The organism is Hyphomonas sp., from assembly GCF_016125515.1.
GTDB lineage: Bacteria > Pseudomonadota > Alphaproteobacteria > Caulobacterales > Hyphomonadaceae > Hyphomonas.
The window spans coordinates 1-56,050 of sequence record NZ_WGLO01000010.1 but is presented as its reverse complement, the minus strand read 5'-3'; the positions used below and the strand labels follow the sequence as shown (position 1 = coordinate 56,050).

56 protein-coding genes, 1 tRNA gene and 1 pseudogene (1 of these 58 cut by a window edge) are annotated in these 56,050 nt (G+C 63.4%); 22 read left to right on the top strand and 36 right to left on the bottom strand.

Annotated elements, in window-relative coordinates:
- The 7 genes in view from nusB to glyA are tightly spaced (at most 20 nt apart) and all read right to left on the bottom strand, a layout consistent with a single transcriptional unit that may run on beyond the window.
- A protein-coding gene (gene nusB / locus GC148_RS09440) for a transcription antitermination factor NusB (protein ID WP_291070429.1) crosses the window boundary here: on the bottom strand, positions 1-72 show its start. Its footprint begins 396 nt before the window's first position; the window shows 72 of its 468 coding nt (coding positions 1-72); the start codon lies at positions 70-72; its stop codon lies beyond the left edge, outside the window.
- Positions 69-497 (bottom strand): 6,7-dimethyl-8-ribityllumazine synthase, encoded by a 429-nt coding sequence (gene ribH / locus GC148_RS09435; RefSeq protein WP_291070428.1) that lies wholly within the window; start codon positions 495-497, stop codon positions 69-71. Before ribH ends, nusB begins: the two co-directional genes overlap by 4 nt.
- A complete protein-coding gene (ribB, locus tag GC148_RS09430) occupies positions 479-1,624 on the bottom strand; it encodes a 3,4-dihydroxy-2-butanone-4-phosphate synthase (protein WP_291070427.1) in 1,146 nt (381 codons plus the stop codon). Before ribB ends, ribH begins: the two co-directional genes overlap by 19 nt.
- Positions 1,621-2,250 carry a riboflavin synthase gene (locus GC148_RS09425; RefSeq protein ID WP_291070426.1) on the bottom strand — a complete coding sequence of 210 codons (630 nt, stop codon included), beginning with the start codon at positions 2,248-2,250 and terminating at the stop codon, positions 1,621-1,623. The genes ribB and GC148_RS09425 overlap by 4 nt, the downstream gene beginning before the upstream one ends.
- A 20-nt stretch (positions 2,251-2,270) precedes the next feature.
- Positions 2,271-2,924, bottom strand: coding sequence for a RibD family protein (locus tag GC148_RS09420; RefSeq protein ID WP_291070425.1), 654 nt, complete (start codon positions 2,922-2,924; stop codon positions 2,271-2,273).
- Entirely contained in the window at positions 2,921-3,394 is a 474-nt protein-coding gene (gene nrdR, locus GC148_RS09415; protein ID WP_291070424.1) for a transcriptional regulator NrdR, read from the bottom strand. The genes GC148_RS09420 and nrdR overlap by 4 nt, the downstream gene beginning before the upstream one ends.
- A 6-nt stretch (positions 3,395-3,400) precedes the next feature.
- Positions 3,401-4,708: a serine hydroxymethyltransferase gene (glyA, locus tag GC148_RS09410; protein WP_291070423.1), complete on the bottom strand. Its 1,308-nt coding sequence runs from the start codon at positions 4,706-4,708 to the stop codon at positions 3,401-3,403.
- 218 nt (positions 4,709-4,926) lie between these two features.
- On the opposite strand from glyA, the gene GC148_RS09405 reads away from it, so the two are divergent.
- Complete coding sequence (locus GC148_RS09405) at positions 4,927-5,325, top strand: MucR family transcriptional regulator (RefSeq protein WP_291070422.1); 399 nt, start codon at positions 4,927-4,929, stop codon at positions 5,323-5,325.
- Positions 5,326-5,343: 18 nt separating this feature from the next.
- On the opposite strand, the gene hemA is transcribed toward GC148_RS09405, so the two are convergent.
- Complete coding sequence (gene hemA, locus GC148_RS09400) at positions 5,344-6,561, bottom strand: 5-aminolevulinate synthase (protein WP_291070421.1); 1,218 nt, start codon at positions 6,559-6,561, stop codon at positions 5,344-5,346.
- A gap of 102 nt (positions 6,562-6,663) precedes the next feature.
- Complete coding sequence (locus tag GC148_RS09395; RefSeq protein ID WP_291070420.1) at positions 6,664-7,455, bottom strand: class II aldolase/adducin family protein; 792 nt, start codon at positions 7,453-7,455, stop codon at positions 6,664-6,666.
- 146 nt (positions 7,456-7,601) lie between these two features.
- Here GC148_RS09395 and GC148_RS09390 point away from each other — a divergent pair, with 146 nt between their 5' ends.
- Both GC148_RS09390 and GC148_RS09385 read left to right on the top strand, forming a co-directional pair.
- Complete coding sequence (locus GC148_RS09390; RefSeq protein WP_291070419.1) at positions 7,602-8,369, top strand: NAD kinase; 768 nt, start codon at positions 7,602-7,604, stop codon at positions 8,367-8,369.
- 79 nt (positions 8,370-8,448) lie between these two features.
- Positions 8,449-8,997 carry an Hpt domain-containing protein gene (locus GC148_RS09385; protein WP_291070418.1) on the top strand — a complete coding sequence of 183 codons (549 nt, stop codon included), beginning with the start codon at positions 8,449-8,451 and terminating at the stop codon, positions 8,995-8,997.
- Here GC148_RS09385 and GC148_RS09380 read toward each other — a convergent pair whose 3' ends face one another.
- Complete coding sequence (locus GC148_RS09380; protein ID WP_291070417.1) at positions 8,998-9,804, bottom strand: NUDIX hydrolase; 807 nt, start codon at positions 9,802-9,804, stop codon at positions 8,998-9,000.
- Between the two features lie 115 nt (positions 9,805-9,919).
- Here GC148_RS09380 and GC148_RS09375 point away from each other — a divergent pair, with 115 nt between their 5' ends.
- Positions 9,920-10,603: an EAL domain-containing protein gene (locus GC148_RS09375; protein WP_291070416.1), complete on the top strand. Its 684-nt coding sequence runs from the start codon at positions 9,920-9,922 to the stop codon at positions 10,601-10,603.
- 3 nt (positions 10,604-10,606) lie between these two features.
- Here GC148_RS09375 and GC148_RS09370 read toward each other — a convergent pair whose 3' ends face one another.
- Both GC148_RS09370 and tig read right to left on the bottom strand, forming a co-directional pair.
- Positions 10,607-11,770, bottom strand: a complete 1,164-nt coding sequence (locus GC148_RS09370; RefSeq protein ID WP_291070415.1) for a DUF2336 domain-containing protein — start codon at positions 11,768-11,770, stop codon at positions 10,607-10,609.
- Positions 11,771-11,925: 155 nt separating this feature from the next.
- Positions 11,926-13,263 carry a trigger factor gene (gene tig, locus GC148_RS09365; RefSeq protein WP_291070414.1) on the bottom strand — a complete coding sequence of 446 codons (1,338 nt, stop codon included), beginning with the start codon at positions 13,261-13,263 and terminating at the stop codon, positions 11,926-11,928.
- A 205-nt stretch (positions 13,264-13,468) separates the two neighbouring features.
- Here tig and GC148_RS09360 point away from each other — a divergent pair.
- Positions 13,469-13,553 (top strand) — tRNA-Leu (locus GC148_RS09360).
- A 9-nt stretch (positions 13,554-13,562) separates the two neighbouring features.
- On the opposite strand, the gene GC148_RS09355 is transcribed toward GC148_RS09360, so the two are convergent.
- The 3 genes from GC148_RS09355 to GC148_RS09345 are packed head-to-tail and all read right to left on the bottom strand — an operon-like array spanning position 13,563 to position 16,345.
- Positions 13,563-15,005, bottom strand: coding sequence for an NAD(P)H-hydrate dehydratase (locus tag GC148_RS09355; protein WP_291070413.1), 1,443 nt, complete (start codon positions 15,003-15,005; stop codon positions 13,563-13,565).
- Positions 15,006-15,014: 9 nt separating this feature from the next.
- A complete protein-coding gene (locus GC148_RS09350) occupies positions 15,015-15,554 on the bottom strand; it encodes a histidine phosphatase family protein (RefSeq protein ID WP_291070412.1) in 540 nt (179 codons plus the stop codon).
- Complete coding sequence (locus GC148_RS09345) at positions 15,551-16,345, bottom strand: Coq4 family protein (RefSeq protein ID WP_291070411.1); 795 nt, start codon at positions 16,343-16,345, stop codon at positions 15,551-15,553. The genes GC148_RS09350 and GC148_RS09345 overlap by 4 nt, the downstream gene beginning before the upstream one ends.
- A 242-nt stretch (positions 16,346-16,587) precedes the next feature.
- On the opposite strand from GC148_RS09345, the gene GC148_RS09340 reads away from it, so the two are divergent.
- Both GC148_RS09340 and glnA read left to right on the top strand, forming a co-directional pair.
- Complete coding sequence (locus GC148_RS09340) at positions 16,588-16,926, top strand: P-II family nitrogen regulator (protein WP_291070410.1); 339 nt, start codon at positions 16,588-16,590, stop codon at positions 16,924-16,926.
- Positions 16,927-16,994: 68 nt separating this feature from the next.
- Entirely contained in the window at positions 16,995-18,398 is a 1,404-nt protein-coding gene (glnA, locus tag GC148_RS09335) for a type I glutamate--ammonia ligase (RefSeq protein ID WP_291070409.1), read from the top strand.
- A 157-nt stretch (positions 18,399-18,555) separates the two neighbouring features.
- On the opposite strand, the gene clpX is transcribed toward glnA, so the two are convergent.
- The 4 genes from clpX to GC148_RS09315 form a co-directional block, all read right to left on the bottom strand.
- Entirely contained in the window at positions 18,556-19,818 is a 1,263-nt protein-coding gene (gene clpX / locus GC148_RS09330; RefSeq protein WP_291070408.1) for an ATP-dependent Clp protease ATP-binding subunit ClpX, read from the bottom strand.
- A 128-nt stretch (positions 19,819-19,946) separates the two neighbouring features.
- Positions 19,947-20,570 carry an ATP-dependent Clp protease proteolytic subunit gene (locus tag GC148_RS09325; protein WP_291070407.1) on the bottom strand — a complete coding sequence of 208 codons (624 nt, stop codon included), beginning with the start codon at positions 20,568-20,570 and terminating at the stop codon, positions 19,947-19,949.
- A 111-nt stretch (positions 20,571-20,681) separates the two neighbouring features.
- Positions 20,682-21,581, bottom strand: a complete 900-nt coding sequence (locus GC148_RS09320; protein WP_291070406.1) for an alpha/beta fold hydrolase — start codon at positions 21,579-21,581, stop codon at positions 20,682-20,684.
- Between the two features lie 9 nt (positions 21,582-21,590).
- The gene (locus tag GC148_RS09315) at positions 21,591-22,649 is read right to left on the bottom strand and encodes an alpha/beta fold hydrolase (protein ID WP_291070405.1); all 1,059 of its coding nucleotides are present in this window, start codon (positions 22,647-22,649) and stop codon (positions 21,591-21,593) included.
- A gap of 222 nt (positions 22,650-22,871) precedes the next feature.
- Between GC148_RS09315 and GC148_RS09310 the strand changes: the two genes are divergently transcribed.
- The 4 genes from GC148_RS09310 to GC148_RS09295 all read left to right on the top strand — a co-directional run bounded on the left by GC148_RS09310 (position 22,872) and on the right by GC148_RS09295 (position 27,054).
- Positions 22,872-24,614: a M28 family peptidase gene (locus GC148_RS09310; RefSeq protein WP_291070404.1), complete on the top strand. Its 1,743-nt coding sequence runs from the start codon at positions 22,872-22,874 to the stop codon at positions 24,612-24,614.
- Between the two features lie 8 nt (positions 24,615-24,622).
- Entirely contained in the window at positions 24,623-25,411 is a 789-nt protein-coding gene (gene rlmJ, locus GC148_RS09305) for a 23S rRNA (adenine(2030)-N(6))-methyltransferase RlmJ (RefSeq protein WP_291070403.1), read from the top strand.
- 70 nt (positions 25,412-25,481) lie between these two features.
- Positions 25,482-25,736 carry a hypothetical protein gene (locus GC148_RS09300; protein ID WP_291070402.1) on the top strand — a complete coding sequence of 85 codons (255 nt, stop codon included), beginning with the start codon at positions 25,482-25,484 and terminating at the stop codon, positions 25,734-25,736.
- Positions 25,737-25,797: 61 nt separating this feature from the next.
- Entirely contained in the window at positions 25,798-27,054 is a 1,257-nt protein-coding gene (locus GC148_RS09295) for a glycosyltransferase (RefSeq protein WP_291070401.1), read from the top strand.
- 55 nt (positions 27,055-27,109) lie between these two features.
- Here the strand turns inward: GC148_RS09295 and GC148_RS09290 are convergent, their stop codons facing one another.
- The 3 genes from GC148_RS09290 to GC148_RS09280 all read right to left on the bottom strand — a co-directional run bounded on the left by GC148_RS09290 (position 27,110) and on the right by GC148_RS09280 (position 30,602).
- Complete coding sequence (locus GC148_RS09290; RefSeq protein ID WP_291070400.1) at positions 27,110-28,264, bottom strand: acyl-CoA dehydrogenase family protein; 1,155 nt, start codon at positions 28,262-28,264, stop codon at positions 27,110-27,112.
- A 26-nt stretch (positions 28,265-28,290) separates the two neighbouring features.
- Positions 28,291-29,484: an acyl-CoA dehydrogenase family protein gene (locus tag GC148_RS09285; RefSeq protein ID WP_291070399.1), complete on the bottom strand. Its 1,194-nt coding sequence runs from the start codon at positions 29,482-29,484 to the stop codon at positions 28,291-28,293.
- A gap of 116 nt (positions 29,485-29,600) precedes the next feature.
- Positions 29,601-30,602 (bottom strand): nicotinate-nucleotide--dimethylbenzimidazole phosphoribosyltransferase, encoded by a 1,002-nt coding sequence (locus tag GC148_RS09280; RefSeq protein ID WP_291070398.1) that lies wholly within the window; start codon positions 30,600-30,602, stop codon positions 29,601-29,603.
- Positions 30,603-30,736: 134 nt separating this feature from the next.
- Here GC148_RS09280 and GC148_RS09275 point away from each other — a divergent pair, with 134 nt between their 5' ends.
- Together GC148_RS09275 and GC148_RS09270 are read left to right on the top strand one after the other, a co-directional pair.
- Complete coding sequence (locus GC148_RS09275) at positions 30,737-30,931, top strand: DUF1289 domain-containing protein (protein WP_291070397.1); 195 nt, start codon at positions 30,737-30,739, stop codon at positions 30,929-30,931.
- Positions 30,932-30,935: 4 nt separating this feature from the next.
- Positions 30,936-31,463, top strand: a complete 528-nt coding sequence (locus tag GC148_RS09270) for a TIGR02281 family clan AA aspartic protease (RefSeq protein ID WP_291070396.1) — start codon at positions 30,936-30,938, stop codon at positions 31,461-31,463.
- Here the strand turns inward: GC148_RS09270 and pyk are convergent.
- The gene (gene pyk, locus GC148_RS09265) at positions 31,450-32,874 is read right to left on the bottom strand and encodes a pyruvate kinase (RefSeq protein WP_291070395.1); all 1,425 of its coding nucleotides are present in this window, start codon (positions 32,872-32,874) and stop codon (positions 31,450-31,452) included. The two genes, GC148_RS09270 and pyk, sit on opposite strands and share 14 nt — an antisense overlap.
- A gap of 168 nt (positions 32,875-33,042) precedes the next feature.
- Here pyk and GC148_RS09260 point away from each other — a divergent pair, with 168 nt between their 5' ends.
- Together GC148_RS09260 and GC148_RS15950 are read left to right on the top strand one after the other, a co-directional pair.
- On the top strand, positions 33,043-33,546 hold the full coding sequence (locus GC148_RS09260) for a hypothetical protein (RefSeq protein WP_291070394.1): 504 nt from the start codon (positions 33,043-33,045) through the stop codon (positions 33,544-33,546).
- A 9-nt stretch (positions 33,547-33,555) separates the two neighbouring features.
- Positions 33,556-33,780, top strand: a pseudogene (locus GC148_RS15950) (DUF5694 domain-containing protein); the annotation flags it as partial.
- 17 nt (positions 33,781-33,797) lie between these two features.
- On the opposite strand, the gene GC148_RS09255 reads toward GC148_RS15950, so the two are convergent.
- The 6 genes from GC148_RS09255 to GC148_RS09230 are packed head-to-tail and all read right to left on the bottom strand — an operon-like array spanning position 33,798 to position 40,184.
- A complete protein-coding gene (locus GC148_RS09255) occupies positions 33,798-34,178 on the bottom strand; it encodes a VOC family protein (protein WP_291070393.1) in 381 nt (126 codons plus the stop codon).
- 3 nt (positions 34,179-34,181) lie between these two features.
- Entirely contained in the window at positions 34,182-36,821 is a 2,640-nt protein-coding gene (metH, locus tag GC148_RS09250) for a methionine synthase (protein WP_291070392.1), read from the bottom strand.
- The gene (locus GC148_RS09245; RefSeq protein WP_291070391.1) at positions 36,818-37,246 is read right to left on the bottom strand and encodes a gamma-glutamylcyclotransferase; all 429 of its coding nucleotides are present in this window, start codon (positions 37,244-37,246) and stop codon (positions 36,818-36,820) included. The genes metH and GC148_RS09245 overlap by 4 nt, the downstream gene beginning before the upstream one ends.
- Complete coding sequence (locus tag GC148_RS09240; protein WP_291070390.1) at positions 37,243-38,310, bottom strand: homocysteine S-methyltransferase family protein; 1,068 nt, start codon at positions 38,308-38,310, stop codon at positions 37,243-37,245. The genes GC148_RS09245 and GC148_RS09240 overlap by 4 nt, the downstream gene beginning before the upstream one ends.
- A gap of 3 nt (positions 38,311-38,313) precedes the next feature.
- Positions 38,314-39,213, bottom strand: a complete 900-nt coding sequence (gene metF / locus GC148_RS09235) for a methylenetetrahydrofolate reductase [NAD(P)H] (protein ID WP_291070389.1) — start codon at positions 39,211-39,213, stop codon at positions 38,314-38,316.
- Complete coding sequence (locus GC148_RS09230) at positions 39,210-40,184, bottom strand: metalloregulator ArsR/SmtB family transcription factor (RefSeq protein WP_291070388.1); 975 nt, start codon at positions 40,182-40,184, stop codon at positions 39,210-39,212. The genes metF and GC148_RS09230 overlap by 4 nt, the downstream gene beginning before the upstream one ends.
- Positions 40,185-40,364: 180 nt before the next feature.
- Here GC148_RS09230 and GC148_RS09225 point away from each other — a divergent pair, with 180 nt between their 5' ends.
- A complete protein-coding gene (locus GC148_RS09225) occupies positions 40,365-41,120 on the top strand; it encodes a VacJ family lipoprotein (RefSeq protein WP_291070387.1) in 756 nt (251 codons plus the stop codon).
- A gap of 31 nt (positions 41,121-41,151) precedes the next feature.
- On the top strand, positions 41,152-41,778 hold the full coding sequence (locus tag GC148_RS09220; RefSeq protein WP_291070386.1) for an ABC transporter substrate-binding protein: 627 nt from the start codon (positions 41,152-41,154) through the stop codon (positions 41,776-41,778).
- Positions 41,779-41,850: 72 nt separating this feature from the next.
- Here the strand turns inward: GC148_RS09220 and GC148_RS09215 are convergent, their stop codons facing one another.
- The 6 genes from GC148_RS09215 to GC148_RS09190 all read right to left on the bottom strand — a co-directional run bounded on the left by GC148_RS09215 (position 41,851) and on the right by GC148_RS09190 (position 49,510).
- A complete protein-coding gene (locus tag GC148_RS09215) occupies positions 41,851-43,071 on the bottom strand; it encodes a citrate transporter (protein ID WP_366063619.1) in 1,221 nt (406 codons plus the stop codon).
- A 227-nt stretch (positions 43,072-43,298) separates the two neighbouring features.
- Positions 43,299-44,918: an AbgT family transporter gene (locus GC148_RS09210; protein WP_291070384.1), complete on the bottom strand. Its 1,620-nt coding sequence runs from the start codon at positions 44,916-44,918 to the stop codon at positions 43,299-43,301.
- 95 nt (positions 44,919-45,013) lie between these two features.
- Positions 45,014-46,432: a Do family serine endopeptidase gene (locus GC148_RS09205; protein WP_291070383.1), complete on the bottom strand. Its 1,419-nt coding sequence runs from the start codon at positions 46,430-46,432 to the stop codon at positions 45,014-45,016.
- 59 nt (positions 46,433-46,491) lie between these two features.
- Complete coding sequence (locus GC148_RS09200; RefSeq protein ID WP_291070382.1) at positions 46,492-47,946, bottom strand: MFS transporter; 1,455 nt, start codon at positions 47,944-47,946, stop codon at positions 46,492-46,494.
- Positions 47,947-47,980: 34 nt separating this feature from the next.
- Positions 47,981-49,204 carry an acyl-CoA dehydrogenase family protein gene (locus tag GC148_RS09195; RefSeq protein WP_291070381.1) on the bottom strand — a complete coding sequence of 408 codons (1,224 nt, stop codon included), beginning with the start codon at positions 49,202-49,204 and terminating at the stop codon, positions 47,981-47,983.
- Positions 49,205-49,219: 15 nt separating this feature from the next.
- Positions 49,220-49,510, bottom strand: coding sequence for a putative quinol monooxygenase (locus tag GC148_RS09190; protein WP_291070380.1), 291 nt, complete (start codon positions 49,508-49,510; stop codon positions 49,220-49,222).
- Between the two features lie 204 nt (positions 49,511-49,714).
- Here GC148_RS09190 and GC148_RS09185 point away from each other — a divergent pair, with 204 nt between their 5' ends.
- The 5 genes from GC148_RS09185 to GC148_RS09165 all read left to right on the top strand — a co-directional run bounded on the left by GC148_RS09185 (position 49,715) and on the right by GC148_RS09165 (position 54,409).
- Positions 49,715-50,752, top strand: coding sequence for a glycosyltransferase family 2 protein (locus GC148_RS09185; protein WP_291070379.1), 1,038 nt, complete (start codon positions 49,715-49,717; stop codon positions 50,750-50,752).
- A gap of 55 nt (positions 50,753-50,807) precedes the next feature.
- A complete protein-coding gene (locus GC148_RS09180) occupies positions 50,808-51,725 on the top strand; it encodes a metallophosphoesterase family protein (protein ID WP_291070378.1) in 918 nt (305 codons plus the stop codon).
- Positions 51,726-51,787: 62 nt separating this feature from the next.
- A complete protein-coding gene (locus GC148_RS09175) occupies positions 51,788-52,378 on the top strand; it encodes a polysaccharide biosynthesis/export family protein (protein WP_291070377.1) in 591 nt (196 codons plus the stop codon).
- 359 nt (positions 52,379-52,737) lie between these two features.
- Complete coding sequence (locus GC148_RS09170) at positions 52,738-53,433, top strand: sugar transferase (protein ID WP_291070376.1); 696 nt, start codon at positions 52,738-52,740, stop codon at positions 53,431-53,433.
- 88 nt (positions 53,434-53,521) lie between these two features.
- Positions 53,522-54,409 carry a family 16 glycosylhydrolase gene (locus tag GC148_RS09165; RefSeq protein ID WP_291070375.1) on the top strand — a complete coding sequence of 296 codons (888 nt, stop codon included), beginning with the start codon at positions 53,522-53,524 and terminating at the stop codon, positions 54,407-54,409.
- Between the two features lie 6 nt (positions 54,410-54,415).
- Here GC148_RS09165 and GC148_RS09160 read toward each other — a convergent pair.
- The coding region (locus GC148_RS09160; protein ID WP_291070374.1) for a Tex family protein at positions 54,416-56,050 on the bottom strand (1,635 nt) is incomplete at its 5' end.

Genomic DNA, 56,050 nt, shown 5'->3' with positions numbered 1-56,050 from the left:
CTGCACGGCCGCCAGGCGCGCGCCGGCGCGGCGGGCGCGGATGACGTCGAAGGGGAGTTTCGGTGCGCTCAACGGATCAGCTCTTTGCGGAACTTGATCATTGCGAGGCAGGCCTGGGCGGCTTCGGCGCCCTTGTTCTTGCGCTTGCGGTCGGCGCGGGCAAGCGCCTGGGCTTCGTTCTCGACCGTCAGGATACCGTAGCCGATAGCCTGGCGACGCTGCACGATCAGGTCCATCAAGCCGCGGGCGCTTTCACCGCAAACATAGTCATAGTGCGAGGTCTCGCCGCGGATGACGCAGCCGAGGGCGATGGCGCCGTCAAAGCGGCCGGAATCGGCGGCCATGGCGATCAGGCCCGGGATTTCAAAAGCGCCGGGCACTTCCATCACGGTGACTTTCGCGCCGGCAGCTTCGAGCACTTCCAGCGCGCCCGCTTCCAGCTCGTCGCTGATGTGTTTGTAATAGCGCGAAATCGCGATCAGGACGCGGTCGGCCATAAGGTGTTCTCCTCGTTCAGGCGGCGCCAGCCCTCTATTGTCAGGCCGTATCCGTCAAGCCCCGCAAGGCGGGTGGGCTGCGTATCGGACAGGTAGATCATGCGGCGCACGCCAAGTTCACGCAGGATCTGGGCCCCGATGCCGTATTCGCGCAAGGGGGCGGTGGGGTCGCGCGGGAGGGCCGATTTGAGGCCGAGCCGCTCGGCAATGGCGTTGGGATGCATCATGTTCACGAACACCACAACGCCCGGCTCCGGGGCTTTGGCGATCAGGTTCATGGCCTTGCTGACGAGGCCTTCGCGTGGGCCGCGTTCGCCCAGCACGTCCGCGAGAACGTCCGTGCGGTGGACGCGAACCAGCGTCAGCGAATCCGGGCGGATGTCGCCGTGCACGATGGCAATGTGTTCAGACCCGTCGAGCGTGTTGCGGAAACAGACCGTGCGGAACCCGTCGCCAAAAGCGGAATCGAGCGGGGCTTCGACCCGGCGCTCGAGGAATCGGTCGTTCTGGCGGCGCCAGGCAATCAGGTCTGCAATCGTGCCGATCTTGAGATTGTGCAACTGGGCAAAGGCGACCAGTTCCGGCAGGCGGGCCATGGTACCGTCATCGTTCATGATCTCGCAGATCACGCCGGCCGGATAAAGTCCGGCCATGCGGGAGATGTCGACGGCGGCTTCGGTATGGCCTGCCCGGACGAGCGTGCCGCCCTCCTTGGCGATCAACGGGAAGACGTGGCCGGGCGTGACGATGTCGTCATTGTCCTTGGTCGGATCAATCGCGACAGCAATAGTGCGCGCGCGGTCGTGCGCGGAGATGCCGGTAGTGACGCCCTCTTTCGCCTCGATAGAGACCGTAAAGGCGGTCTGCATGCTTTCGCGGTTGTTGCGGGTCATCATGTCGAGCTGGAGCGTGTGGGCGCGTTCCTGCGTCATCGACAGGCAGATCAGTCCCCGGCCATGCTTGGCCATAAAGTTTACCGCTTCCGGCGTGGCGAAGGTGGCGGGAATGACGAGGTCGCCCTCGTTCTCGCGGTCCTCGGCATCAACGAGGATGAACATGCGCCCGTTGCGCGCATCCTCGATGATTTCCTCGATGGACGAGATGGCGGCGTGGAAGTCGTTGCTCATGGGGCGGGCTTTCCTTGCGGCGCATCGGCGCCGATCATGCGCGCTACGTAGCGCGCCAGCATGTCGATTTCGAGATTCACCTTGTCGCCGGCCTTCAGTGTGCTGAGGGTCGTGACTTCCCAGGTGTGGGGGATGACGGCGACCTGGAAGTCGCCGTTCGCAAGGGCCGCGGCCACGGTGAGCGATACGCCGTTGATGGCGGCGGAGCCTTTGGTGGCGAAGTAGCGGGCGATGTCTGCGGGCGGGCGGATGGTGACCCGGAAGCTCTGGCCCTCGGGCTCGACCGCGACGATCTCGCCGACACCGTCGACGTGGCCGAACACGAAATGGCCGCCGAGTTCATCGCCGAGCTTCAGGCTCTGTTCAAGATTGACGCGGCTGCCTTCGGTCCAGCTGCCGAGGATGGTTCTGGACAGGGTTTCCGGCACCGCTTCCACGGCGAACCAGGAGCCGCGGGGAGCTTCGCCCATGTCCACCACGGTCAGGCAGACGCCGGCATGGAGGATGGACGCGCCCATGGCGATGCCGGTCAGCGGATAGCCGCTCTCGACCTCGAACCGGGTGAGACCATTGCGGTGCTCGGCGCGCCGGATGGTGCCGACATCAGTGACAAGGCCTGTAAACATTGGGAAATCCTGCCTGGGCCCTATTGCTCAACTCGAACATAAGTATCGAGGGCGTCATCTCCAATCCGTTCCGTCGCGACAGGACGCCAGCGCGTCGCAGCCTTGAGGTCGGTCAGGCCGAGTTCGCCGACTGCAGAGAGCCCTTCCCCGCCGATCAGGAGCGGCGCGCGGAACCAGGCGATTTCGTGGACGAGGCCCTCGCGCACGAAACTGGCGGCGAGCTGGCTGCCGCCTTCGACGAGGATCGTGCGCAGGCCCTCAGCCTCGGCGCGCCGGACGAGGTCGCGGACATTGACACGCACGCCGTTGCCGCAGCGCCAAACGCTGGCGCCGGCGGCTGCATGGGCCTCGGCGGCGTCGCCGGCGGTGGCGATGACGACCGGGGCGACATTGAGCGAGGTCATCAGCTTGGCGTGCAGCGGGGTGCGGGCGTGGGAGTCGGCGACGATGCGGACCGGTTGACGCGCGGGCAGCGGGATGGTGCGGGCGGTGAGCAGTGGGTCGTCGGCCATGACGGTGCCGACCCCGACCAGGATCGCGTCATGTGCGGCGCGCAGCTCATGGGCGCGGGCGCGCGAGGCGCTGGAGGTGATCCACTGGCTGGTGCCATCGGCCAGGGCGATGCGGCCGTCGAGCGAGGTCGCAAGCTTGAGCGTGATGCGAACGGAGCTCATGCGCCGTCTGCGTCTTCATCATCGAGCGCCGCCTTATCGATGAACTGGGCGAAATCGCTGGGATCCTTGAAGTCGCGGTAGACGCTGGCGAAGCGGACATAGCCGACCGGATCGACCATGCGCAGCGCTTCCATGGCGAGTTCGCCGACATCGTTGGAGCTGATCTCGGACTCGCCGGTGCTCTCGAGCTTGCGGACGATGCCGGAGACCATCTGGTCGATCTGTTCGCGGTCCACCGGACGTTTGCGCAGGGCGATGGTGATGGAGCGGGCGAGGCGTTCGCGGTCGAACGGCGCGCGCTTGCCGTCGCGCTTGATCACGGTGATCTCGCGCAGCTGGACCCGTTCGAAAGTGGTGAAGCGCGCGCCGCAGCTTTCACAGACACGGCGGCGGCGCACAGCTGTATCGTCTTCCGCCGAGCGGCTGTCCTTTACCGAAGTATTGTCAGACCCACAGAACGGACAACGCAAAGTGTATCAGGCTCCCAGACCGTCATAGATGGGGAAGCGCGCGGTGAGCGCCTTCACTTCGGCGCGGACACGCTCTTCGACGCCGCCGTTGTCCTGCGACGACAGCGCATCGACGATCTCGCCGATCCATGTGCCGATCTGCGTGAACTCTGTCTCGCCGAAGCCGCGCGTGGTGCCGGCGGGCGAGCCGACGCGGATACCGGAGGTGACGGTGGGCGGGGCGGGATCAAACGGAATGCCGTTCTTGTTGCAGGTGATGAAGGCGCGCTCCAGCGCCGCTTCGGCGTCCTTGCCGGTGACGCCTTTCGGGCGCAGGTCGATCAGAGCGACGTGGGTGTCGGTGCCGCCGGAGACGACATCAAGGCCCGCCGCGCGGCAGGCGGCAGCCATGGCGCGCGCGTTGGCAACGACCTGGGCGGCATAGGCGCGGAAGTCCGGCGTCAGGGCTTCGCCGAACGCCACGGCCTTGGCGGCGATGACGTGCATCAGCGGGCCGCCCTGGATACCCGGGAAGATGGCCGAGTTGATCTTCTTGGCGAGCGCGTCGTCATTCGTGAGGATCATGCCGCCGCGGGGGCCGCGCAGCGTCTTGTGCGTGGTCGTGGTGGCGATGTGGGCATGGTCGAGCGGGTTCGGGTGCACGCCGCCGGCTACGAGGCCCGCAAAGTGCGCCATGTCGACCAGGAAGAGCGCGCCGACTTCGTCTGCGATCTCGCGAAAGCGGCGGAAATCGATCTGGCGCGGATAGGCCGAGCCGCCGGCGATGATTAGCTGCGGCCGGTGGGCGCGGGCGAGGCGCGCGACCTCCTCGAAGTCGATCAGGTGATCGTCCGGGCGCACGCCGTACTGGACCGCGTTGAACCATTTGCCGGACTGGTTGGGCTTTGCCCCGTGGGTGAGGTGGCCGCCGGCGGCGAGGCTCATGCCGAGGATGGTGTCACCCGGCTTCAGCACCGCCTGGAACACACCCTGGTTTGCCTGGCTGCCCGAATTGGGCTGGACGTTGGCGAAGCCGCAATTGAACAGTTTCTTTGCCCGTTCGATGGCGAGTTCTTCGGCGATGTCCACGAATTCGCAGCCGCCATAGTAACGCTTGCCCGGATAGCCTTCGGCATACTTGTTCGTCAGGATCGTGCCTTGTGCTTCAAGTACAGCGCGCGAGACGATGTTCTCCGAGGCAATCAGCTCGATCTGGTGCTGCTGGCGCGTGGCTTCCTTGGCCACAGCTGCGGCGACCTCCGGGTCGCGCTCGGCCAGCGAAGCCGTGAAAAAACTGCCGGAAAGGCTCTGTGGGATATGCGCCGAGTCAGCCATTTAGTCCTCCGGTTCCGAATCCCCGGCTGTTTACGCGCCTGCGCTGCCGGGAGCAACTGCTGCTGTCGTAATGGCCAGCCTGCATATACAGATGGCAATCTTCAAATAAATTCAGAGCACAAGACGATAGATACTTTACGTCGTGATGCGATTACAATTAAACCCTCAACTATGCTGATTTCTGGTTCGGTGAATACAGAGTTCAGCGGGGGTGGGACATGAAAGAACTTGAAGAATCCGAGCTGCTCGAGATGACCGTTGAAATCGTGTCGTCTTACGTGGCCAATAACGTGTTACAGGCGGGCGCCCTGCCCGACCTGATCAAGACCGTGCACGCGACAATCACCGGGCTGACCCATCAGACGGCCGCGCCCGCCGAAAAGCTGGAGCCGGCGATTTCAGTGGCGAAGTCGGTGACGCCGGAATTCATCGTCTGTCTGGAGGACGGGCGGAAGCTGAAGATGTTGAAGCGCTACCTGCGCACGCGCTATGACATGACGCCGGAAGAATACCGCGCAAAATGGAACCTGCCGGCCGACTATCCGATGGTGGCGCCTAGTTATGCCAAGCTGCGTTCGCGGCACGCGAAGCAGATCGGCCTTGGAAAAAAGCGTTAAAGGCCGCAGCGCCGGAAACTAAGCGGCCTTATCCAGTCCGAGCTGCTTCCAGACCGCGAGGATCGCGGCGACCAACTCGTCCATCATGATCTCGTCATGCACCGGGCTCGGCGTGAAGCGCAGACGCTCGGTGCCGCGTGGAACGGTCGGGTAGTTGATCGGCTGGACGTAGATGCCGAAATCGAAGAGCAGCGTGTCGGACAGGGCCTTGCAGCGCTCAGGATCGCCTACGAGCAGCGGCACGATGTGCGACGGCGAGTCCATCACCGGCAGGCCGGCCTCGCGGAAGCGTTCCTTCAGCTGGGCGGCTTTCGCCTGGTGAACGGCGCGCAGGCGGCGGCCTTCGTCGGTGCGCAGCTTGCGGATGCTGGCGAGCGCGCCGGCAGCCATCACCGGGCAGGTCGAGGTGCTGAAGATGAAGCCCGAGGCCATCGAGCGGATCGCATCGACGACGCTGGCATGGCTGGCGATGTAGCCGCCCATCACGCCGAAGCCCTTGGCGAGCGTGCCTTCGATGATGTCGATCCGGTCGGCAAGGCCGAGCATTTCGGCGACGCCGGCGCCTTGCTCTCCATACAGGCCCACAGCGTGAACTTCGTCGAGATAGGTCAGCGCGTTGAACTCGTCGGCCAGATTGCAGATCTCTTCCATCCGGCCGAAATCGCCGTCCATGGAATAAACGCTTTCGAAGGCGATCAGTTTCGGGCGATCCGGTTCGTCGAGTTCGATCAGTGCGCGCAGGTGATCCACATCGTTGTGGCGGAAGACGCGGTAGTCTGCGCCCGAGCGGCGGATACCCTCGATCATCGAGGCGTGGTTCAGCGCGTCGGAATAGATGACCAGGTTCGGCAGGATTTTGCCGAGCGTGGAGAGCGTGGCGTCGTTGGAGACATAGCCCGAAGTGAAGAGCAGCGCAGCTTCCTTGCCATGCAGGTCGGCCAGTTCACGCTCGAGATCGACGTGGAAACGGGTGGTGCCGGAGATGTTACGGGTGCCGCCGGATCCAGCGCCGAAGCTGTCGATGGCGTCGTGCATGGAGGCGATGACTTCGTCGTCCTGGCCCATCGCCAGATAGTCGTTGGAGCACCAGATCGTCACTTCGCGCTCGCCGTCTTCCATGCGGGCCGTGGCCTTGGGGAAGCGGCCGCGGTGGCGCTGGAGGTCAATGAAGACCCGGTAACGGCCCTCGCCGCGAATGTTGTTGAGGGCGTCTTCGAATGATTTGAGATGCTTCATTGGCCGCACGCAGACTTTCAGTGGTGAAGGGCGCCCCACCAGGGGCCTCCGGGCTGTGTCTCCTTAAGCCCGGAGCCTTTTTAATCAGATCAGGAAAATTACCTATGCGGCATAACCGGGCAGCTCGCGGTCCAGCTTGCGCAGCAGCGCGGGCCAGACAAGCATCTGGCTGAGCGTCTTCATGCCGCTGCTCTGACCGGTCAATCCGCCCTGCCCGGCGACTTTGTCCTGCAGGTCTTCGCCGCATTCCAGCACGCCGTCGCGGCCTGCCGTAAGGGCCATAACCTGCATTTTGCAGGCCCGCTCCAGGAAGAACATGCGGGTGAAGGTCATGGCGGCCGTTTCGCCGCAGGTCAGCGTGCCGTGGTTGCGCAGCAGCATCGAATGCTTGGTGGGGCCGAGGTCAGCCACCAGACGCTCACGCTCATCGAGATCGAGGGCGACGCCCTCATAGTCGTGATAGGCGATGTCGTTCCGAACGATCATGGCGGTCTGACTGATTGGCAGGAGGCCCTCCTTCTGGGCCGAGACGGCCACGCCCTGGTCGGTGTGGACGTGCATCACCACCTGCGCATCCTCGCGGGCGGCATGGATGGCGGAGTGGATAGTGAACCCCGCCGGGTTGATCATCGCCTCGGTCTCCTGGACGATATTGCCGTCCAGATCGACCTTCACCAGCGAGGAGGCGGTGATTTCCTCGAAGAAGTAACCATACGGGTTGATCAGGAAGTGATGCTCCGGCCCCGGCACCCGGTGGGAGATGTGGGTGAAGATCATGTCGTCCCAGCCATACAGGGCTGTCAGGCGGTACAGGGCCGCCAGATCCACGCGCGCCTGCCACTCGGCGGCGCTGACTGAACTGCGAATATCGATCTGCGGATTACCGTCGGCCATTGCATGTTTCTCCCTGTTTATCCGGGCAGATTACCTTAACTCGATACGGCTGGCCAGATTACGATGACGCGAGAGTCAGGTTTGGTTCAGGTTCGACATCGGCCTCGCCTTGACGCCGTGCTCAAAGCATTTGCACATGCCCGCTCATGGCTGACCTGAAACTCGCATTTTTCGCCTCCAAACGGCCCGAAGCCCAGCAGGCTCTGCCCCTGCTGGTGGCGAAGTATGGCAACTACCCGGAGGAAGAAGCCGATGTCGTGGTCGCGCTGGGCGGCGACGGGGCGCAGCTCGACACGCTGCGGCGCCGGTTTTCGGACGGCAAGCCGGTCTATGGCATGAACCTCGGCACGATCGGGTTCCTGATGAACGAATACAAGGCCGACGGCCTTGTGGAGCGCATCGACGCGGCAGAGCGGGCAAGCGTGGCGCCCCTGCGAATGTTCGCAGTGGATATCCACGGCAATGAGCACCGGGCGCTGGCGATCAACGAAGTGTCGCTGCTGCGCCAGACGGCGCAGTCGGCCCGCCTTCGGATCGCGGTCGATACGCGGGTGCGGATGGACGAGCTGGTGTGCGACGGGATCATGGTGGCAACACCGGCCGGTTCAACCGCCTACAACCTGTCGGCCCATGGCCCGATCCTGCCGATCGGCGCGAACCTGCTCGCGCTGACGCCGGTCAGCGCCTTCCGGCCCCGGCGGTGGCGCGGGGCGCTGCTGCGCCATGACGCGCGGGTTGATATCGAGATCCTGGCGCCGGATCGGCGGCCCGTTTCAGCCTCGGCCGATAACCAGGAAGTGCGCGACATCGTGCGCGTTTCGGTGGAGACCGACCTCTCGCGCCGCCTGACACTGCTGTTTGATCCGGGCCACGCGCTGGACGAGCGGATCCTGACGGAACAGTTTGCTTTCTGAGGTCTGCGGCGGATCTTGCGTCAGTTTAATGTTAACCGTTGAACCTTAGCTTTCAGGCCTCAGTTGCAAGGTCTGAAGCATGCTTAGAAAATTGTTTTCCAAGGCGACCCAGTCGGCGTCAAAGAACCTGCTAAACAACCAGACTCTGCCGACTCCGGACATTTCGCGGGTCATCAAGACCGCAGCGCCTGGCTACGCCGCGCCCATTTCGGATGACGAAGCCGATTCGCTGGCGAGCGATGCCGAGCAGGCCATTGATGGCCTGTCGGAACAGTTCGAAGCCTGGATGCGCCGCGACCTCGAAGCGCTGCGCGACACCTGGGCCGAAGCGCAGAAGCCCGAAGCGACCGCCGAAGAATATCGCCGTCTCTACACCGCCGCCCACAACATCACCGGCGCCGCACCGTCTTACGGTTTTCCGGCCGTTTCACGCCTCAGCCGCTCGCTGTGCACATTGCTGTCGCAGACCGCACCTGGCGAGAATGGCCCGCTGATCAATCTGCACGTCGAAGCCTGCCGCGCCGCCATTGCGGCGGGTCCGGCAGGTGATGCGAGCCATTCGGTGGCCGATGCCGTGTGCGACGCGCTGGAGCGCCGCGTGGCAGCCCGCACGGCGCAGCGCGCCTGATCAGACGTTGACGCGCGACAGGAGTTCCTCGGTCTGGCCATAGCCGGCTTCCTCCGGAATATGCAGGCACGCCTGACCGTCCGCCGTCTTCCCGACTTTCGGCAAAACGCTGACCACGGGCTCTGCCCCGAAGGTTTCCATCGCCATGGCCACTGACGTCGCGCGGGCGAGTTTCACGAGGTTCATCCGTGTCGGGAAGATGATGGTTGCAGTGCCATCGCGCTCCTGTTGCAGCGCATCATTGGCTGCCACCCAGACCGCATCCGTCGTCTCGCGGCCGTCATGGGCAGCAATCTGCCATTCCGGAGCGGGTGCGATGTAGAAATGCGTATCGAAACGTTTCGGCATCATTTCCGGCGTGATCCAGTGGCCGAAGTGCACGAGGCTGTCGAGCGCGAGCACCAGGTCGTTTTCCTTCATGAGCTCGAGGAAGGACTGCTCGCCCCTGTCGACCGCGCTTCGGAAGGGCGCGAGCTTCTCGGCCATGTCTGCGCCGACCAGCGTGGCGCCAGTGCCGCGCGCGCTGCGGGGACGCGCAAGGAGCAGACCGGATTCCTCATACGCTTCGCGGATGGCGGCGATACGGGCGTCCTGCTGGACCGGGCCAAAATCGCCATCCGTCCAGTCGTCCCAATCGGGACTGGCATCCGCAGGCGCCGCCTTGCCACCCGGAAACACGAGCGCGCCGGCGGCAAAATCAATCTCGTAATGGCGCTTCACCATCAGCACTTCGGGATGGGGCGCCGCATCGCGCAGCAGTAGAATCGTCGCGGAAAGACGGGGTTCAGACGGAGGAGGCTTCGTCATGGTGGCCAAAATCCTTAAAATTTCCGGGAAATCTTGCCCGTTGCCTGCGCGTGATCTTCAACTCCAGCCGTTAGGGAAGGCAAGAGCCAGTCATGAGACGCAAAAAGGAAACCGGATGCGCCCCTTCCCCCGCCCGAACACGAGCCTTGTCCGCAAGCCCAATGCTCCCGCGGTCCGATTCAAGTCCGTGATGCACCTTGTTGCCGGCGATTCGCTCGGCCTGCTGGCTGACGAGCCTATGGAATTCGAAGAGCGCGTGTCGTTCGGGCCCGCCTGCAATGACAATGAACCGCTGAGCGCCGCGCGCTGGATGGCCGGCCGGCTGGAGCGCGTCGCGAGCGCCGCCTGCGCCGAATCCCTGTCGCAGCGCCCGATCCTTGTGGCCGCACCGATGGCGGCGCTGGCCGACCCTGACACGGCCCTCCTGTGTGACAACGCCGTGCGCCGCACGATCCTGTGCCAACAGGAATTCTGCCTGATGTTCTCGGACGCTGCGTTTGCCGGCGATCCCGCCGATGCCACATCGCGCGTGGCTCGCCTGCGCCGCGTCGGTTTCCGCGTGGGCATCGACATGCGCTACTCCTGGCAGACGCCGCTGAGCGAGAGCCTCCGTATCCTGATCGACACGATCCGCGTCGATGCAGCTGCTCTGTCCGAATGTGAGGATCTGGTGGACGTGACCCAGGCCGCCAAAGCGTCGGGCATCCTCGTGGTGGCCGATCATGCCGGATGGCGCGATGGCGAGTTCCTGGAGGACTTGGGCGTTGCCGGCGGCGTTGCGCCGCAGTCCGACGCCTGAGCCTCAGGCCGCGTCGGTGTCTTCGGCGACCGCGTCGTCGCGCGACGCCATCTCCGAATAATAATCCAGCTTGTCGAGCAAGTAGTCCAGGTCGTCCTTCGGGATGGCCTGGAACTGCGTCAGAACGCGTTCGATCATCCGTGCACGGAACCTTGCGCGGTCGTTCGGACCGCCATCATGTTGCGTCTCGTGGAACACCGTGACAGCGGCCTTGAAGGCTGGCAGCATCTTGCGCGGCAGACCGGCACGGTCGAACACCGCCTGGAGGCCAAGCGGGCCGGCATCGTGGATCATCAGCCACACGCGCTGGTGCGCGACGCCCGACAACTCCGACAGGGCGTGCTCCACAAACCGCATCTGACCGCAGCAAAGCGCGCGCATGATCAGTGAATTGGACAGTCGGCCGTTGAGGTTCAGCTGCGAGACGAAACGCGGCAGGTCGTTGGTGCGCCCGGCCTGTTCCACCAGATCGATCGTCGCGCGCTCGCGGGCGCTGGCGGCAAGATCGATGGCGAGCTGGGCCGGAAGTTCGTGACGGTTCACCAGGATGTCGAACAGCTGGCCGGAGACCAGCGAAACCATCTTCTCGGCAATATGGGTCGGGATGAAGTCGCGCTTGATCAGGCCTGCCTGGACGATCTCGTCGCCGCCGAACCGGCGGAGCGTGTCGTCGAAGGCCTTGTCGGTCCATTCGGCGCCGCTGTTGGTCGCGAGCGCGCGGACAGCCTCGACGGCGCCATGCTCGGTGATGACTTCCGAAACCATGATCGACACCGACTCGCGGCTGGCGATGGCGGCCTGTTTCGCGGCGGTGACTGACAGCACGAGCTCGACGAGGTCTTCATCTGTGAAGACAGGCGAATCCTGAAGAAGTGGAATCGAGACGGCCTCGATGTCGCGGGCAAGCTTCAGCGCCACCTCGCGCGGCAGCACTGGCGAGCTGCGCAGCGTGACGGCGAGGGTCCGGCGAACCAGGTCGGCGGCGTCTTCAGCCAGGATGCCGATGATCTCGTCGGCAAAGGCCTTCTCGCGGTCGCTGAGCACGTCCAGCGCAATGCGGCGGCACAGGCGATGGGCGACCGAAGCGCGCTGCTCCGGCGTTTCCCCGCGCATCAGGCGAAGGATATCGTCCTCAGTCAGTTGCGGGCGAATGCTCTGGACCGTCATGGGCGGGCTCTATCCTCAGATTCGAATTACCCGCGAAACCTCGGCGAAGGGGGTTAATATCCGTTTACCAAGCCGCCGACCCAGCTGTTACCGCACAAGAAAAAGCCGGCCAGGATTTCTCCGGCCGGCTCTGTAATCTGCAAGAATTGCAAGGCTTAAGCGTCGTCTTCCTTGAAGAGGTCGTCGCGCGAAACCGCCGTGTCCTCGACCTTGGCCACCGAGAGGATGTGGTCGACGACCTTGTCCTCGTAGATCGGCGCGCGCAGCTGGGCCATGGCGTTCGGGTTCTTCTGGAAGAACTGCACCACTTCCCGCTCCTGGCCCGGATACTGGCGGGCTTCGCGGATCAGGGCCTGGTTGACTTCCTGTTCGGTGATGCGGACGTCCGCGATCCGGCCCATTTCGGCCAGGACGAGGCCAAGGCGCACGCGGCGCTCGGCGATCTTGCGGTATTCGGCTTTCAGTTCGTCTTCCGGCTTCTCTTTGTCTTCCGGGGTGACGCGGCCGGCATCCATTTCGGCCTGCAGCTGCTGCCAGATCTGGTTGAATTCCATCTCCACCATGCCCGGCGGCAGATCGAAGTCGTGCGCCGCATCCAGCTTGTCGAGCAGGTCGCGCTTGGCTTTCGAGCGCGAGGCGTTCGCGTGCTCGGCGGAGAGCTGGTCTTTCACCAGGCCGCGCAGCTGTTCGAGGCTCTCGAGGCCGAGGCCCTTGGCGAACTCGTCGTCGATTTCAGGCGTTTTCGGTGCGCGCACTTCGTGCACCTTCACTTCGAAGACAGCGGCTTTGCCGGCTAGGTTGGCAGCCGGATAGTCTTCCGGGAAGGAGACGTTGAGATCCTTCTCTTCGCCCGCTTTGACGCCCAGAAGCTGCTCTTCGAAGCCGGGGATGAAGCGGTTGGCGCCGAGCACGACCGATTGCTGCTCTGCCGAGCCGCCTTCGAAGGCTTCGCCGTCGATCTTGCCGACGAAATCGATCACGACGGCGTCGCCATCCTTCGCTTTGGCGGTCTTGGCGCGGGGCTCGTACTGGGTGTTCTGGCCGGCGATGCGAGCCAGCGACTCGTCGATCTGCTCATCGGTGACTTCCGCGACCGGGCGCGCGATCGTCAGGCTGTCGGCCGCGACGGGGGTGAACTCGGGCATCACATCGACGTGCATGTGGTAGGAGAGGTCAGCCTCGCCTTTCACGACTTTCTCGATGTCGCCTTCCATATGGACGTTCGGCTGGCCGGCGGGGCGCAGGTCGCTGTCCTGGAGGGCTTTCTGGTTGGTCTCGTTGACCAGCTTGTCGATCAGCTCGCCCATCAGGTCGCGGCCGTACATCTTGCGCACGTGGGCCGCCGGCACCTTGCCCGGGCGGAAGCCCTTGAGGCGCATGGTGGGACGGATTTCCTCGATCCGCTGGTTCAATTTCGCTTGCAGCTCGCCGGCGGTAACCGTCACTGCAAAAGTGCGGCTGAGACCTTCTGCCTTGGTCTGAGTGACTTCCATGTTCACTTCTTTCGTCAATGAAGGCATGACCGGGGGTGCCGCTGGGGGCCCCGGACACGCTAAATCCTGCCTGAAGCGGCGGCTTATGTCATATGGGGACGGCCCTGTCCACGCCGCGTGACGGGCGAGTGCAGTGGCCCCGGCCACCCCTGTTACAGCAGGCGATTGCCCCCGGCGGAGCCCTCGCGTATGAGGCGGGCGGAACGCGGATGTGGCGGAATTGGTAGACGCACTGGATTTAGGTTCCAGCGCCGCAAGGCGTGGAGGTTCGAGTCCTCTCATCCGCACCAGGCTTCGCCCTACCCCATTTCCCCATGCAGGGCGCTCAGGATGTCGGGAAGGTGCATTTCCAGGTCTTCGGCGACGAGGCCCGCGCCAACGCGGCGGCCCGCTTCGCCGTGGATCCAGGCGGCCATGGCGGCGGCGACAAAACTGTCGACGCCTTGCGTCATCAGGCCGGCGAGAATGCCCGCCAGCACATCGCCCGAACCGGCCGTAGCGAGCCAGCGGGTAGCATGCGTGTTAACGACGACCTGACCATCCGGCTGGGCGATTACGGTGTCGGCGCCCTTCAGCAGCACGATGCATCCCGCCCGCGCGGCGGCCTGACGTCCGGCTTCGATCTTGTTGGGCGCTGTGGAGAGCAGATCTCCGAAGAGGCGCTCGAATTCGCCGGTATGCGGCGTCAGCACATCGCCGGGGCGCAGCCGGGCGAAGAGCGCTTCCGGGTTGTCGGCGCAGACCGTGAGCGCGTCGGCATCCAGCACGCAGCGTGCAGGGGAGCTCAGCAGCACTTCAACATTGGCGCGCGTTTGCGGCGTGACGCCGGCTGCCGGCCCGATCACGGCGACGGTGGCGGCCTTCGCCGCTTCGGCGAGTTCGTCCGGTCCGTCTACGGACGATAGCATGATGGCCGTGAGGTGTGCGGCGTTCACCATCAGGGCCGAGGGCGGCGATAGCAGCGTGACGAGGCCGGCCCCGGCGCGCAGGCCCGCGCGGGCGGCAAGGCGCGCCGCGCCGGTGGAACTCATCCCGCCACTGACGACCTTGAGATGGCCGCGCCGGTGCTTGTAGTCGCCCTGCCCCGGTTGCGGCATGCCCGCCGCCCAGAGCGCCGGACTGTTCTCGACCGCGCGCGTGGCCGCCGGAATGCCGATGTCGGCCACCATCACCACGCCGCAATAGGCCGCGCCGGGCAACAAGACGTGGGCGGGCCGAAGCGCCGCAAAGGTGAGCGTGCCTTCGGCGCGGAAACATGGACCGAGCGGCCGGGCGGTGAACCCGTCGATGCCGGAAGGCACATCGACCGAGATCACCCGGCCGGGCCGCGCAGCGAGCGCCGCAGCGGCGCCTTCAAGTGGACGCGACAGGCCGCCGCCATAAAGTGCATCGAGGACCAGTTCGTGCGGCGCGGTGAGCGCCTCTTCCAGCGTGCCGACCGGGCCGTCCCATAGCGCGGCGGCCTTGGCAGCGTCACCCTTCAGGTCGCCCACCGGTACGGCGCAGAACACGGTGACCTTGCGCCAGCGCTTGGCGAGGCCTGCTGCGGCTATGAAGCCGTCGCCGCCATTTCCTCCCGGCCCGCACAGAACCTGGATGTCACCGTCCGGCCAATGCGCGTGCACGAATTCCGCGACCGCCTCACCGGCGCGTTGCATGACGTCGAAACTGCTGGCGCCGGCATCGAAAACCGCCTGCTCAGCGAGGCGCATTTCCTGCGGAGTGAGAATTGGTCTGCCCATAAGGGCGGCTCATAGCACGCGGGTGGCGGATTCGCTTCCGTATTCTGCGACGCGCAGACGGCCGTTTTTCATGTCCAGCCGGGTGACCGAACAGTGGCCAGGGCGGAAAACCGTGACACGGTCATCGCCTTCGAGCAGGCCGCAGAGCGCGTTGATCGCAACAAAGTGCGAGAAGACCGCCGTGCCTGCCGGAAGGGCGCTGACGAAGGCGCCCATATTGGCGCGCCATCCGACATAGTCCGGGCCCGCTTCGGTCCATGTACCGGCCATGACGGCGCGCAGCCATGCAACGCGGTCAGGCGTGTTCGCGGGCGTTGCGATTTCGGAGACTTCGGGCGCGATGGCCGGGCTCAAGCTGAGCTTGGCCGACAGAGGCGCGGAGGTCTCCCGGCAGCGCTGCATGGGACTTGAGATAACGCGCTGAATGCCATGGCCGCTGAGTATTTCAGCGACGGCTTCGGCCTGACAGGCGCCCAGATCGCTGAGGCCGGGATCGGGATGGTCGCCCCAGCCGGCGGCCGCTTCGCCGTGTCGGATGAGATAGATCATGCGGCGACCGGCTCAGCCGACAGGTCCTGCGGCTGCAGGGTGGGCGTGTAGCCATGCTGCGACATCAGTTTCAGCGTTTCGCGGTAGACGACCGGCTTCTCGATGCCGAGACGGGCGCGGGCAACGTCCAGCGGTTCACGCATCAGGGCCATAATGTCTTCCTGGATGATGCGTCCGGCCTTGGCGCCGTTGCGCTTGCCTTCCCGGAAACAATCCATGATTCGCGCGCCCTTGGGCGCGTGCTTGGCGATCGTGCGGCACCCCATGAAGGAAATGAAGAGCACGCCGAGCCCGGGCTGCTGGCTGTATGTGAAGGCAAGCAGCGAGGCCTCGCCGAGCGCGTCCCGGTTGTAGCCGGTCAGAACATGGAACAGGTCATGTGTGTCGCGCAGGCGGTTGCCATACCACAGCATGTCGTCTTCGAACTCGCTGGCCTTTGAGCGGTATTTCTCGCTCTCGTCGACGAGGCCCTGCGCGGTCAGGCCTTCGCGCTCCATGAACTCGATATAGGCCCGCCCGACGGTGCCTTCCGGCAGCTCGCGGATCCAGCTGTGATCGTCGAGGACCGGCGGCAGGTAAGGTTTCTCAGCCAGCAGCCGCTTGCCGGCGGGGGTCTCGGCAAATGCCCAGAAATTGCGCTCGAAGGAGCGCCCGTTCAGCGCCTCGATGATATGGAAAACCTGCTCAGTGTCTTCTTTGTCCGCGATCAGCTTCTGCATGTGCGCCCATGCCTTGAGTGGACGGAACGCGGCAGGCTTTCGCTCAGGATGGACAAAGATTTCAGCGGTCATCAGCAGCAGCTCCGGTTTGACCCCTGTGAGTATCACGCACACAGCCTACTGAAAAGTGACGCAGGCGTCATTAATTTGGAAAACCTGCCCTAAAAGCGCTGCCTAATTTTTAGGCCGATCCGCCCGAATATTTACCACGTAGCGTGCAGGAAGCGTGACTCCCGCGTCTACCTATCGCGTCTGATCCCAACACCCCATACGCACGGATGAAATCTTAACCGGGCGGCTGGGGAGAACCACGCATGAAAAAGATCGAAGCCATCATCAAACCATTCAAGCTCGACGACGTGAAGGAAGCCCTTCAGGAAATCGGTCTTCAGGGCATGACTGTCATCGAAGCCAAGGGCTTCGGTCGTCAGCGCGGCCACACGGAACTGTATCGCGGCGCGGAATACGTCGTCGACTTCCTGCCGAAACTGAAGATCGAAGTCGTGCTGGCGGACAGCGCAGTCGAAGGCGCCGTCGATGCCATCAAGAAAGCAGCCCACACCGACAAGATCGGTGATGGCAAGATCTTCGTTTCCGACGTTATTGATGCTGTGCGGATTCGCACGGGTGAAACCGGCGACGCAGCACTCTAAACTTCTTGCTGGCGCCCCGCGCGCCGACCTATCAGACAGCACAAGCAGCTCACGAGAAGGCAGACCCCATGGCTGATGAACTCTACAAAAAAATGAAGGATGAAGACATCCAGTATGTCGACCTTCGATTCACCGATCCGCGCGGCAAGATGCAGCACGTGACGTTCCACAAGGGCATGGTTGGCGAAGACTTCTTCTCCGAAGGCCAGATGTTCGATGGATCTTCCGTTGCCGGCTGGAAAGCCATCAACGAGTCCGACATGCTGCTGATGCCGGATCAGGCCACCGCGATCATCGACCCTTTCTTCCAGCAGCCGACGCTTGCCGTGATGTGCGACGTGCTCGATCCGATCTCGGGCCAGCCTTACAACCGCGACCCGCGCACCACCGCCAAAAAAGCCGAAGCCTATGTGAAGGCATCGGGCGTTGGCGACACCGTGTTCTTCGGTCCGGAAGCCGAGTTCTTCATCTTCGATGACGTGCGCTGGTCAATCGAGCCTCACAAGACCGGTTACTCGTTCGACTCGACCGAACTGCCGATCAACACCGGCAAGGAATACCCGATGGGCAACATGGGCCACCGCCCTGGCCCGAAGGGTGGCTACTTCCCGGTTCCGCCGATCGACTCCGAGCAGGACATGCGCGGCGAGATGCTGACGATCATGGGCGAAATCGGCCTTGATCCCGAGAAGCACCACCACGAAGTGGCCCCGGCCCAGCACGAGCTCGGCCTGAAATTCTCGACACTGACGGTCATGGCTGACCGTATGCAGCTCTACAAATACGTGATCCACAACGTCGCGGCCCAGTACGGCAAGACGGCAACCTTCATGCCGAAGCCGATGTACAAGGACAACGGCTCGGGCATGCACGTTCACCAGTCGATCTGGGGCAACGGTAAACCGCTGTTCGCCGGCAACAAGTATGCCGACCTCAGCGAGATGTGCCTCTACTACATCGGCGGCATTATCAAGCACGCCAAGGCCCTGAACGCGATCACCAACCCGTCGACGAACAGCTATAAGCGCCTCGTCCCGGGCTACGAAGCGCCGGTCATGCTGGCCTATTCGTCGCGCAACCGCTCGGCCTCGATCCGCATTCCGTTCGGCTCGAATCCGAAAGCGAAGCGTATCGAAACCCGCTTCCCGGATCCGATGGCGAACCCCTATCTCGCCTTTGCCGCGCTGCTGATGGCCGGCCTGGACGGCATCGAGAACAAGATCCACCCGGGCGATGCCATGGACAAGGACCTGTACGACCTGCCGCCGGCTGAAGCCAAGTCGATCCCGCAAGTCTGCGGCTCGCTGCGTGAAGCCCTCGCATGCCTCGACGCCGACCGCGCCTTCCTCAAGAAAGGCGGCGTGTTCGACGACGACCAGATCGACGCCTATATCGAACTGAAGATGGAAGAGAACATGCGCTACGAACTCCATCCGCACCCGGTCGAGTTCGACATGTACTACAAGAACTAGTCCCGGCGCTTCTTTCGCCAGACAGAGCGCTTCTTTCGCCAGACAGAAGGCCGGCATCTTCGGATGCCGGCCTTTTCTTTTCGGCGTCCGGGCTCCGGAACGAAAAAGCCCCGGCGCGAAGGCCGGGGCTTTTCCGAATTCAGACGTTGCGCCTGGATCAGCCAGCTTCGGTCTGCGTTTTGTTGGCGTGCACGTAGAGCGGCTCGGCATTGCCTTCAACCACTTCGGCATTGATCACGACTTCTTCGACGCCGCGCAGGTTCGGCAACTCGAACATCGTGTCGAGCAGGATGCCCTCCATGATCGAGCGCAGGCCGCGTGCACCGGTCTTGCGGCCGATCGCCCGGCGCGCAACCGCGGTCAGGGCTTCCGGCGTGAAGGTCAGCGCGACGTTCTCCATGTCGAACAGTTTCTGGTACTGTTTCAACAGGGCGTTCTTCGGCTGGGTCAGGATCTGGATGAGGGCTTTCTCGTCGAGATCTTCCAGTGTGGCGATGACCGGCAGACGGCCAATGAATTCCGGGATCAGGCCGAACTTCTGGAGATCTTCCGGCTCGGTATTGCGCAGCGTCTCGCCCACGCCCTTGTCATCGGCATTCTTGATGGTGGCGCCGAAGCCGATCGAGGCATTGTCACCGCGCGCGGCGATGATCTTCTCTAGGCCCGCGAACGCACCGCCGCAGATGAAGAGGATGTTCGTGGTGTCGACCTGCAGAAATTCCTGCTGCGGATGTTTCCGGCCGCCCTGCGGCGGAACCGCCGCAACTGTGCCTTCCATGATCTTCAGCAGCGCCTGCTGGACGCCCTCGCCCGACACGTCGCGCGTGATCGAGGGGTTGTCCGACTTGCGCGAAATCTTGTCGATCTCGTCGATGTAGACAATGCCGCGCTGGGCGCGTTCGACATTGTAGTCCGCCGCCTGGAGCAGTTTCAGGACAATGTTCTCGACATCCTCACCGACATAGCCGGCTTCGGTCAGCGTCGTGGCATCGGCCATCGTGAACGGCACGTCGAGGATGCGCGCCAGCGTCTGGGCCAGCAGGGTCTTGCCGCAACCCGTGGGGCCGACGAGCAGGATGTTCGACTTCGACAACTCGACCCCATCGGTCTTGCCGGCGTTCGAGAGGCGTTTGTAATGGTTGTGGACTGCGACCGAGAGGATTCGCTTGGCGTATCTCTGACCGATCACATAATCGTCGAGCACGTCGCAGATTTCCTGCGGGGTGGGAACACCTTCGCGGGACTTGATCGCCGAGGTTTTGTTTTCCTCGCGGATGATGTCCATGCAAAGTTCGACGCATTCATCGCAGATGAACACGGTGGGACCCGCAATAAGCTTTTTCACCTCATGCTGGCTTTTTCCGCAGAAAGAGCAGTAGAGCGTGTTCTTGGAGTCGCCGGAGCCGTTTTGCTTCGTCATAACTTCCTCAATGCCGCGAAACGCTTAACGCAGGCTTTAAGGCCCGCACAGAGACGATCCGTACCTTTTCAAGTCTATAGTTGTTCGTGCAGCCTGCAAGGGGCGGGCCGCAGGTTTGAGACAGCCGCCTATTTCTCGTCTTCGGCGGCCCGGCGCTCGTAAACCTTGTCCACAATGCCAAATTCCATGGCCTGTTGGGCCGTTTGGAACGTATCGCGATCCAAAGTGCGCTCAATGACTTCGTAGGGCTGACCCGTATGGCGCACGTAAATTTCGTTAAGACGGCGCTTCATTTCGATAATCTCTTCGGCGTGACGCTCGATATCGGTCGCAACGCCTGAATAGCCGCCCGACGGCTGGTGCAGCATCACGCGGGCATTCGGCAGCGCGATCCGCATTCCGTTTTCCCCAGCGGCAAGCAGCAGGGAGCCCATCGAGGCCGCCTGGCCGATGCACACGGTCGAGATGGGGCAGCGCACGTATTGCATGGTGTCGTAGATCGCGAGGCCCGACGAGACGTAACCGCCGGGGCTGTTGATATACATGGCGATTTCGCGCTTCGGGTTTTCGGATTCGAGGAACAGGAGCTGCGCCGTCGTCAGCGCAGCGACGCCATCGTCGATGCCGCCGGTGACGAAAATGATCCGCTCTTTCAAAAGGCGCGAAAAGATGTCGAATGCCCGCTCTCCGCGGCTCGTCTGTTCGACGACCATCGGGACAAGGTTGAGCGCGGTCTCTTGGATATTGGACATCAAGTAAGCCTTCGAAAAACAGGGCTGAATCAGCAAAGCCAATGATTGGCAGATGCCCCTATATTTGTCCACGCAGGCACCGCTGCAAGAGGCAGGCAGCTGTGGATAGGCCTAGCGGAACGGCCATTCCCCGGCGCCGCTGGGCAAAGGGCCGACCGGATCACGCAGAAAAGCCGCATAATCGGCGATCACCTTGCCGCGCTGCAGGTCGCTCAACAGCACGTGATAGCCCTCAGGATAATACACGGTGCGGACATGCGGCGGCATGCGCGGCGCGGTGCGCCTGGGCCCGGGCTCAGGCACCACTTCGTCGCGCGCGCCGTAGGCTGCGAGCACGGGCACTGATGCCGGCAAACGGGCGACCTGCTCGTGCGCGCGCTCCATCAGGGACACAGCGCCCGCCAGCTGGTCGATGCGGTTTTGCTGTGCATGCAGCGGATCGGCGTCCTGCACCGCGACGAAGGCGTCATTGTCCGTCATTTTCGGTTTGGCGAGCCTTGGCGGTTTGACAATCAGTCCAGGCGCCAGTCTGGCTCCCAGCCAGAGCGTCGACGCAAAGACCGGATTGAGCGCGCCCCAGCCACGCAGGCCCGGCCCCGACAGGATCAGCCGGTCGGCCTGTGGCGGCGTCTGCGATGCAAATGCGGTGATCGCCACCGCCGCGCCCATCGAGATGGCCACGACGGTCAGCGTGGCGCCGGGATGGCGGGCCCGCGCCAGGGCGACTGCAGTGCGCAGGTCTTCCCGCATCAGGTCGCCGCCCGCCCAATGACCCCGATGGACCGACCGGCCGAACCCGCGCTGGTCATAGGCGTAGACCGGAATGCCCGCCCTCGCCCATGCGGGCGCTGCAAGACGGAATTCGCCCGCGTAATTGTTCATGCCATGGATGCCGACGATCACATGCTCGGCCGGCGGGCCGTTGTCCGGTTTCCAAACGCTGAGGCCAAGCCGCGCGCCATCATGCGCCAGCATCGCACCTTCATCTTCAAGGAAGAGGAAGGCGGCCATCTGCGCCTTTCAGCACGCTGTCGCAGGCGCTGGAACGGCCGCCATCTGGGTGCACGGATGACGGAACGGCCACTCGACCTCGCCGCTCGGCAGAGGTGCGCCCGGGTCCTTCATGAAGGCGAGATAGTCGGCATGGACCTTCTCGGCCTGAAGGTCGCGCAGCAGCATGTGATACCCGTTGGGATAATAGACCGTGCGCACATTCGGCGGCAGCAGTTTCGCGGTCCGCTCGACGCCATTCTCCGGCACGACGATGTCCTTGGCGCCATACGAGGCGAGGATCGGCAGGGTCCGGGGCAAACGTGCCGCCGCCCAGTGCGCGTGTTCCATCAGTGTAACGAGGCCATAGACGGCATCGATGCGGTTTTCATAGGTCATGTTCGGGTCAGACCAGGTCCGGCGCAGCATCGCATTGTTGTCGGAGGGTTCGATCTTGATCAGGCCCGCTGGCGGCACGACGATCCAGCCAGGGTTCGTATGGGCCGAGGCATAGAGGCTGACGCGGTAGAGCGGATTGATCGCGCCCCAGCCGCGAAGGCCGGGGCCCGAAAGGATCAGCCGGTCAGCTTTCGGCGGATCGTCGGACCCGAAGGCCGTGAGCGCCACGGAAGCCCCCATCGACACACCCACAACCGTGATCACCGCATCCGGGTGGCGCTGGCGCGCCACATCAACGGCGGTGCGCAGATCCTGGCGCATCAGCTCTTCGTCCGGCCAGTAGCCCTTGTTGGGCGAACGGCCGAAGCCGCGCTGGTCGTAGGCATAGGTGGTCACGCCATGCTTGGCCCAATAGGGCGCCGCCATGTGGAATGCGCCGGCATAGTCGCTCATACCGTGCACGCCGACCACGACATAGTCGGGGTCGTCCGTGCCCTGCGCCGGCCAGACCGACAGGCCCAGCCGGGCGCCATCGGCGGCAATGAAGGCGTTCTGATCCGGCAGGAATTGCGCCGTCACCGAACCGGCAGACTGCAAGGCCCCGACCGTCACCGGATGGGCGCAGGCCGGCAGGGTCAAGGCCATGAACGCGCCCGCCACCGCGACAATGCCTGCGCGCAGTCGTTGCATCCAGTTCCGTCTCATTGCCGTCTTCATGGCGAATCCCTTGTCAGGCCGGTTGGCCCACTATCCTGGCAATTATAGAAATTGCGTCTGAACGGACAGTGACAAGAGTGCAAACACAGAGCCTGCAAGGCGATTTGCACGGGCAAAGGGCCGTTCTCGCGCTTGATGCCCCCGCCCGGTCGTGCCAGACCCGCCCCATCCAAAACTCTGGCCGGGATACCTGTCATGATCTTTCGTCTCTCACTTCTCGGCGCTGTCGCAGCCCTTTCGCTGACCGCCTGCGCCCCCGATGCGGCCACGCCCGCACCCGAAGCCGCTGCGCCCGCCGCTGAAGCGCTGCTGCTGCCTCTTCCCGAGGCGACCTCGCCCGAAATCACCGAGGCCGACCTTGCCCTGCGCATCAAGACGCTGGCTGACGACGCCTTCGAAGGCCGCGGCCCCGGCACGCCGGTCGGCGAAGGCGCGGCCGCCTGGATTGCCGCCGAGATGGCCCGCATCGGGCTCGAACCGGGCGGCGACAACGGCACCTTCTTCCAGGAAGTGAAAATGGTGAACCAGACTGTCGATCCGGCCACGTCGGACCTGATTGTCACTTGGCCGGACGGTGAAGACCTGTCGCTCAGCTTCAAGGATCAGACCGTTTACTGGACCAAGCACCAGAATGCGCAGCAGGTGAGCTTCGGCCCTTCAGACGTTGTATTCGTCGGCTATGGCATTACCGCGCCGGAATATGGCTGGGACGACTATGCCGGCCTCGACGTCAAAGGCAAAACGGTCCTGATCCTCGTCAACGATCCTGGCTTTGCGACCAATGATCCGGACCTCTTCAACGGCCGGGCGATGACCTATTACGGCCGCTGGACCTACAAGTATGAGGAAGCCGCCCGCCAGGGCGCAGCCGCGGCGATCATCATCCATGAGACGGCTCCCGCCGCATACGGATGGGAGGTTGTTTCCGGCTCATGGACCGGCGCACAGTCCGACCTCGTGCGCACCGATGGCGGCGAAAGCCGCGCCCAGCTCGAAGGCTGGATCACGCGCGACATGGCGGCGGAAATGTTCGCCAAGGCCGGCCTTGATCTGGAAGTCATGAAGACGGCTGCCAAGACGCGCGGCTTCGTGTCGGTTCCGCTCGAAGGCATGAAGATGCGCGGCACGATCAAACAGACCATTGAGCCGCTCTCCAGCCGCAACGTCATCGGTATCCTGCCTGGTACGGCCACGCCGGACGAATATGTTCTGTACACGGCACACTGGGACCATCTCGGCAAAAAGACCGGCGAAAAGGCCGGCAAGGAAGGCCAGGATTTCTACGAGGACGACATCTTCAATGGCGCTGTCGACAACGCGACCGGCGTTGCGGGCCTCCTCGAAATCGCGGAAGCCACCAAGGCGGCGCCGACTGCGCGCTCGAATATCTTCGTGTCGGTGACGCTGGAAGAATCGGGCCTGCTGGGCTCGGCCTATTACGCAGAACACCCGACCGTGCCGCTCAACAAGATCATTGCCGGCATCAACATGGACGGCGCCCTGCCGATGGGAAAGACGAAGGACATGATCGTCGTCGGCTTCGGCGCTTCCCAGCTCGAAGACCGGCTGAAGGATGTGCTGACCGCACAAGGCCGCGAGATCAAGCCGGACCAGCTGCCAGAGGCCGGCTATTTCTACCGCTCAGACCACATCTCCTTCGCCAAGAAAGGCGTGCCGATGCTGTATGCCGATGGCGGGCAGGACAAAGTCGAGGGCGGAATCGCCGCCGGCAAGGCCGCCGCAGCGGCCTACACCGCCGAACGTTACCACAAACCGATGGACGAGTATTCCGACAGCTGGGACCTCTCGGGCTTCGAGGAGGACATCGACACGCTGTTCCAGGTGGGTCATGCGATTGCGGACTCCTCGGACTGGCCCACCTGGTATGAGGGCAACGAGTTCGAAGCGGCCCGCAAGGCCAGCCTCGCCGGTCAATAGGCCGTTAGATGCTGTCCTATCAGCACGGGTTTCACGCAGGCAACCGCGCCGACGTGCTCAAGCACGCCGTGCTCGACCTCGTGCTCCGTGCCCTCGCCAAAGGCCCGCGCCCGGTACTGTATGTGGAAACACATTCCGGACGCGGACGATATGACCTGACCGGCGCGCAGGCCCGCAAGGGCGGCGAGGCCGACGCCGGCATCCTTGCCCTCCTGAAAGGCGAGGTGCCCGCCGGCTTCGGCGACTGGCTGGATCTCGTCCGCGCACGGGGCGAGACGGACTATCCCGGCTCCCCCGCCCTGGCGCTGGCCCGCCTGCCGGCCTCGGCGCGCGCGATCCTGTTCGAACGCCACCCCGCCGAATTCAAGGCGCTGACCGCCGCGGTCGGCGCCGACCCGCGCGTGCTGATCCGGGAAGCGGACGGCTATGCCGGCGCACTCAAGCTTGCCCCGCGCGGGCATGAGCAGATCGTCGTCTTCTCCGATCCGAGTTACGAGACGCGGCGTGACATCGAAGCCCTCGCCCTGTGGACGCCCAAAGCGCTCAAACGCTGGCCCACCGGCATGATCCTGCTCTGGCTGCCCCTCTTCCGGGACGGGCGCGAGGCCGAGTTCGGTGAGCTGCTGGCCGAGCTTGGTGCAAACCTGATCTCCGGCTCGCGCTGGCCGGTTGCGTCCACCGAGACGAGTTCGCTGGAGGGCACCGCGATCGTCGGATTCCGCGTTCCGGACGCCATCGCCCGCACGTCCGAAAAGATGGCGCAGGACCTCGAAGCACTCTGGGCGCGGAATAGCTGAGCGTCCCGGAATTCACAAAATTCGGGGAACATGACATTTACTTAAAATAGATTTATGATATTTTTCTAACATGGATTGTATTATAGGTCCCGACAGCGACTGGGAGCGCCTCGAAGGCAGGCCGGTTTCGGCTGCGTTCCATCTTGAGGAAATACGCCAGGCCCTGCAGTTCCTCCGCAGCAATATCCCCGCAAATACCGGCCTGTCCGAGATCGATGCGGCTTATCAGGACGCGCTGGGCGCCCTGTCCTGCCTGAGCACCTGCTTTACCGGCTCCGTGCATTTCGCGCCGCGCGCGAGTGAAGCCGCGCATCTTCGCCCCTGACGCTTGCCCTTCTGGCCACGGACTTGCATTGACGGGCGCTCCCCAGCCCGAACGTTGCCTCATGTCCGATAAACAGCCCTCCGCCGCCCCGCGCCCCGTGATGGACATCCTCGTCCAGCGCCAGCTCGACAACATGGCGACCGGCAATGGCGCCTATCTCGAAACCTTCCTGCGGATGGTGAAGCGCGCGGGACTGGACATCCGCATCGTGTTCGCGCCCTGGCAGTCCTTCGGCAACCGCCCCTGGGCCAGCGTGCACCCGCGCCTCGCGGGTTTTGCCTCAGCCATCGTCTGGCCGGGCTCGGTAAAGATCGCCGGCCGCTACTGGTCCACTTCGCCGCGCATCTGGACGCGCTTCGCCGTTCGCCTCGCCAAGGAGGCGTATATGCGCCTTGGCGGCAAGCTGATTATCCCCAGCTATCTCGGCAAGGAGATCAGCCCCAGGGAAGCAAGTATCGTGGCGCGTGTCTGCGACGCGGATCCCGCCGCTATCACGCTGGCCGAGTACAGCTCCATGGGCCCTGCCCTGAAAAAGCTGAAGCGGCGCACCCTGCACGCCTGCCTGATGCATGACCTGTTGTCGGACCGCGCGGACCGTTTCCGCGCCGGCGGCCAGGTCATCGACTTCGACGAGACCTCGCTTCAGACGGAGATCGACTGGCTGTCGAGCTGCAACCTGATCTTCTTCGCCTCGGCGAACGAGCTGGCCAAGGTGCAGCGTCACCTGCCGGGCACACAGATGGCCTGGGTGCCGCCCGATGCACCGGACTATCAGGCCACGGAAGATACCGGCGCACCGCGCGTGGTGTTTATCGGCACGGTGCACGGCGGCAATACCGAGGCGCTGAACCACTTCCTCGACGATGTCTGGCCCGGCGTACGCGCAAAGGCGCCCTCGCTCGATTTCTGGATTGCCGGCTCGATTGGAAAGACGCTGACGCCGGAGCGGGCTGCCCTTCCGGGCGTCAAGGTGCTCGGCCGGGTCGAGTCGCTCGAAAGCATCGGCGGCGCAAACGCCATCGGCATCGCCCCGACCCGCTTTGCCACCGGCGTCAGCATCAAGGTCGCCGAATACCTTCTGCTCGGCATGCCGACCGTCGCCTATCCGCTCGCGCTGGAGGGTTTCGGGGATGTACTCGATGATCTCGTGGTCACCGCTGACGGTCCCAAGGCGCTGGAAGCAGAAATCCTGAACCTCGCGGCCGATACCGAGCGGCGCAAAACTCTCTCGGACGCCTCGCGGGCCCACGCACGCGACCGGCTTTCACACGCCTCCGCAATCGCATTGATCCAGAACGCCCTCGGCGCCAAGGCATGAAAAAACGGGGCCGGATTGCTCCAGCCCCGCTTGATGTCTTGGCGTTCGGCCAGCCTTACTCGGCAGCGACCGCAACGTCGGCGGCGGAAAGATCCGTGTACCGCTTCAGGTGGTGATCGACGTTGCCGAATTCCGAATCGATGATTGTCAGGCGCTTGAAGTAGTGGCCGATGGCCAGCTCGTCTGTCATGCCCATGCCGCCATGGATCTGGATCGCGTTCTGGCCGACGAAACGGCCGGCCTGACCGATGCGCACCTTCGCAGCTGACGCAGCTTTCTTCCGGGTGACTTCGTCTTCGCCCAGCTTCAGCGTTGCCATGTAGGTCATCGAAACCGACTGTTCGGCTTCCATGAACATGTCGACCATCTTGTGCTGCAGCACCTGGAACTTACCGATCGGCGTACCGAACTGCTTGCGCGTGCGCGAATACTCGACCGTCATCGTCTGGGCGACCTTCATTGCGCCGCACGCCTCGGCGCAGAGCGCGGCGATGGCCTCATCGGTGACCGTTTCGATCAGCGGCAGGCCGTTGCCGGCATCGCCGATCACGGCCTCTGCGCCCACCGACACGTTGTCGAAGTGCACTTCCGAAGCGCGGCGGCCATCCACGGTCGGATAGTCGCGCGTGGTGACGCCTTTGGCATCCTTGGCAACAATGAACACACCGATGCCCTTGGTGTCGCGGCGGCCACCGGCCGTCCGTGCCGTGACAATGAGGTGGCTTGCCCACGGCGCACCGACGACGACGGCCTTGTGGCCGGAAATCTTCCAGCCGCTGCCGTCTTTCGTGGCCGTCGTTTCAAGGTCCGCCAGGTTGAAGCGGCCCTTCGGCTCGGCGTAAGCGAACGCGAACACGCGCTCACCGGCGATCATCGGGGCGAGGTGCTCTGCCTTCTGGGCATCCGAACCGCGCTTCAGGAAACCGCCGCCGCAAACAACGGACTGGAGATAGGGCTCGACCACAAGGCCTTTGCCGAATTCTTCCATCACGACCATCGCGTCGATCGGGCCGCCGCCGAGGCCGCCGTCTTCTTCACTGAACGGTGCGGCCAGCAGACCGAGTTCCGCAAACTGCGCCCACATCGCCGGACGCCAACCCTCTTTCGAGGCGACGACCTTGCGGCGGGTGTCGAAATCATACTGGTCCTTGATCAGCCGGGCGAGGCTGTCGCGGATCATCGTCTGTTCTTCGGTGAAATTGAAATCCATGGTCTAAACCTCCCAGTCCCAGCGCCTTAAAGGCCGAGGATCATTTTCGTGATGATGTTGCGCTGAATCTCGTTGGATCCACCGTAGATCGACGTCTTGCGCATGTTGAAATACGTATCGGCCGCATAGTTAGAATAGTCCGGACCGACACCGAAATCGTTGATGCCGTGGCCGTCCATGCCGCGGGCATAGGGCGCGCCGTAATTGCCGACCGCTTCGAGCGTCAGCTCGGTCAGGCGCTGCTGGATCTCGGTGCCCTTCACCTTCAGGATCGAGCTTTCCGGACCCGGGCCCTTGCCGGCCGCTTCCGAAGCCAGCGTGCGAAGCTCGGTGAATTCGAGGGCGGTCAGGTCGATTTCCAGCTGGCTGATCTTGCGGGCGAAATCACCGTTGGTGATCAGCGGTGTTCCGTCGATGGTTTCCGACGACGCGATGTCGCGCAGACGCTCGATACCGCGCTTGGAACGCGCCACGCCGGCGATGCCCGAGCGCTCGTGCGCGAGCAGGAATTTCGCATAGGTCCAGCCTTCGTTTTCCTTGCCGACGAGGTTCTCGACCGGAACGCGCACGTCCGTCAGCCAAGTCTCGTTCACTTCATGCGTGCCGTCGATCAGCTTGATCGGGCGCACTTCGATGCCCGGCGTCTTCATGTCGACGAGTATAAAGCTGATGCCTTCCTGCTGCTTGGCCGACGGGTCGGTGCGGCAGAGGAAGAAGCCCCAGTCGGCGTGCTGGGCCAGCGTCGTCCATGTCTTCTGGCCGTTGATCACGTAATGGTCGCCGTCGCGGACGGCTGTAGTCTTCACGCTCGCAAGGTCCGAGCCGGCGCCCGGCTCGGAATAGCCTTGGCACCACCACACTTCACCCGACAGGATACCCGGCAGGTGTTTCGCCTTCTGCTCTTCGCTGCCGAAGGTGTAAATCACCGGGCCGACCATCGAAACCGAGAACGGCAGCGGCATGATCGTGTCCATGCGCGCATTCTCTTCAGACCAGATATAGCGCTGGGTGGAGGTCCAGCCGGTGCCGCCGTATTTCTTCGGCCAGGCCGGAGCCGACCAGCCCTTCTTGCCGAGGATCTTGTGCCAGGCGAGGAACTGCTCGCGCGTCAGATCTTCGCGGGTGCCGACCCCCGCCAGTTCCTTCGGATAATTGTCGCGGATAAACGCGCGCACTTCATCGCGAAAGGCGATCTCTTCAGGCGTGAAGTCGAGATTCATGGCCGATATTCCTCCGATACCTCTGGGTGCTTATTGGCACCTCTATGTCAGTCAAAAGTGTACGCTGGCAAGGTGACGTGCACGTAAACGTAAAGAATGCCGCAGTGAACCTGACGTCAGGCGTCTGCGGGCTTGGCAATAAAAGGCGCGCACGCGGTCTTCAGCACGCCGATGGCCGACGCCGAGCCGAGGCCGCCGCCGGTCTGGAATTGCAGTTGGAGCAGCGGCGCAAGTCCGACCCGCTCCAACGCCGCTTCGTGCGCCGGGCGCTGGGTGATGTGAGAGGCGAGGCAATGGCTGACTGCCGAAGGAGACACAGCGTGCACCACACCGGCCGCGATGGTGGTCGCGAACCCGTCGAGTACCACCGGGATGCTCTGATGGCGCGCTGCGATGATCGCTCCGACACAGGCGGCGAGCTCGCGCCCGCCGAGACAGCGCAGCGCTTCCAGAGGATCGGACAAATGGCCCCGGTGCAGACGCAGGGCGTCGTTGACCAGTTGGCTCCGCTTGGTCGACAGGCTCGCCGGCGTCTGGGCGCTCGGGCGCACCCAATAGTCCGGCGATCCGCCGTAAAGCGCACAGGCTACAGCCGCCGCCGCCGTCCCGACGCCGGCGCCTGAAACGGCAATTGCGAGCAGGTCGGGCTGGTCCTCGACCGCTTCAAAGCCATAGGCGATGGTTGCCGCGCACTCGCGCTCGGTCATGGCCGGTTCCTGCGCGATGCTGGGCGTCGGCCGGTCCAGCGCCAGCTCGAATACGCGCACGGTGGCACCGGCCTGGGTCGCGATCGCCGACAACGGGGCCTTGCCTTCGCGCAGCGCATCGATGTGGGCGCGGGTATCTGAATTGCTCGACAGCGACACACCTGCATCCACGATCCCGTGCGAACCGGCGAAGATGGCCAGGGTCGGCTTCTCGATGCGTGGCGGGAACCGGCGCTGCCATCTGGCCAGCCATTCGGCCGCCTCGCCCAGGCGACCGAAATCGCCCTCCCGGCCCATGCCGAGCAGTGCGTCGCGGACCTTATTGCCGGACGCCGTGTCGGGTTCGACCGGCTTGAGAATCAGGTCGCGGACATCCGACAGGGGAGACTTCTGGGCCGCAGGATCGCTCAATACACATTACTCCCTGCGCCAAATACGAGCGCAGCGTTTAGATTAACAAAAATTCCGGGCTCTGTCCGGCAAGGTTTTATTACGGCGTTCATGCAATACTTGCAGAGAGTCCCCATTCAGTATTTGCTATAAACATGCCCGTCGAACCTATAAAGAGCCCCTGTATCAAGGTTTGCGCCGTTGACGGAAAAACCGGGCTTTGCCTCGGCTGTGGCCGGACCCTGCCGGAGATCGGCGGATGGGTAAAAATGGGCGCCGAGGCCCGCGAACAGGTCACTGCGCTGCTGCCCGAACGGATCGCGCGCCTAGAATCGATGGGAAAACGCTGACACGATGGCCTTGCGCAACCTGTTCTTCGTCATGTTCACCGCTGTCGCCGCCGCGATGGTCATCGCTTTCGGCATTGCCCCGAAGTTCAAGGAAGACGCCGCCGAGCCCGAACCGGTCGCCATGGTCGCCGCCGCCACACCGGAACCGACGGCCCTGCCCGGGTCCCGCGCCGCTTTCATCGACAAGGAAAATGACGGCCATTTCTGGACCCGCGCCGATGTCGGCGGAACGCAGATTAAGTTCATGGTCGATACCGGCGCCAGCATCGTCGCGCTGACCTACTTCGACGCCCAGCGCCTTGGCCTGAAACCCGAGGAACTCGAATTCGATTCCGAAATCCGAACCGCCGGCGGCATCACCTATGGCGCTCCCGTCACGCTCGAGAGCATCCGGATCGGCCGGGTAAAGATCGAGAATGTCGATGCGGTGATCCTGACCAGCGGCCTAGAACAATCCCTACTCGGCATGACCTTCCTCGGCGAACTGAATTCCTACGAAGTCCGTCAGGGGCAGATGATCATACGCCAGTGATCGGTTTGCCATCGAGGCCCTTGCCGACTCCGATCTCCCAGGCAAAGCGCGACTCGTCCCCCGCCCAGCGCGCATAGGCGACGCGGCCCTCCAGGCCCGCCGCCTTCATCAGCGCGCGGTACCAGTTCTCGACTCCCGCATCGAGCTTGTGCGGATGCACGCCCCAAAGAAGGCACGCCTGACGCACCCGTGCATCCTCGATGGATCCATAGAGGATCGGCGTTGCCCCGCGCACCCGGGAGAACCGCGCGAGCCGCTCGAACGCCCCCGTTCGCAGCGCCAATGCCGAGGCGCCTTCAGCAGCGGCCATGCCCAGAGACGTCTGCGCAACCACATCAATCGCTGTCTGCGCCAGCTCATCGCCGTCGAACTGCGTCATCGAACTGCGATAGTCCTCGGCATTCTCGGTCGCGCGGATGATCCGTGACATGATCGCCACCGCCGTCGCCGGATGGCGACCAACGGCGGTCTCGGCCGACAGCATCACGGCGTCGGCCCCCTGATAGATCGCCGTGGCAACGTCCGAGGCTTCCGCCCGGGTCGGCGCCGAATTCTCGATCATGGATTCCAGCATCTGCGTCGCAACAATCACCGGCCGGCCTGCGGCCCGCGCCGCGCGGATGATGCGCCGCTGGATCACCGGCACTTCTTCCGGCGGGTATTCCACGCCGAGGTCGCCCCGCGCGACCATCACGCCATCGGAAGCCTGGATGATCTCGCGCAGCTCACCCAACGCCGCAGGCTTCTCCAGCTTCGCGATCAGCGGCGCGCGGCCATTGATGATCGCCTTGGTCATCGCGATGTCGGCCACCGATTGAACGAAGGACAGCGCTACAAGGTCGACACCGATCGACAAGGCAAATTCCAGGTCCGCCTTGTCCTTGTCGGTCAGCGCCTTCACCGGCAGCGCCTTGCCGCGCACGGTAAAACCCTTCTTGTCTGAAATCTTGCCCGGCACATCGGCGCGCACGGTTGGCGTCTTGCCAGCCTGGGTCACCGTGAAAATCAGCTTACCATCATCCACAAGGATCGTGTCGCCTTCGGCCAGCTGGTCGAGGATCGCCTTGTGCGGCACCGGAATCGTATCGGGCGCGCCGGTCGTCTCGGCCGCCACCAGCGGATATTCCGACCGCCAGGCCACCTTCATCTCCCCGCCCGGAAAACTGCCGACGCGCACCTTCGGACCCTGAAGGTCTGCCAACGCCGCGAGCGGCCGTCCGACCAGCGCCTCAACCTTGCGCACGGTCTCCAGCGTCTGCCGGTGATCCTCATGGCTGCCATGGGAGAAGTTCAGACGGAACACATCGGCGCCCGCCTCGGCCAGCGCTCGGATCTCCTTCAGCGACCGGCTGCGCGGCCCAAGGGTCGCGACGATCTTGGCATTCTCGGCACGCAGGGGCGATTTGGGCATCTGGAACTCCGTCATGACAAGGCTGTCACGACGTCGGCTTATAGCGACTCGGGGCGGGCTCGCTAGGCTCACATTTCTTTGCCGCCTTTGCATCCGCCGTAGCTTGCCGCTGCATCTGAACGGGTAATCCGGAGTCGTACCAAGAAACTGAAACTCGCCGCGCTGGCCTTGCTGACCCTGCCCGTAGCCTGTTCGACCATTGCCGAACGCATGGCCCCGCAAGCAGAAACCGACGCCGCATCCCGGCAAGTGCTGGTGCTCGGGTCGTGGCACTTCGCCAACCCCGGCGCAGATCTCGTCAACGCAGAAGCCGACGACGTGCTCACGCCTGTCCGCCGGGCCGAACTCGAAGCGCTTGTGCGTCGTCTGGCTGTCTTCCAGCTCACCGCCATCATGGTGGAAGCTGAAAACAAACGACCGGACTTTCTTGACGCCGGCTACATGGATTTCGCGCCCGACGATTTGCTTTCGAACAGTAACGAGGTCGCCCCGATCGCCTACCGGCAGGCGCATGAGCTGGGCATCGAGCGGGTCAACGGCGCTGATACGCGCGAAGGCGAGATTGATTTCTTCCCCTTCGACAAGGTGCAAGCCGAGGCGACCAAATTCTCGGAGGCCCGGAAGGCCGAGACCATCTCGCAGCTGCTCGCACGCCAGAAGGATCCAACGTAGATCACGGCGATGCACAACGCCTTCTATTATGGCCCGCTCAAACTCGCCGATGCGACGAGCGAGCCCTGCGCGCTGCTCAATGACGGCTGGTTCGCGCGCAATGCCCTCACCTTCAGCAAGATCGCCGCAACGACCAAGCCCGGCAACCGCGTGATCGTGCTCGACGGCTCCGACCATGCCTATTGGCTGCGCCACTTCACCGAAAGCACGCCGGGCTTCTCGCGCGTTGAGCCGGCGGACTATCTCGAAGATCAAACGATCTGGATAAGGTCCCACAGATTCCCGAAATCGTCGCGGAACACGGCGACGGTTCCATATTCTTCCCGGCGCGGCGCTTCCATGAAGGTCACGCCACGCCCGGCGAACGCGGCATGATCGCGGTCAAAATCGTCCGTCTCCAGAAAGAAGGCGACGCGGCCGCCTGTCTGGTTTCCGATGGCGGCGCGCTGAGCGTCACCATCGGCCACCGCCAGCAGCAACCGCGTTTCTGCGCCCTTCGGCGCCACAACCACCCAGCGCTTGCCGCCTCCGAGCAACGTGTCTTCGACCAGATCGAACCCGAGCTTGCCCACAAAGAACGCAAGACCGGCCTTATAATCCGGCACCACGAACGTCACGGTCCGCAGGCGCAACGTTTAGGCCTCGACCAGAACGAACGGATCGAAATTCAGCACCGGCGCCAGCCAGCGCTCGGCCGTCTTCACGTCCCAGCCCTTGCGGCGGGCATAATCCTCCACCTGGTCGCGCTCGATACGGCCGAGCGCAAAATAAATCGCCGCAGGGTTTGCGAAATACATTCCGGACACGGACGGTGCCGGGTTCATCGCAAAGCTTGAGGTAAGCTCCACACCGATCTGCCGTTCGGCATCCAGCAGGCGGAACAGGGTCGCCTTCTCGGAATGTTCCGGTTGCGACGGATAGCCGGGCGCGGGCCGGATGCCGCGATACTTCTCGGCAATCAGCTCCTCGCGCGTCAGCGCTTCATCTGGCGCATAGCCCCACAATTCCTTGCGCACGCGCTCGTGCATGTATTCCGCCATCGCCTCGGCAAACCGGTCAGCCAGCGCCTTGACCATGATCGAGGAATAGTCGTCGCCTTTGGCTTTGAACGTCTCGGCAATCCGGTCGGCTTCCGGGCCGGCGGTCACGCAGAAGCCGCCGATCCAGTCCTCGCCCTCAGGCGCAATGAAGTCTGAAAGCGCATAGTTGGCGCGACCATTGTCCTTCTTCATCTGCTGGCGGAGCGTATGGAACGTGTCGCCGGTGCTGAGACGGATATCGTCGCCCACCGCCTTCGCGCCCCAGAAGCCAACCACGGCTTTGGGATTGAACCAGCTTTCGCCGATCAGCCGTTGCATCATTGCTTCGGTATCGCGCCATAGGCCCCGCGCTGCCTCGCCGACCACCGCATCTTCCAGGATTTCCGGATAGTGGCCGGCAAGGTCCCAGGCAGAGAAGTAAGGCGTCCAGTCGATGTACCGGGCCAGCGTGGCCAGATCGATGCCCTCGAATGTGCGCGTACCCGTGAAGGCCGGTTTCGGCGCGGTGTAGTTCGCCCAGTCGGGCCGGAAGGCGGCCTTGCGCGCGTCCGCCAGCGACAACCGGGGCTTCGGCGGACCATCCTTGCGCGCTTCACGCATGCGTTCGTAGCGTGCGCGCGTCTGTGCGACCAGGGCCGGTCGGTCCTCGTCGTTCAGGAGCGCCGAGACGACACCCACGGCGCGGCTGGCATCCACCACATGGATCACCGGCGCCGAACGGATGACTGGATCGATCTTCACAGCCGTATGCGCCGGGCTCGTCGTTGCCCCGCCGATCAGAAGAGGCTGCGTCATCCCGCGCCGCTGCATCTCGCTGGCGACAAACACCATCTCGTCGAGGCTCGGCGTGATCAGACCGGACAGGCCGATGATGTCGACCTTCTCATTAATGGCCGTTTCAAGAATCTTTTCGGCCGGCACCATCACGCCAAGGTCAATGATGTCATAGCCGTTACAGGCCAGCACCACGCCAACGATATTCTTGCCGATGTCGTGCACGTCGCCTTTTACGGTCGCCATCAGCACCTTGCCATTGGAGACGTCCACCGTGCCGAGACGCTGCTTCTCCTCTTCCATGAAGGGTTCGAGCCAGGCGACCGCCTGCTTCATCACGCGCGCCGACTTCACCACCTGCGGCAGGAACATCTTGCCGGATCCGAACAGGTCGCCGACGACGTTCATGCCATCCATCAGCGGTCCTTCGATCACGTGCAGCGGGCGCTCGACCGACAGGCGCGCCTCTTCCGTATCCTGATCGATGAATTCGGTGATACCGTGCACCAGCGCGTATTCAAGGCGTTTCGCCACCGGCGCATCGCGCCATTTCAGGTCCTTTTCCGCGCTCTTGCCCTTCTGGCCCTTCAGGCCCTCGGCAATCTCGATCAGCCGCTCGGTCGCATCCGCGCGGCGATTGAGGATCACATCCTCGACACGCGCGCGCAGCTCAGGCTCAATGTCGTCATAGATATCAAGCTGGCCGGCATTGACGATGCCCATGTCCATGCCCGCCGGGATGGCATGATAGAGAAACACCGAGTGCATCGCCCGGCGCACCGGCTCATTGCCCCGGAAGCTGAACGAGACGTTCGAAAGCCCGCCGGAGATATGGCAGCCGGGGCAAGTCGCGCGGATTTCCCGCGCCGCCTCGATGAAATCGAGCGCGTAATTGTTGTGCTCTTCGATGCCGGTCGCCACCGCAAAGATGTTCGGGTCGAAGATGATGTCTTCAGCGGGGAACCCCACCTCTTCCGTCAGGATACGGAAGGCGCGCTGACAGATCTCGACCTTGCGGGCCTTGGTGTCCGCCTGCCCCACCTCGTCGAACGCCATCACGACCACGGCCGCACCATAGGCCATGCAGGCCCGCGCCTGCTCCCGGAATTTCGCCTCGCCTTCCTTCATGGAGATCGAGTTGACGATGGCCTTGCCCTGCACGCATTTCAGGCCCGCCTCAATCACCTCCCACTTGGACGAGTCGATCATCACCGGCACGCGTGCGATATCCGGCTCCGCCGCGATCAGGTTCAGGAAGGTACGCATCGCGACGACGCCGTCGAGCATACCCTCGTCCATGTTGACGTCGATCACCTGCGCGCCATTTTCGACCTGATGGCGCGCCACTTCCACCGCGTCGGCATACCGCCCATCGGTGATCATCTTCCGGAACACGGCCGAGCCGGTCACGTTCGTCCGTTCACCGATATTGATGAAGTTCTGCGATGCGCTCTTCGTCATTTGCGAATTCTTCCTGCATCCAGCGGCCAGTTCCCGCCGGGCACGGCGGGACAGGCGCTGACATCCTGATTATACCAATAGATCCAGGCGGTCTCGCCCGTCTCTGCGCCCGCTTCATCGCACAGCGCCACCTGCACGCGCAGGTATAGCGACGTTGCCGGGTCGTCTGTCACGTCTTCGAATTCATCCATCGCGGGCACGATCCCCGCATCGCTTAGGCGCCAGCGGATGCCGTGGCAAAGCTCATCGCCCGCCACCACACCCGGAAAGCCGCCCAGGTCCACCATTCGTCCACGGAACCAGCAGGGTGCGCCGAACGCGCCTGCCTCCGCCAACGGCAAGTCCGCCGGCTGCCCCGCGGCGCCTCGTTTGAGCAGGCCATAGAAGACGAAGAGGTCGCCTTCGGTCGCCGGCGGCTTCGTCACGACGCCACCTCGAACGGCTCCAGCCCCGCCAGCCGCATCGTATGCTTCGTCGGCGCCGCCAAGCGGGGCTTGACGCCTTCAACCGCCTTCGCGATGGCAGCGATATGCTCCGGCGTCGTGCCGCAGCAGCCGCCGAGAATGTTGACGATGCCGTCCTTCGCCCAGGCGCCTACCGAGTTCGCCGTCTGGTCCGGCCGCTCGTCATACTGACCCATCTCGTTCGGCAGGCCCGCATTCGGATAGGCCGCCACCAGCGTGTCCGCCACGCGCGCCATGTCGGCGATGTGCGGCCGCATCAGGTCCGCGCCCAGCGCGCAGTTGAAACCGATGGCGAACGGCTTGGCATGACGCACTGAATTCCAGAACGCCTCCACCGTCTGGCCCGAGAGGGTCCGGCCGGACCGGTCGGTAATGGTGCCGGAAATCCAGATCGGCAGCTTCTCAAGCCCCTCAGCCTCAAGATCCACGATCGCCTTGATGCAGGCCTTGCAGTTCAGCGTGTCGGTGATCGTCTCGATCAGGTAGAGGTCAACTCCGCCTTCGTTCAGCGCGACGATCTGCTGGCGATAGGCTTCGTACACGTCGTCAAAGGTCACCGAACGCGCGCCCGGATCGTTTACATCCGCCGACATCGACAGCATCTTGTTGAGCGGACCGATGGAGCCAGCCACGAAGCGTGGTTTGTGCGGCTCCTTTGCGGTCCAGGCATCCGCCGCCGCGCGGCCAAGGCGCGCGCCCGCAAGGTTGATGTCGCGCACGGCGACCGCATCGAGCTTGTAGTCTTCCTGCGCGATGGTCGTCGCTGAAAACGTATTCGTCTCCGAAATGTCCGCACCCGCACCGTAATAGGCATTGTGCAGATCGGTCACGATATCCGGCCGCGTCAGGCAGAGGATGTCGTTGTTGCCCTTCATCTGACCCACATGACCCGCGAAGCGTTCGCCCCGGAAATCTTCCTCCGCCAGCCCCCGGCGCTGGATCATCACGCCCCAGGAGCCATCCAGAATGAGGATACGTTCCTTCGCAGCGGCCTTCAGGGCGACAATACGATCTTGTCTGGTCATCGGTCACGCCGCCTTTGCGGATTGGGGTTTCAGGCCGAGCAGACGGCATGTCGACAGCGACAGACCCGCCCGGTTCATGGTGTAGAAATGGAAGTGGTTCACGCCCTGCTCCGCCAGCCGGTTGCACAGCTCTGCGGCCACATGCGCGGTCACGAGATCGCGCGTCTCCGGATCATCTTCCAGCCCGTCATACATCTCCGCGATGCGCGCCGGAATGGCGGTGCCGCAAAGATCCGCCATCCGCTTCAGGCCGTTAAAGTTCGACTGCAGCATGATCCCGGGAATGATCGGCTGCGTGATGCCGGCTGCGCGCGCCGCGTCGACGAACTTGAAGAATACGTCGGGGTAGAAGAAGAACTGCGAGATCGCGCGCGTGGCGCCGGCATCAAACTTGCGTTTCAGGTTCTCCACCTCGGCTTTCAGCGATGGCGCATCCGGATGCACTTCCGGATAGCAGCCCACCGAAATGTCAAAATCGGCAATCTTCCGTGCACCCGCAATCAGGTCGCTGGCATAGGCGTAGCCGCCCGGATGCGGGACATAACGCGTGCCGATCCCGTCGGTCGGGTCGCCCCGCAGCGCCACGATCCGCTTCACGCCCGCCGCCCAATAGTCGCGCAGCACCTGGTCGATCTCGTCCTTCGTTGCCGCAACGCAGGTGATGTGCCCCGCCGGGCGCAGCATCGTTTCCTCCGCCATGCGCTTGACGATGGCCTGCGTGCGTTCGCGCGTCGAGCCGCCCGCGCCATAGGTCACCGACACGAAGTCCGGCGCCATCGGCTCCAGCCGCTCCACGGTTTCCCACAGACGCGCGGCCATCGCGTCGGTCTTCGGCGGAAAGAACTCGAACGAGACGCGCAAGCCCTTGCCGGCGTCGTGAGGATTGGTCTGGGAACGGATCATGCAGCTCTCGCATTGGAAGCGGCGGGCTTGGTGGCCCGCCAGATGTTCACGGTCAGGCCCGGGGCGCCCTGTTGCGGCGGATCGAAGGAACGTGGCGGGTCGAGCTTCAGCCCGGCCGCCTGCGCCCATTCGGCCAGCGCGTCATGGCGCACGCCCAGGCGCCGGTGGCCATGTTCGGCGCGCAGGAATTCAAGATCGTGCGGCGCAAAGTCGATCACCAGCAATGCGCCGCCCGGCACCAGCACACGCGCGGCCTCGGCAATCGCGTCGCCCGGCGTGTCCAGATAATGCAGCACCTGATGCACGATCACGAGATCGGCCGACGCATCCTCGAACGGCGCCGCGGTGACATCGCCAAAGCGCACCCGGCCGTTGCTCACGCCCGCCTGTTCCAGGTTTGCCCGGGCCACGGTCAGCATCCGGTGGCTGAAATCGATACCCTCGGCCTCCTTCGCACGGCCGGACAGCAGCATCAGCATGCGTCCCGTGCCGGTGCCGAAGTCGACAATCCGCCGATAGGGCCCCGGCCCAGCCAGCTCCAGCAGCGTGTCCTCGATGGCCTCATTGGGGAAATGCAGCGCCCTCAAGGAGTCCCAGGTTTCTGCGATGCTGGAGAAATAGGCCGCTGCCGATTCGGCGCGCGCCTGGATCACTTCGCGCAGCTTGTCCCGGTCGGCCTGAAATTCGGGTGCGTCATGGCTGATCTGCGAAAACAGATGGTCCAGAAAAGACAGTCCCGGCTCTGTGCGGGCGGCGCGGTAGAACACGAATGCCCCTTCCGGCAACCGCTCTGCCAGCCCCGCTTCGGACAGGTTCTTGAGATGGTGTGACAGGCGCGGCTGGCTCTGTCCCAGCACCTGAACCAGCTCGCCTACAGACAGGTCGTTGCCGCGCAACAGCGCCAAAAGGCGGAGCCGCGTAGGCTCGCCCGCCGCTTTCAGCTTTTCGAGAAGGTCATCAAGGTGCGTCATCCGGAAACATATAAACATCCATTTATATGTTTTGGCAACCGGCTTCCAGCCGCACGCCCAGTCACACACTTTCAACAGTGTGATGCAAAAGTAACGATCAAGCGCCCCAAAAATGCCTAGCCGTTGAACCTTTTAGGCCCGGTATCCATTTACTCTTCTGACTATGCAGGACGTCCTCCCATGAAAATGCCTATCGGCGCTGCGTTAGTTTCGCTCGCCCTTACAGCTTGCGCCACGGCGCCCGCCCCCGAGAAGGGCGACATGGCTGACCCCTTCGAGGGGTTCAACCGGCAGATGTTCGCGTTCAACAATGGCGTCGACAAATACGCGCTCGGCCCCGCCGCAACGGCTTACAAGACCGTGACGCCGGAGTTTGCCCGCACCGGCGTGACTAATTTCCTGCGCAACTTGAACAGCCCGGTCATCCTGGCGAACGACGTGCTGCAGGCCGAGCCCTCGCGCGCTGGCGCCACGGTCGCCCGCTTCGGAATCAACACGACCATCGGTGTTCTCGGACTTTGGGACGCCGCCGACCATTTCGGCATCGAGCGCCATACCGAGGATTTCGGCCAGACGCTCGGCGTCTGGGGATTTGAAAGCGGCCCCTTTCTGGTGCTGCCGATCCTCGGACCAAGCTCGCCCCGGGACCTCATGGGCGACGGCGTCGACATGGCCTTCAACCCCTTGAATTACATAGAGATCGACAATGACGAAGACACCAACATGTCGGTGCGGGCCGGACTCGGCGTGCTGTCGGCCGTCAATGCGCGCGTTCTGTTTGATGACGAAATCGACACTTTGAATTCCCAGCCCGAACCCTACATCGCCATGCGCCGACTTTATTCATCTCAGCGTCAGAATGCGGTTGCTAATGGCAAGCTTGATGATGCAACCGAGTATGAAGACCTCCCGGATTTTGACGAATTTGAAGAGTAATCGACGGTCGCCCCGAAAGAGGAGTAATCCCGTGAAAACACTCATCCGAGCAACACTTGCAGCGTCGGTCATCCTGGCCGGGAGCCTGCCCGCGTTCGCGGATGCCCGCACCGAAGCCTATGTCCAGAAGAACGCCAGCGAAGTGCTGCAGTCACTGAACAATCCCAAGCTTTCGGCTGCCGAACGCACCGCGACGTTCAGCAAATACATGGATACCATCACCGATCTCGATGCGGTGTCCAACTTCGTGATCGGCAAGTACGCCCGCCGGTTCTCGGATGCTGAACTTGCCAAGTACCGAAAAGCGTTCCGCACCTATGCACTGGCCGTGTACGAGTACCAGCTGGACGCCTATCGCGGCGAAGCCGTGGTCGTGAAGAATTCGGTCGACCGTTCGGAAACCGACTCGATCGTCAACACGGTCATCAAACGCCAAGACGGCAAGGACATGGATGTCCGCTGGCGCGTCCAAGGCAAAGACGGTGATTATCAGGTCATCGACGTTGCGCTGAACCTCGACGGCAACCTGATCTGGCTGGCCATCGAACAGCGGGCCCAGTTCATCGCCCTGCTGGACCGGTCGAACGGTTCGGCCGACGCGTTGATCAAGAAGATTGACTCGATGACAGCCGAACTGAAGTCCAAGACCCGCACCTGATCGCAGCCGCCTCAAAAAAATCGGCCCGCCCCGGATCGTCCGAGGCGGGCCTTTTCTTTGGGCATGCCGGGCTTAGCGGTGCGGCGCGTGCGGGTGCCAGCCCAGGATCAGGATCAGCGCCATGAACGCGAGCACATAGGCCGCGATTACGAACCAGCCCTGCGTCACCCATTTCCAGACCGACTTGGCCTCTGGAAAGATGTTCGAGATGGCGACACCGGCCGAAGAGCCGAACCACATCATCGAACCGCCGAAGCCGACCGCGAAGGCGAGCACGCCCCAGTCATAGCCACCCTGCGCCAGCGCGAGGGCCGTGAGCGGGATATTGTCGAACACGGCCGAGACAAAGCCGAGACCCATGGTCGTCGGCCAGCTGGCCGGCGGCAGGCTCTCGACCGGCATCAGCGAAGCCGACATCACGAGGCAGAGCAGGAACAACGTGCCCTTCAAAGAAGACCCAATGATCGTCCAGTCCGGCTTGCGCAGCAGCGCAGTGACGATGATCGCCGCCCAGACACCGATGCCGATCACCGGCAGCATATCGAGCAGTTCCGGGAAGTAGAGATTCGCGGCCACGTTCGAGCCGATGGCGGTCAGCAGGATGACGACGACCACGGCCACGCGGCCCCAGTCCACCGTGATCCCTGCGGTGGCCGCTTTCTGGATCGGGTGGAACTTCTGCTGCGACAACGACGCCGGCACCGAGATGACCGCCAGCGCGACGAAGGACGCGACATAGGCGTGCAGCACGTCCAGCGGGTTGACGCCGTCGATCCATATCATGGTGGTCGTTGTGTCACCCACGACCGAACCGGCCCCACCCGCATTGGACGCCGCCACGAGCGCGGCGATGTACCCGATATGGACCTTGCCGTGATAGACGTGCTTGGCGACGATGCCGCCGATCATGGCGGCGGCAATATTGTCGAGGAAGCTCGACAGGAAGAAGACCAGCGCCAGAAGCACAACGCCGCCCGTCCAGTTGTCCGGCAGGATGGCCGGGATCTTTTCCGGCACGTTCGAGGTTTCGAAATGCCGCGACAGGACCGCGAAGCCGAGCAGCAACAGCAAGAGGTTCGCGATTACGACCCACTCATGCGAGATGTGGGCCGAGAAACCCGCGAGACCGGCGCCGTGCTTGAAGCCGACGACCAGGAATTTCCAGGCAAGGATGATTGCGAGGCCGGTGACCGCCACCGTGAAGACCCGGTGGTGGAAGATCGCGACGCCCAGAAGCGTCAGCGCGAAGAGAATGAAATCGACCGGCACCGGACCGATAGCGGCGGGCAACATTCCGGCGAGCGGACCGCCTGCCCCTTCTGCCATGGCTGGCAGCGCCAGCACAAAAGCGCCGAGACCCGAGACCAAGGCGCGCACAGTTCTGCAGCCGGCGCGCGCGTGCGCCGACCCCGGTTTTGAGTTCATGGGTGCCCCTCCTAGGACGAAACCGCGCAGAGATATGACTCCGCGTCCAGCGGCTTGCAATCCATCTGATGCTGCGCCCGGAAGTCGCTGCGGGGCTAGGGCGCGGCAACCTCCGGAAGGCTGTAACCTGCCGGCGCGCCGGGCCCCAGATCCAGGCCAAGGGTAAACCAGCCGACCGTTAGGACGATGCCGGTCAACAGCAGCCAGAACGAATAAGGGAGCATCAGCGCAGTCAGGCTGCCGAGCCCGAAATCCTTCTTCCAGCGCTGGGCGAAGATCAGGATCAGTGGGAAATAGACCATCAAGGGCGTGATGATATTGGTCGCCCCGTCACCCACCCGGTAGGCGGCGGTTGCCCCTTCCGGACTGATGCCGACCAGCATCAGCATCGGCACGAGCACCGGGGCGAGCAGCGCCCACTTGGCGCTCGCCGAGCCGACGAACAGGTTGAGGAAGCCGGTGAAGATCACGATGAGCCCGAGCACCAGAGGCAGCGGCAGGCCGCTCGACTCGATTGCCCCTGCTCCGTGCACGGCGCCGATCAGGCCGAGATTGGACCAGCCGAACATCGCAACGAAATGCGCCGCCGCAAAGGCGAGCACGAGATAGTAGCCCATGTCCTTCATCGCCTCGGACATCATGCCAACGAGGTCGCGGTGGTTGTTGATCGTCCCGGCCGCGGCGCCATAGGCCCAGCCGGCAAACAGGAAGAGCAGGAAGAAACCGGCCACCAGCGACTGGTAGAGCGGCGCAAGGTTGGCATGGATGGAACAGTCGCCGGCCGCCATGGCGTCCGGCAAGCAAGCCTCCTCGTTGATCAGCGGCGTACCCGGTCCGAAAGTCATCAGCACCCAGAGCAGTACGACGCCGAGCGCGGCAAGTCCGGCCCGGCCGATTCCCTTGCGCTGGCCGGCATCGAGCGGCTTGTCCTCGTCACCGAAATCCCGGGCCTGTTCGGCCGACGGTGTCCATTTGCCGAGGCGCGGTTCGATGATCCGGTCCGTGACGAACCAGATGATCGGCAGATAGATGATCATCAGCGCCGTGATGAAGAACCAGTTGCCCGCGATATTGACATGCAGGCCTTCGACCAGGCCGGAATTGTCCACCGCTTGCTGGGTGATGCCGAAGAGCAAGGCGTCCAGCTGGCCCGGGGTGATGTTCGCCGAGAAGCCACCCGAGACGCCCGCAAAGGCCGCCGCAATTCCGGCAATGGGATGCCGGCCCGCGGCCGCATAGAGGATGCCCGCGAGCGGGATGAGCACAACATAGCCCGCGTCCGATGCGTGGTTCGACAGCATGGCGATCAGCGCGACCACCGGCGTCAGCAGCGCCTTCGGCGCGCCGCGCACGGCCGCGCGCATGCCGCTGGCGAAGAGGCCGGAGCGTTCCGCCACACCGGCGCCAAGCATGACGACAAGGACATAGCCGAGCGGGTGGAAATGGGTGAAGGTGGCCGGCATCTGCACCCACAGGCGCTGCAGATTGTCAGGTGAGAGCAGGCTGGCCGCCTCGATCACCACGGCCGTGCCATCGGCCTCGATCTGGGTCGGGTGGACCGCTGACACGCCCAGCAAGGCGCAGAGGACCGAAACGGCAACAAGGATCAGGATCAGATAGAAGAACAGGAAGACGGGATCCGGCAGTTTGTTGCCGGCGCGCTCGACGAATCCGAGAAATCCTTTCTGCGGTGCTGCGCTTGTTGCATCGGTCATGTGTCAACTCCCCTGTTTGGGGGCAGAGTTGGCTCAAGGACGGTCCGGAAGGCAAGCGTTTTCGGTTCCGGGCAGCAAGGGCGCCCAAGCGCCCGTCAGGTCTTGACGGTGCCCTTGATGGTGCGGCCGTTGCGCTCAATTTCGAGATCCCAGCTGCGGCCACCTTTCTTGAGGATGCCTTCCAGCTCCTTGACCGTCTTGGTCTGCTTGCCATTCACGGCGCGGATGATGTCACCCGGCTGGAAATAGTTTCGGGAAACAGTGCCGCGGGTAACCGAGTGAACATAGATTCCCGAGCCCTTGGAGAACGGGTCGAGGCCATTCTCTTCGGCGAGGCGCGGCGAGAGCTCGATCACGCGGGCGCCGTTGAAGATGGTCGAATCGGTGAGCAGCACGACATCCGCTTCGGTCGCGCCCGGAGGTGGCTGGACGCGGACATTGATGGTCTGCGTCTTGCCGCCGCGCAGGACAGTGAGCTTGGCGAGCTCACCCGGCTTGCGCACGGCGGCGAGGAATTTCAGGCCCTTCTCGTCAAACACTTCGCGGTCGTCGATGGCGGTCACAAGGTCACCGCGGCGCAAGCCGGCTTTGGCCGAGGGGCCATCGGGATAGACTTCGGTGACGATGACGCCGACCGGGCGCGTCAGGCCTTGCGTCTTGGCGATGTCGAAGCTGACCGCCTGGGCCGCGAGGCCGAGCCAGGGGCGCACGAAGGTGCCGCCATTGACTGCCGCATCGACGACGCGCTTGACCATTTCGGACGGGATGGCGAAGCCGATGCCGACCGAGCCGCCTGAGCGCGAGAAGATGGCGGTGTTGACGCCGACCAGTTCGCCCTTGGTGTTGATCAGGGCGCCGCCCGAGTTGCCGGGGTTCACGGCTGCGTCGGTCTGCAGGAAGAAGGAGTAGTCCGACACGCCTACATCGGTGCGGGCGGTGGCGGAGATGATGCCGTTGGTGACGGTCTGGCCGACGCCGAAGGGGTTGCCGATGGCGAGGACAAGGTCACCGACCTGAACGGTGCGGCTGTCGGCAAAGGGCAGGCTCGGCAGTTTCTCCGTGCCGACATCGATCTTCAGGACGGCGAGATCGGTGCGCGCATCGGCGAGCAGCAGCTCGGCCTCGTATTCGCGCCGGTCGCTTAGGACGACCCGGAACGAGTCTGCGCCCTGGATGACGTGGTTGTTGGTGATGATGACGCCGTCGGGTGCGACGATGACGCCCGAACCAAGCGAATTCTGCACCGTGCCCTGAGCCGGAACGCCGAACAACAGCTGTTCCATCGTGTTGACGCGGGCGGTGGCGACCTTGGCCGTGTAGACGTTGACGACCGCCGGCGAGGCCTGGCGCACGAGAGGCGCGAAGCTGAGCGAAATCTGCTCCTGCGACTGCGGCACCTGCTGGGCCTGCGCGAACATCGGCGCAAGGGCCACCGTGAGCGCCATCAGGACAGCCAGGCTCGCAAAGGCGAGGAGCTTGGAAACGTGTTTGGTCATGGTGCGGGGATCGGTCATGAACATGGCTCTATTGCGGCGCGAAATGCGGCGCAATTCGCACATGCATGACATTTCAGTTAGTCGCTTCCCGCGAGCGTTGCGGCCGCTTCCCGTTCGCCCAATGCGCGAAGGTTCTCGGCATGCGATTCGCGACTGATCCTGTAGAAACTGACGCAGATGAGCATCAGCGTCCACGCCGTGAGCAAGCAGACGGCATACCCCAGGCCGAGCGCACGAATCGACTCGGGCGTTGCCCCGGCCCCACCGCCGCCCTGGGCGAACCCGGCAACCGAAAGCACCGCAGACGCCGTCAGGACGCCGGCGCCCTGTGACAGCTTTCGGATGAAGCTTATTCCCGCGAAGAAGATACCCTCCGAACGGCGCCCGGTCTGCAATGGACTGTCTTCAACGATGTCGGCAACCATCGAGCCCATCAGCATCTGCGTGGCAATGATCAGCGCCAGGTCGAAAATCGTGATGGAGATGATGATGTTGAAGAGGTCCTCGCTGCCATTGGGTGGCAAGAAGCCCAGCAGACGCAGGATCACGGGCATGGGCGCAATTGAAAAAGCAAGAACGCCGATCACGATGGCGCCGCGCTTCTTGCCGAAGGTCTTGCCGATCAGCGGCGCAATGATCAGGGCGAGCACAGCGGATATGTAGACGGCGGCCGTGATCTTCGCGATCTGCTCGTTATCGAAGCCCCAGAAGATCGTGTTGATGTACTGGTTCAGGGTGGCGGAAATACCCGAAGCGATCAGGCCGAACAGCGTGGCAAGGAACAAGGCGCGGAATGATGGGTTGGAGACTGTCTCGAAGATTTCCTTGAAGATCAGCCCGAGGGTCAGTTGGCGCGCGGGCGGCGGCGCCTTCAGGTTCGGGATGTGGCGGTGGGTGCCTGCTGCGCAGACGAGTACGGCAAGAAAGATGCAGACCGCGGCCACGGAGCCGTAGGTGTTCCAGCCGCCGACATTGAACACACCGACCGGAATATCGGGCGTCGGCACGAGCAGGAACCAGAACAACAGGATCTGGATCGTGAGGCCGCCGAACCAGGCAAAAAAGTAACGCAGCGACATCAGCGACGTGCGCGCGTCATAATCCTGGGTCAGCTCTGCCGCGAGCGCTGTACTGGGCACCTCGTAGAATGTGAACGCGAGTCGCACGAAAATCGTGGTGGCGAGAAGCCAGAGGAACAGGTCGTTGCCCGATACGCCAGCCGGTGGATTCCAGGTGAGGAAGTAGGAAATGGCGACCGGGATCAACGCACCATACATCATCGGGTGCCGCCGACCGAACCGGGTGCGAAGGTTGTCCGACCAGTAGCCGACAACCGGATCCGAAACGGCGTCGATGATCAGCGCAAACAACAGCGCAAGCGCGACGAGGCCTGCATCTACCCCAAGGATGTTGGAGTAAAAGAACAACAGGACGTACTCGAACCCGTTGTCCTTGATCCCGGATGCGGCGCCGCCGATTCCGAACGAGATACGCGTCAACAGGTTCGGCTTGGCAGCGATGGCTGTCGTCATTTCGGGCGTTCCAGTGCGGGCTGTCGTCAGAAGCTCAGAGACCGAGAACCGCCTTGGCCATGATGTTGCGCTGGATTTCGTTTGACCCCGCATAGATCGAGGTCTTGCGGTAGTTGAAATAGCTCGGCGCAGCGGTCAGGGCATAGGTCGGCGTCGGCGAGTCCACATTGGCCCCTGCTCCCGCAAGCGACAGCGTGTCCTGCATGAACGGCTCGGCATAGAAGCCGGCCGCTTCCAGCGTCAGCTCGGTGATCGCCTGCTGGGCTTCCGAGCCGGCGCATTTCAGCATCGAGCTTTCCGGGCCGACATTCTGGCCGGCCGACAGCGAGGACAGGACCCGGCGTTCTGTGGCGTCGAGCGCCTCGATGCGCATCTCCATCATCGCGAGCTTGCGGGCAAAGTCAGGGTTCCTGATGACCGGCTCGCCGCCATCGATTTCCTTCGAGGCGATCTTGCGGGTCTTGCTGAGCATGTGGCGCAGGCCGGGCGCATAGGCATTGCCCCGCTCGAACTCGAGCAGGTATTTCGCATAGGTCCAGCCTTCGTTTTCCTTACCGATCAGGGCGTCCTTGATCTTCACACGGACGTTCTCGAAGAAAACCTGATTGATCTCGTGCTGGCCTTCCGCCGGGCCGTCAAGCGTGGGCAGCGGGCGGATGGTGATGCCGGGTAGCGTCATCGGAAAGACGATGAAGCTGATGCCTTCCTGCGGCTTGCCCGCTTTCGAGGTGCGCACGAGGCAGAAGATCATGTCGGCCCATTGGGCGAGCGTCGTCCAGATCTTGGACCCGTTGAGGACGTACTCGTCGCCGTCCCGCACGGCGCTCATCTGCAAGGACGCGAGGTCCGAGCCAGAGCCCGGCTCCGAATAGCCCTGACACCACCAGAGATCGGAGCTCAGGATCGGCGGCAGGTGTTTCTTCTTCTGCTCGTCATTGCCGAAGGCCATGATCACCGGGGCGACCATGGAGATGCCGAACGGCGCGACATTCGGCGTGCCGGCGCCCGACAGTTCCGAGTGCAGGATGTAGCGTTGGGTGGTGGTCAGGCCGGGGCCGCCATACTTTTCCGGCCAGTTCGGGGCAATCCAGCCCTTCGCGGCGAGCTTCTTCTGCCAGGTCACCTGGCTGGGCTTGTCGATATAGCCGTTCTTCGACAGCGCCATGCGCGCACGCAGGTCGGCGTCAAAATTGACGGCGATCCACTCGCGTACCTCTTGCTGGAACTTCAGGTCGGACGGGGAAAGCGAGAGGTCCATGGCTGAAGCTCCGGGTTATTCGACAATGTCGTAATAGGCGATCTCGGGCGCGCCGCCGAGGACAGCGCCGAGCTTCGGGCCGGCGGCCTTGAAGTATTCAGTCTGGCCGTGCGCCTTCAGCGCGTCGGCAGAAGCGTACTGCTCCATGAAGATGTAGTCGGTTTCCGAGCCCTTGGCCTTGTAGAGCTGATAGGTCAGGCAGCCCGGCTCGTTTGCCTTGACCTTTGCCATCAGGTCCTTGGCGACCTGTTCGAATTCGCCTTGCTTGCCGGCCTGGATCTTCAACTTTGCAACAACACCGATCATGTGCGTTCTCCCTTTAAGTTTGTTGGACACACAGTATGGAGTCCGTCGAAACGGGCAAGCCCGTCCGCAGGGGTAGGTGGCGGTGGTTGTTAAGGTTAATGCCGAATTCGCCTGTCAGGACAGGTCATCGGAGCGGAAATCTCCTTCTGGAACAAATATTGCTGAACCGTGCGGACTCCTGGAGACCGCAGATCGATGCTGGACATGACCGACACAGAAACGCCCATGCCCGCCGCCGCTTCGCCGAAAGTGGACCCGGCGACGATTCTCGCCGTGATCCCGACGCTCAATGAAGCGCGCCATATCGAGGCCTGTATCCGGTCGCTGATGGCCGGATCGCCCGACCTGCGCCGCGTGCCGCTGCTGGTGGCCGATGGCGGCAGCACCGACGACACGGTGGCTATCGTGCAGGGCCTGAGGGGGGAATTTCCCAATCTGGGCGTGCTCAACAACCCGAAACGCCTGCAATCGGCGGCGCTGAACCTGGCCGCAGCCACGTTCGCCTCGGACGCCGCGCGCATCCTGGTGCGCTGCGACGCGCACTCCATTTACCCTGACAATTTCATCCTCGATGTGGCCCAGTCGCTGACAGACACGGGCGCCGCCTCCCTGGTGATCCCCATGGACGCCGAGGGCGAGACCTGTTTCGAAAAGGGCAATGCCTGGGTGGTTGACACCCCGCTCGGCTCCGGCGGCGCAGCCCATCGCGGCGGCAAAGCCTCAGGCTGGGTTGATCATGGCCATCATGCCGGGTTCGATCTCGGCTGGTATCGCCGGATCGGCGGCTATGACGAGACGTTCTCGCACAATGAAGACGCCGAATATGACGTGCGCCTCGGCAAGGCCGGCGGGCGGGTCTATCTCGATGCCGGCATCCGCATCCGCTACATCCCGCGCGGCAGCGTCTCGCGGCTGGCGAAACAGTATTATGGTTACGGCAAAGGCCGCGCCCGAAATGTACGCAAGCATGGCTCCCGGCTGAAGATCCGCCAGACCGTGCCGATCATCGCCTTTCTCGGTTCGGCGCTCGGCCTGCTCGCCTCACTGATGTATGTGCCTGCGCTGCTGCTCCCGTTGGGATATGTGTCGATCCTGGCGGCCGCATCGGTGCTGGTGGCCTGGAAGCACAAGTCGGCGTGCGGCCTGTTTGCAGGCCTCGCGGCAGGAACCATGCATATGAGCTGGGCGGCGGGCTTCCTTCGGGAAGCCTTGTTGCCAAATACCAACCAGAATGCGCGCTAATTCTTGGTTTTGACGCAGAACCTTAGTAAACTAGTCTCCGGACAGGATGTTCAACATGGCCAACTCTAAGACTGGAGTTCAATCGGCCCTTCGCAGCAGGCTGAAATCCATCGGCCGGAGCGCGAGCGCGCTTCGTGCCCGCATTGAACAGGGATTCCGCCGTCAGCCCGCCAATGACGATTACCAGGAAACGGCCCGGGCGCCGCAAGGCCCGGTCGCCCGCAAGGCGATGGCGCCGGACGGTGTGTGCATCTACGCCATCGGCGACATCCACGGCCGCCGGGACCTGCTCGAGCGGCTGGTGCACCTGATCGAGGAAGACGCAGCGACGCTGCCGGATGGCGTTAAGCCGCAGATCGTGTTCCTGGGCGACTATATCGACCGCGGCCTGCAATCGCGCGACGTGATCAACTTCTTCACGAGCGGCGCAGCGGACAAGTTCGACCCGGTCTACCTGATGGGTAACCATGAAGAGGCGCTGCTGCGGTTCACCCGCGAAGCCTCGTTCGGAAGCCAGTGGGCCCGCTATGGCGGCGCCGAGACCCTTTATTCCTACGGCCTTCAGCCGCCGAACCAGCGCGCCAGCCTGAACTCCCACGAGGAGATGCAGGCGGCCCGCAATGCGTGGACGAAAGTGTGGAACGAGTTCCAGGTGAAGCTGCCGGCAGAGCACCTCGCCTTTTTCCAGTCGCTGAAGCCCTACCATGTGGCGGGCGACTACCTGTTCGTGCATGCCGGCCTGCGGCCGGGCGTGGCGCTGGAGGAACAGAGCACGCGCGACATGCTGTGGATCCGAGAGGAATTCCTCGATGATGCGGCGCCGTTTGCCCAGATGGTGGTGCATGGTCATACACCGATGGACGCCGTGCATTATGATGAACGCCGCATCGGTCTCGATACCGGCGCTTTCCTGACCGGGAAGCTGACGGCCGCAAAGCTTATCGGCACAGATGTTGCTTTCTTGAGCACCTGAATCAACCCAACGTCGCCCCATCCGGTGATGCCGCCAAAGACCCCTGGGAGAATACCGCAACCATGACCGCGCTTCGTCCTCTATTCATCTTCTTCCTGTCCGCCCTGACGCTCGCGCTGGCTGCGTGCGGCACCACCGGCGGCACGGCCGGCGCCCGCGACGGCGCGACCATCGACGCAGAAACCCAGGTCGCCACGGCCTATACGCTGGGCTCCGCTGACCGCCTTCGCGTGACCGTGTTCGGCCATCCCGACCTGTCGGGCGAATTCGAAGTCGACGGCACGGGCGCGATCTCGCTGCCGCTGATCGGCCAGATGAAGGCTGAGGGCCTCTCGACCGCCGCACTGGAGAACGCGATCTCGGCCAGCCTCGGCAATGGCTACATCCTCAACCCGCGCGTCAGCGTCGAAGTGATCAATTATCGCCCGTTCTACATTTTGGGCGAAGTCGGCAAGCCGGGCGAATACCCCTATACCAGCGGCCTGACCGTTCAGAACGCGGTGGCGGCGGCTGGCGGATTCACCTACCGCGCGAACAAGAAGGTGGTGCACATCAAGAGCATCGATTCCGACCGCGAGATTGCCTACGATCTGACGCCGAGCACGGTGGTCAAGCCGGGCGACACGATCCGGGTGGGCGAGCGGATCTTCTGATCCGGACTGGCCGGACCAAATTGATCGAGGCGCTGCGAGCCCCCGCGGCGCCTCATTCTTTTGCAGGGCCGATCCGGCGAATCGCCGGTTTAAGGCTGCGACATCCCGTCTCGGACCTCCAGGGTCCCGTATCTGCACAAGTGCGCGGCGCCGCGGGTATCGCAGTGCCGGAATATTTAACGAATACTTCTCGCCGCAGGTGAAACTTCTAATTTCCCCTTAATTCGCGACCGCAGCAGTGGTATACGAATTGCAAATGCCAAGATCAGGACAAGGGAAAAGCTTCATTTGATGCCGTGGGGGCACCTTCTGAAGCCAGTACCTGATATCGGCAATGTAGACTTTTTAGGGGAACTTCCATGGACTTCCGGTTCGGCGATCAGACCACTGGTCTGGCAAACGACACGTACACGGATCACGAGTATGAGGGCTCGCCGAACGGCGAAGACCTCAGCGTCAAACGCCTGTTCGACATCGTCGCGGCGTCCCTGGGGCTCCTTTTCCTCGCGCCGCTGCTGCTGGTGGTGGCGATCGCCATCCGTCTCCAGGACGGCCAGAAGGCTCTCTATTCCCAGCCGCGCTGGGGCCTGAACGGGGAAACGTTCCAGTGCCTCAAGCTGCGCTCGATGGTGCCGAATGCCGCTGAAAAGCTGCAGGCGGTGCTCGACAGCGACCCAGAAGCGCGCCGCGAATGGGACCTGACGCAGAAATTGACCAACGATCCGCGCATCACGCCGCTGGGCAAATTCATCCGCGCCACCTCGATCGACGAACTGCCGCAGCTGCTGAACATCATCCGCGGCGACATGTCGATCGTCGGTCCGCGCCCGATCCCGCTGTATGAGCGCCCGAAATATGGCGACGACTTCGTGCACTATTGCAGCGTCCGCCCCGGCCTCACCGGCCTGTGGCAGACGAGCGGCCGCAGCAACACGACCTATGCCGAGCGGGTCGAGCTGGACAAGAAATACGTCAAGACCCGCACATTCTGGGGTGATATCTGGATCATCCTGAAGACTGTGCCGGCCGTCCTGATGTCGACAGGCGCAAAGTAAAGACTGGGCGGGCACGCCCCGCCGGTCTAGCCTGTGCATTCCAGGACCGCGCTGCGGCCTGCGCTCCATCCAAGCCGAGACCGCCCGCATGACTTCGACCGGACAACACAAACCGTACGGCGTCTGGCGGATGATCGGCTTCGCGCTATTGACAGGTACTTTCCTGACAGCGCTCGCGGCGTTCATCTCTCCACCTTCGCATCCCCCACCCCCGCCGGAAACGCCGGTGCTCGCTGCGATGACAGCGCCCACCCTCGCCCGCGAACTTGTCCCCTCCTTCGTCAAGCATTTCGGCGGAAAACACGACAAGACCGAGTGGTACATTTCGGACTTCTACTATCCGAACTCGCCCCACCCGGCCTGGCGGCGCGGCATGGTGCACTTCCTGAAGGACCGGCTGGAACTGGAAGTGCGGCGCAAGAAGGTCGCCCACAAGAAGATCATCGGCGGAGAATACCAGCACATGGGCTTCCACCATTTCGGTCGCTATGAAGTCGTGATGCAGGCGGCGCCCGGCTCCGGCACGGTATCGGCGATGTTCACGCACACGCACGAGCAGTTCGGCGATCCGCATGACGAGATCGACATCGAGTTCCTGGGTAAGGACCTCACCCGGATGCACGCGAACTATTTCACGAACGGCAAGCCGTTCGGCTCGATTTACATTCCGCTCGGGTTCGACGCGAGCAAGGAGGTTCACCTCTACGCGTTCGAATGGGAAACGGACGCGATCCGCTGGTATGTCGACGACCGGCTGGCCTACACGGCCAAGCCCCAGGACTTCCCGATTCCCCAGACGCCGGGACGGTTGATGGTGCACCTCTGGAGCGGCACGCCGGACCAGTACGAATGGCACGGACGGCCAACCTTCAAGGACGGCGCACGTGCAACGTTCTATTGCCTGAGCTACCGGGCCGCCGGGGACCAGACGGAGCAATGCTCCGACACGTTCAAGCTGAGCGACTACAACAAGTAGACGGCGCTAGCGCCGCCCACCGGCATGGCCGCGCGGCTCGGCGGCGGTTTCGGACTTCATACTGAGGCCGATCCGTTTGCGGGCGGCGTCAACGTCCTTGACGCGCACGTTCACCACCTGCCCGGCCTTCACGACCGTATGCGGATCTTTCACGAACGTGTCCGAAAGCTCCGAAATGTGGACGAGACCGTCCTCGTGGACGCCGATATCGACGAAGGCTCCGAAGGCCGTGACGTTGGTGACCACGCCTTCAAGCACCATGCCGGGCTTCAGGTCTGACAGCGTTTCGACGCCGTCCTTGAAGGTCGCGGTCTTGAATTCCGGGCGCGGATCGCGGCCCGGCTTTTCGAGTTCCTTGAGGATGTCCTTGACGGTCGGCTCACCGAAGCGGGCGTCCGAGAAGTCGCGCGCTTTCAGTTTCGACAGGAAGGCCTTGTCGCCGATCAGGCTCTTGAGTTCGCGGCCGGTCTTTTCGGAGATGCGCTCGACGACTTCATAGGCTTCGGGGTGAACCGCCGAGGCATCGAGCGGGTTCTTTGCCTCACGGATGCGCAGGAAACCGGCAGACTGTTCGAATGCCTTCGGACCCATGCGCGGCACTTTCTTGAGCGCAGCGCGCGACTTGAACGCGCCGTTCTCATTGCGGAAGGCAACGATGTTCGATGCCAGCGTTTCGTTGAGACCGGAGACGCGCGACAAGAGCGGCGCCGAGGCGGTGTTCACATCGACACCGACGGCGTTGACGCAATCTTCCACCACGGCGTCGAGCGACTGCGAGAGCGCCGTCTGGTCGACATCGTGCTGGTACTGACCCACGCCGATGGCTTTCGGCTCGATCTTCACGAGCTCCGCCAGCGGATCCTGAAGCCGGCGGGCAATCGACACCGCGCCGCGCAGCGACACGTTGAGATCCGGGAATTCCTTCGCCGCGAGTTCCGACGCGGAATAGACCGAAGCGCCGGCCTCTGACACCATCACGCGCGTCAGGCCGAGGTCCGGCATCTTGTTGGTGAGTTCGGCGACGAGCTTGTCCGTTTCGCGGCTGGCCGTGCCGTTGCCGACGCTGACCAGCTGCGCCTTGTGCTTTTTCGCAAGGCGCGCCAGCGTGGTGAGCGCGCCGGCCCAGTCGCGCTTCGGCTCATGCGGATAGATGGTCGCGGTTTCGAGCAGCTTGCCTGTGGCATCGACCACGGCGACCTTGCAGCCTGTACGGATGCCGGGGTCGATGCCGATCACGGTTTTCGGACCGGCCGGCGCGGCCAGCAGCAGCGACTTCATGTTGGTGGAGAATACACGGATGGCTTCGCCGTCGGCGCGTTCCTTGACGCGGGCGAAGAGATCATTGGTGCAGGCCGGCGCGAGGCGTGTCTTCCAGGCGGCTTCGGCCGTTTCGGCGAGCCACTGGTCTGCCGCGCGGCCCTTGCGCGCAAGGCCCGCCTTCGACATCACGACCGATACGGCCGGATGCGGGCGATCCTTCGGGTGCGGAATATCGAGGTTGAGCTTGAGGATGCCTTCCTTCTCACCGCGCAGCAGCGCGAGGAGGCGGTGGGACGGTAGCTGCTCGATCGGTTGGTCGAAGTCGAAATAGTCGGAGAACTTGGCGCCCTCTTCCGCCTTGCCTTTGGCAACGGTGGATTT

Bases quoted from the DNA above. Each gene is read 5' to 3' on its own strand.
- GC148_RS09165 (WP_291070375.1), top strand. From the start codon at position 53,522: ATGACTTCGACCGGACAACACAAACCGTACGGCGTCTGGCGGATGATC.
- GC148_RS09420 (WP_291070425.1), bottom strand. From the start codon at position 2,924: ATGAGCTCCGTTCGCATCACGCTCAAGCTTGCGACCTCGCTCGACGGC.
- GC148_RS09390 (WP_291070419.1), top strand. From the start codon at position 7,602: ATGGCTGACCTGAAACTCGCATTTTTCGCCTCCAAACGGCCCGAAGCC.
- GC148_RS09215 (WP_366063619.1), bottom strand. From the start codon at position 43,071: ATGTTGCCCGCCGCTATCGGTCCGGTGCCGGTCGATTTCATTCTCTTC.
- GC148_RS09190 (WP_291070380.1), bottom strand. From the start codon at position 49,510: ATGATCGGTGTTGTTGCAAAGTTGAAGATCCAGGCCGGCAAGCAAGGC.
- pyk (WP_291070395.1), bottom strand. From the start codon at position 32,874: ATGCCCAAATCGCCCCTGCGTGCCGAGAATGCCAAGATCGTCGCGACC.
- GC148_RS09185 (WP_291070379.1), top strand. From the start codon at position 49,715: ATGACCGACACAGAAACGCCCATGCCCGCCGCCGCTTCGCCGAAAGTG.
- GC148_RS09240 (WP_291070390.1), bottom strand. From the start codon at position 38,310: ATGACCAGACAAGATCGTATTGTCGCCCTGAAGGCCGCTGCGAAGGAA.
- GC148_RS09175 (WP_291070377.1), top strand. From the start codon at position 51,788: ATGACCGCGCTTCGTCCTCTATTCATCTTCTTCCTGTCCGCCCTGACG.
- clpX (WP_291070408.1), bottom strand. From the start codon at position 19,818: ATGACGAAGCAAAACGGCTCCGGCGACTCCAAGAACACGCTCTACTGC.
- GC148_RS09425 (WP_291070426.1), bottom strand. From the start codon at position 2,250: ATGTTTACAGGCCTTGTCACTGATGTCGGCACCATCCGGCGCGCCGAG.
- GC148_RS09370 (WP_291070415.1), bottom strand. From the start codon at position 11,770: ATGACGGTCCAGAGCATTCGCCCGCAACTGACTGAGGACGATATCCTT.
- GC148_RS09285 (WP_291070399.1), bottom strand. From the start codon at position 29,484: ATGAATCTCGACTTCACGCCTGAAGAGATCGCCTTTCGCGATGAAGTG.
- GC148_RS09270 (WP_291070396.1), top strand. From the start codon at position 30,936: ATGGCCTTGCGCAACCTGTTCTTCGTCATGTTCACCGCTGTCGCCGCC.
- ribB (WP_291070427.1), bottom strand. From the start codon at position 1,624: ATGAGCAACGACTTCCACGCCGCCATCTCGTCCATCGAGGAAATCATC.
- rlmJ (WP_291070403.1), top strand. From the start codon at position 24,623: ATGCTGTCCTATCAGCACGGGTTTCACGCAGGCAACCGCGCCGACGTG.
- hemA (WP_291070421.1), bottom strand. From the start codon at position 6,561: ATGAAGCATCTCAAATCATTCGAAGACGCCCTCAACAACATTCGCGGC.
- GC148_RS09405 (WP_291070422.1), top strand. From the start codon at position 4,927: ATGAAAGAACTTGAAGAATCCGAGCTGCTCGAGATGACCGTTGAAATC.
- GC148_RS09320 (WP_291070406.1), bottom strand. From the start codon at position 21,581: ATGGCCGCCTTCCTCTTCCTTGAAGATGAAGGTGCGATGCTGGCGCAT.
- GC148_RS09340 (WP_291070410.1), top strand. From the start codon at position 16,588: ATGAAAAAGATCGAAGCCATCATCAAACCATTCAAGCTCGACGACGTG.
- GC148_RS09195 (WP_291070381.1), bottom strand. From the start codon at position 49,204: ATGGACCTCTCGCTTTCCCCGTCCGACCTGAAGTTCCAGCAAGAGGTA.
- GC148_RS09295 (WP_291070401.1), top strand. From the start codon at position 25,798: ATGTCCGATAAACAGCCCTCCGCCGCCCCGCGCCCCGTGATGGACATC.
- GC148_RS09300 (WP_291070402.1), top strand. From the start codon at position 25,482: ATGGATTGTATTATAGGTCCCGACAGCGACTGGGAGCGCCTCGAAGGC.
- GC148_RS09170 (WP_291070376.1), top strand. From the start codon at position 52,738: ATGGACTTCCGGTTCGGCGATCAGACCACTGGTCTGGCAAACGACACG.
- GC148_RS09290 (WP_291070400.1), bottom strand. From the start codon at position 28,264: ATGGATTTCAATTTCACCGAAGAACAGACGATGATCCGCGACAGCCTC.
- GC148_RS09210 (WP_291070384.1), bottom strand. From the start codon at position 44,918: ATGACCGATGCAACAAGCGCAGCACCGCAGAAAGGATTTCTCGGATTC.
- metF (WP_291070389.1), bottom strand. From the start codon at position 39,213: ATGATCCGTTCCCAGACCAATCCTCACGACGCCGGCAAGGGCTTGCGC.
- GC148_RS09275 (WP_291070397.1), top strand. From the start codon at position 30,737: ATGCCCGTCGAACCTATAAAGAGCCCCTGTATCAAGGTTTGCGCCGTT.
- GC148_RS09325 (WP_291070407.1), bottom strand. From the start codon at position 20,570: ATGTCCAATATCCAAGAGACCGCGCTCAACCTTGTCCCGATGGTCGTC.
- GC148_RS09355 (WP_291070413.1), bottom strand. From the start codon at position 15,005: ATGGGCAGACCAATTCTCACTCCGCAGGAAATGCGCCTCGCTGAGCAG.
- GC148_RS09350 (WP_291070412.1), bottom strand. From the start codon at position 15,554: ATGATCTATCTCATCCGACACGGCGAAGCGGCCGCCGGCTGGGGCGAC.
- GC148_RS09345 (WP_291070411.1), bottom strand. From the start codon at position 16,345: ATGACCGCTGAAATCTTTGTCCATCCTGAGCGAAAGCCTGCCGCGTTC.
- GC148_RS09310 (WP_291070404.1), top strand. From the start codon at position 22,872: ATGATCTTTCGTCTCTCACTTCTCGGCGCTGTCGCAGCCCTTTCGCTG.
- GC148_RS09315 (WP_291070405.1), bottom strand. From the start codon at position 22,649: ATGCAACGACTGCGCGCAGGCATTGTCGCGGTGGCGGGCGCGTTCATG.
- GC148_RS09395 (WP_291070420.1), bottom strand. From the start codon at position 7,455: ATGGCCGACGGTAATCCGCAGATCGATATTCGCAGTTCAGTCAGCGCC.
- metH (WP_291070392.1), bottom strand. From the start codon at position 36,821: ATGACGAAGAGCGCATCGCAGAACTTCATCAATATCGGTGAACGGACG.
- ribH (WP_291070428.1), bottom strand. From the start codon at position 497: ATGGCCGACCGCGTCCTGATCGCGATTTCGCGCTATTACAAACACATC.
- glnA (WP_291070409.1), top strand. From the start codon at position 16,995: ATGGCTGATGAACTCTACAAAAAAATGAAGGATGAAGACATCCAGTAT.
- GC148_RS09200 (WP_291070382.1), bottom strand. From the start codon at position 47,946: ATGACGACAGCCATCGCTGCCAAGCCGAACCTGTTGACGCGTATCTCG.
- GC148_RS09205 (WP_291070383.1), bottom strand. From the start codon at position 46,432: ATGACCGATCCCCGCACCATGACCAAACACGTTTCCAAGCTCCTCGCC.
- GC148_RS09230 (WP_291070388.1), bottom strand. From the start codon at position 40,184: ATGACGCACCTTGATGACCTTCTCGAAAAGCTGAAAGCGGCGGGCGAG.
- tig (WP_291070414.1), bottom strand. From the start codon at position 13,263: ATGGAAGTCACTCAGACCAAGGCAGAAGGTCTCAGCCGCACTTTTGCA.
- GC148_RS09375 (WP_291070416.1), top strand. From the start codon at position 9,920: ATGCGCCCCTTCCCCCGCCCGAACACGAGCCTTGTCCGCAAGCCCAAT.
- glyA (WP_291070423.1), bottom strand. From the start codon at position 4,708: ATGGCTGACTCGGCGCATATCCCACAGAGCCTTTCCGGCAGTTTTTTC.
- GC148_RS09385 (WP_291070418.1), top strand. From the start codon at position 8,449: ATGCTTAGAAAATTGTTTTCCAAGGCGACCCAGTCGGCGTCAAAGAAC.
- GC148_RS09380 (WP_291070417.1), bottom strand. From the start codon at position 9,804: ATGACGAAGCCTCCTCCGTCTGAACCCCGTCTTTCCGCGACGATTCTA.
- GC148_RS09180 (WP_291070378.1), top strand. From the start codon at position 50,808: ATGGCCAACTCTAAGACTGGAGTTCAATCGGCCCTTCGCAGCAGGCTG.
- GC148_RS09225 (WP_291070387.1), top strand. From the start codon at position 40,365: ATGAAAATGCCTATCGGCGCTGCGTTAGTTTCGCTCGCCCTTACAGCT.